60 protein-coding genes and 1 pseudogene are annotated in these 57,671 nt (G+C 45.0%); 10 read left to right on the forward strand and 51 right to left on the reverse strand.

The genetic code is table 11. The features are described 5' to 3' along the window. Nucleotides 1–65 precede the first annotated feature (65 nt). Entirely contained in the window at nt 66–284 is a 219-nt protein-coding gene (locus tag ACFPYJ_RS10055) for a helix-turn-helix domain-containing protein (protein WP_091175162.1), read from the forward strand. 250 nt (nt 285–534) lie between these two features. Here the strand turns inward: ACFPYJ_RS10055 and ACFPYJ_RS10060 are convergent, their stop codons facing one another. The 12 genes and pseudogenes from ACFPYJ_RS10060 to ACFPYJ_RS10115 all read right to left on the reverse strand — a co-directional run bounded on the left by ACFPYJ_RS10060 (nt 535) and on the right by ACFPYJ_RS10115 (nt 11,740). Continuing rightward, complete coding sequence (locus tag ACFPYJ_RS10060; RefSeq protein ID WP_379187995.1) at nt 535–1,320, reverse strand: ankyrin repeat domain-containing protein; 786 nt, start codon at nt 1,318–1,320, stop codon at nt 535–537. 809 nt (nt 1,321–2,129) lie between these two features. Continuing rightward, nucleotides 2,130–2,783, reverse strand: a complete 654-nt coding sequence (locus ACFPYJ_RS10065) for a hypothetical protein (RefSeq protein ID WP_379187996.1) — start codon at nt 2,781–2,783, stop codon at nt 2,130–2,132. Between the two features lie 66 nt (nt 2,784–2,849). Further along, complete coding sequence (locus tag ACFPYJ_RS10070) at nt 2,850–3,650, reverse strand: COG4705 family protein (RefSeq protein WP_379187997.1); 801 nt, start codon at nt 3,648–3,650, stop codon at nt 2,850–2,852. Between the two features lie 107 nt (nt 3,651–3,757). Next, nucleotides 3,758–4,366, reverse strand: coding sequence for a COG1361 family protein (locus ACFPYJ_RS10075; RefSeq protein ID WP_379187999.1), 609 nt, complete (start codon nt 4,364–4,366; stop codon nt 3,758–3,760). A gap of 175 nt (nt 4,367–4,541) precedes the next feature. Continuing rightward, complete coding sequence (locus tag ACFPYJ_RS10080) at nt 4,542–5,000, reverse strand: divergent PAP2 family protein (RefSeq protein ID WP_379188000.1); 459 nt, start codon at nt 4,998–5,000, stop codon at nt 4,542–4,544. Nucleotides 5,001–5,171: 171 nt separating this feature from the next. Continuing rightward, nucleotides 5,172–5,946: pseudogene (locus ACFPYJ_RS10085) on the reverse strand (COG4705 family protein). Between the two features lie 97 nt (nt 5,947–6,043). After that, nucleotides 6,044–6,643 carry a DedA family protein gene (locus ACFPYJ_RS10090; RefSeq protein WP_379188078.1) on the reverse strand — a complete coding sequence of 200 codons (600 nt, stop codon included), beginning with the start codon at nt 6,641–6,643 and terminating at the stop codon, nt 6,044–6,046. Nucleotides 6,644–6,692: 49 nt separating this feature from the next. Then, on the reverse strand, nt 6,693–7,517 hold the full coding sequence (gene bacA / locus ACFPYJ_RS10095; protein ID WP_379188001.1) for an undecaprenyl-diphosphate phosphatase: 825 nt from the start codon (nt 7,515–7,517) through the stop codon (nt 6,693–6,695). 170 nt (nt 7,518–7,687) lie between these two features. Continuing rightward, nucleotides 7,688–8,374: a response regulator transcription factor gene (locus ACFPYJ_RS10100; protein ID WP_379188002.1), complete on the reverse strand. Its 687-nt coding sequence runs from the start codon at nt 8,372–8,374 to the stop codon at nt 7,688–7,690. Nucleotides 8,375–8,381: 7 nt separating this feature from the next. After that, nucleotides 8,382–9,848, reverse strand: a complete 1,467-nt coding sequence (locus ACFPYJ_RS10105; RefSeq protein ID WP_379188003.1) for a sensor histidine kinase — start codon at nt 9,846–9,848, stop codon at nt 8,382–8,384. Nucleotides 9,849–10,248: 400 nt separating this feature from the next. Further along, nucleotides 10,249–10,524, reverse strand: coding sequence for a hypothetical protein (locus ACFPYJ_RS10110; protein WP_379188004.1), 276 nt, complete (start codon nt 10,522–10,524; stop codon nt 10,249–10,251). A 451-nt stretch (nt 10,525–10,975) separates the two neighbouring features. Beyond that, complete coding sequence (locus ACFPYJ_RS10115) at nt 10,976–11,740, reverse strand: hypothetical protein (RefSeq protein WP_379188005.1); 765 nt, start codon at nt 11,738–11,740, stop codon at nt 10,976–10,978. A 186-nt stretch (nt 11,741–11,926) separates the two neighbouring features. Here ACFPYJ_RS10115 and ACFPYJ_RS10120 point away from each other — a divergent pair, with 186 nt between their 5' ends. Continuing rightward, a complete protein-coding gene (locus tag ACFPYJ_RS10120; protein WP_379188006.1) occupies nt 11,927–12,139 on the forward strand; it encodes a helix-turn-helix transcriptional regulator in 213 nt (70 codons plus the stop codon). Nucleotides 12,140–12,236: 97 nt separating this feature from the next. Here the strand turns inward: ACFPYJ_RS10120 and ACFPYJ_RS10125 are convergent, their stop codons facing one another. The 10 genes from ACFPYJ_RS10125 to ACFPYJ_RS10170 form a co-directional block, all read right to left on the reverse strand. Continuing rightward, nucleotides 12,237–12,524: a hypothetical protein gene (locus ACFPYJ_RS10125; protein ID WP_379188007.1), complete on the reverse strand. Its 288-nt coding sequence runs from the start codon at nt 12,522–12,524 to the stop codon at nt 12,237–12,239. A gap of 171 nt (nt 12,525–12,695) precedes the next feature. Continuing rightward, nucleotides 12,696–13,166, reverse strand: coding sequence for a DUF6220 domain-containing protein (locus ACFPYJ_RS10130; RefSeq protein WP_379188008.1), 471 nt, complete (start codon nt 13,164–13,166; stop codon nt 12,696–12,698). 21 nt (nt 13,167–13,187) lie between these two features. Continuing rightward, nucleotides 13,188–13,712, reverse strand: a complete 525-nt coding sequence (locus ACFPYJ_RS10135; protein ID WP_379188009.1) for a hypothetical protein — start codon at nt 13,710–13,712, stop codon at nt 13,188–13,190. Nucleotides 13,713–13,883: 171 nt separating this feature from the next. Further along, nucleotides 13,884–14,576 (reverse strand): response regulator transcription factor, encoded by a 693-nt coding sequence (locus ACFPYJ_RS10140; RefSeq protein ID WP_379188010.1) that lies wholly within the window; start codon nt 14,574–14,576, stop codon nt 13,884–13,886. Then, nucleotides 14,573–16,045, reverse strand: a complete 1,473-nt coding sequence (locus tag ACFPYJ_RS10145; RefSeq protein ID WP_379188011.1) for a sensor histidine kinase — start codon at nt 16,043–16,045, stop codon at nt 14,573–14,575. The genes ACFPYJ_RS10140 and ACFPYJ_RS10145 overlap by 4 nt, the downstream gene beginning before the upstream one ends. Nucleotides 16,046–16,086: 41 nt before the next feature. Beyond that, nucleotides 16,087–16,836 (reverse strand): ABC transporter permease, encoded by a 750-nt coding sequence (locus ACFPYJ_RS10150; RefSeq protein ID WP_379188012.1) that lies wholly within the window; start codon nt 16,834–16,836, stop codon nt 16,087–16,089. Then, nucleotides 16,829–17,566: an ABC transporter ATP-binding protein gene (locus tag ACFPYJ_RS10155; protein ID WP_379188013.1), complete on the reverse strand. Its 738-nt coding sequence runs from the start codon at nt 17,564–17,566 to the stop codon at nt 16,829–16,831. The genes ACFPYJ_RS10150 and ACFPYJ_RS10155 overlap by 8 nt, the downstream gene beginning before the upstream one ends. 182 nt (nt 17,567–17,748) lie before the next feature. Beyond that, a complete protein-coding gene (locus tag ACFPYJ_RS10160) occupies nt 17,749–18,600 on the reverse strand; it encodes a hypothetical protein (RefSeq protein ID WP_379188014.1) in 852 nt (283 codons plus the stop codon). Nucleotides 18,601–18,997: 397 nt separating this feature from the next. Further along, nucleotides 18,998–20,206: an erythromycin esterase family protein gene (locus ACFPYJ_RS10165; protein WP_379188015.1), complete on the reverse strand. Its 1,209-nt coding sequence runs from the start codon at nt 20,204–20,206 to the stop codon at nt 18,998–19,000. A 229-nt stretch (nt 20,207–20,435) separates the two neighbouring features. Then, the gene (locus ACFPYJ_RS10170; RefSeq protein WP_379188016.1) at nt 20,436–20,735 is read right to left on the reverse strand and encodes a WGxxGxxG family protein; all 300 of its coding nucleotides are present in this window, start codon (nt 20,733–20,735) and stop codon (nt 20,436–20,438) included. A 176-nt stretch (nt 20,736–20,911) separates the two neighbouring features. Between ACFPYJ_RS10170 and ACFPYJ_RS10175 the strand changes: the two genes are divergently transcribed. Beyond that, nucleotides 20,912–21,256 (forward strand): AMP-dependent synthetase and ligase, encoded by a 345-nt coding sequence (locus tag ACFPYJ_RS10175; RefSeq protein ID WP_379188017.1) that lies wholly within the window; start codon nt 20,912–20,914, stop codon nt 21,254–21,256. Between the two features lie 71 nt (nt 21,257–21,327). Here the strand turns inward: ACFPYJ_RS10175 and ACFPYJ_RS10180 are convergent, their stop codons facing one another. Further along, complete coding sequence (locus tag ACFPYJ_RS10180) at nt 21,328–21,636, reverse strand: hypothetical protein (RefSeq protein WP_379188018.1); 309 nt, start codon at nt 21,634–21,636, stop codon at nt 21,328–21,330. Then, complete coding sequence (locus ACFPYJ_RS10185; protein ID WP_379188020.1) at nt 21,629–22,288, reverse strand: DUF3990 domain-containing protein; 660 nt, start codon at nt 22,286–22,288, stop codon at nt 21,629–21,631. Before ACFPYJ_RS10185 ends, ACFPYJ_RS10180 begins: the two co-directional genes overlap by 8 nt. Before the next feature lie 269 nt (nt 22,289–22,557). Between ACFPYJ_RS10185 and ACFPYJ_RS10190 the strand changes: the two genes are divergently transcribed. Both ACFPYJ_RS10190 and ACFPYJ_RS10195 read left to right on the forward strand, forming a co-directional pair. Beyond that, nucleotides 22,558–23,373, forward strand: a complete 816-nt coding sequence (locus ACFPYJ_RS10190; protein WP_379188021.1) for a glycerophosphodiester phosphodiesterase family protein — start codon at nt 22,558–22,560, stop codon at nt 23,371–23,373. A gap of 134 nt (nt 23,374–23,507) precedes the next feature. Further along, a complete protein-coding gene (locus tag ACFPYJ_RS10195) occupies nt 23,508–23,954 on the forward strand; it encodes an SRPBCC domain-containing protein (RefSeq protein ID WP_379188022.1) in 447 nt (148 codons plus the stop codon). Between the two features lie 100 nt (nt 23,955–24,054). Here ACFPYJ_RS10195 and ACFPYJ_RS10200 read toward each other — a convergent pair whose 3' ends face one another. From ACFPYJ_RS10200 to ACFPYJ_RS10240, 9 genes are all read right to left on the reverse strand, one after another. After that, nucleotides 24,055–24,960 carry a hypothetical protein gene (locus tag ACFPYJ_RS10200; RefSeq protein WP_379188023.1) on the reverse strand — a complete coding sequence of 302 codons (906 nt, stop codon included), beginning with the start codon at nt 24,958–24,960 and terminating at the stop codon, nt 24,055–24,057. A 532-nt stretch (nt 24,961–25,492) separates the two neighbouring features. After that, nucleotides 25,493–26,374, reverse strand: coding sequence for an aminoglycoside 6-adenylyltransferase (locus tag ACFPYJ_RS10205; RefSeq protein ID WP_379188024.1), 882 nt, complete (start codon nt 26,372–26,374; stop codon nt 25,493–25,495). Nucleotides 26,375–26,473: 99 nt separating this feature from the next. Then, complete coding sequence (locus ACFPYJ_RS10210; RefSeq protein ID WP_379188026.1) at nt 26,474–26,662, reverse strand: hypothetical protein; 189 nt, start codon at nt 26,660–26,662, stop codon at nt 26,474–26,476. A gap of 194 nt (nt 26,663–26,856) precedes the next feature. Further along, nucleotides 26,857–27,261 carry a VOC family protein gene (locus tag ACFPYJ_RS10215; RefSeq protein ID WP_379188027.1) on the reverse strand — a complete coding sequence of 135 codons (405 nt, stop codon included), beginning with the start codon at nt 27,259–27,261 and terminating at the stop codon, nt 26,857–26,859. A gap of 59 nt (nt 27,262–27,320) precedes the next feature. Next, nucleotides 27,321–28,586 (reverse strand): FAD-binding protein, encoded by a 1,266-nt coding sequence (locus tag ACFPYJ_RS10220; protein ID WP_379188028.1) that lies wholly within the window; start codon nt 28,584–28,586, stop codon nt 27,321–27,323. A 192-nt stretch (nt 28,587–28,778) separates the two neighbouring features. Continuing rightward, nucleotides 28,779–29,792, reverse strand: a complete 1,014-nt coding sequence (locus ACFPYJ_RS10225) for a phosphotransferase (RefSeq protein WP_379188029.1) — start codon at nt 29,790–29,792, stop codon at nt 28,779–28,781. Nucleotides 29,793–29,859: 67 nt separating this feature from the next. Next, on the reverse strand, nt 29,860–30,795 hold the full coding sequence (locus ACFPYJ_RS10230) for a hypothetical protein (protein WP_379188031.1): 936 nt from the start codon (nt 30,793–30,795) through the stop codon (nt 29,860–29,862). A gap of 49 nt (nt 30,796–30,844) precedes the next feature. Next, nucleotides 30,845–31,921: a phosphotransferase enzyme family protein gene (locus tag ACFPYJ_RS10235; RefSeq protein ID WP_379188032.1), complete on the reverse strand. Its 1,077-nt coding sequence runs from the start codon at nt 31,919–31,921 to the stop codon at nt 30,845–30,847. Nucleotides 31,922–32,073: 152 nt separating this feature from the next. Continuing rightward, complete coding sequence (locus ACFPYJ_RS10240; protein ID WP_379188033.1) at nt 32,074–34,260, reverse strand: hypothetical protein; 2,187 nt, start codon at nt 34,258–34,260, stop codon at nt 32,074–32,076. 268 nt (nt 34,261–34,528) lie between these two features. Between ACFPYJ_RS10240 and ACFPYJ_RS10245 the strand changes: the two genes are divergently transcribed. Further along, complete coding sequence (locus ACFPYJ_RS10245; protein WP_379188034.1) at nt 34,529–35,125, forward strand: CGNR zinc finger domain-containing protein; 597 nt, start codon at nt 34,529–34,531, stop codon at nt 35,123–35,125. 127 nt (nt 35,126–35,252) lie between these two features. Here the strand turns inward: ACFPYJ_RS10245 and ACFPYJ_RS10250 are convergent, their stop codons facing one another. From ACFPYJ_RS10250 to ACFPYJ_RS10280, 7 genes are all read right to left on the reverse strand, one after another. Beyond that, a complete protein-coding gene (locus tag ACFPYJ_RS10250; RefSeq protein ID WP_379188035.1) occupies nt 35,253–35,699 on the reverse strand; it encodes a P-loop NTPase family protein in 447 nt (148 codons plus the stop codon). A gap of 12 nt (nt 35,700–35,711) precedes the next feature. Further along, nucleotides 35,712–35,948 carry a hypothetical protein gene (locus ACFPYJ_RS10255; protein WP_379188036.1) on the reverse strand — a complete coding sequence of 79 codons (237 nt, stop codon included), beginning with the start codon at nt 35,946–35,948 and terminating at the stop codon, nt 35,712–35,714. Nucleotides 35,949–36,609: 661 nt separating this feature from the next. Continuing rightward, nucleotides 36,610–37,443: a carbohydrate ABC transporter permease gene (locus ACFPYJ_RS10260; RefSeq protein ID WP_379188037.1), complete on the reverse strand. Its 834-nt coding sequence runs from the start codon at nt 37,441–37,443 to the stop codon at nt 36,610–36,612. 33 nt (nt 37,444–37,476) lie between these two features. Further along, nucleotides 37,477–38,340 carry a carbohydrate ABC transporter permease gene (locus ACFPYJ_RS10265; protein ID WP_379188079.1) on the reverse strand — a complete coding sequence of 288 codons (864 nt, stop codon included), beginning with the start codon at nt 38,338–38,340 and terminating at the stop codon, nt 37,477–37,479. Nucleotides 38,341–38,456: 116 nt separating this feature from the next. Further along, nucleotides 38,457–39,782, reverse strand: coding sequence for an ABC transporter substrate-binding protein (locus tag ACFPYJ_RS10270; RefSeq protein ID WP_379188039.1), 1,326 nt, complete (start codon nt 39,780–39,782; stop codon nt 38,457–38,459). A gap of 137 nt (nt 39,783–39,919) precedes the next feature. Next, nucleotides 39,920–40,813 carry a response regulator transcription factor gene (locus tag ACFPYJ_RS10275; protein ID WP_379188040.1) on the reverse strand — a complete coding sequence of 298 codons (894 nt, stop codon included), beginning with the start codon at nt 40,811–40,813 and terminating at the stop codon, nt 39,920–39,922. Continuing rightward, a complete protein-coding gene (locus tag ACFPYJ_RS10280) occupies nt 40,791–42,566 on the reverse strand; it encodes a sensor histidine kinase (protein WP_379188041.1) in 1,776 nt (591 codons plus the stop codon). The genes ACFPYJ_RS10275 and ACFPYJ_RS10280 overlap by 23 nt, the downstream gene beginning before the upstream one ends. 456 nt (nt 42,567–43,022) lie before the next feature. Between ACFPYJ_RS10280 and ACFPYJ_RS10285 the strand changes: the two genes are divergently transcribed. Beyond that, on the forward strand, nt 43,023–43,847 hold the full coding sequence (locus tag ACFPYJ_RS10285) for a DUF2935 domain-containing protein (RefSeq protein WP_379188042.1): 825 nt from the start codon (nt 43,023–43,025) through the stop codon (nt 43,845–43,847). Between the two features lie 261 nt (nt 43,848–44,108). Beyond that, nucleotides 44,109–45,383 (forward strand): aldose epimerase family protein, encoded by a 1,275-nt coding sequence (locus tag ACFPYJ_RS10290; protein ID WP_379188043.1) that lies wholly within the window; start codon nt 44,109–44,111, stop codon nt 45,381–45,383. 54 nt (nt 45,384–45,437) lie between these two features. On the opposite strand, the gene ACFPYJ_RS10295 is transcribed toward ACFPYJ_RS10290, so the two are convergent. After that, a complete protein-coding gene (locus ACFPYJ_RS10295; protein WP_379188080.1) occupies nt 45,438–46,220 on the reverse strand; it encodes a DeoR/GlpR family DNA-binding transcription regulator in 783 nt (260 codons plus the stop codon). Between the two features lie 426 nt (nt 46,221–46,646). Beyond that, nucleotides 46,647–47,801, reverse strand: coding sequence for a Calx-beta domain-containing protein (locus tag ACFPYJ_RS10300; protein ID WP_379188044.1), 1,155 nt, complete (start codon nt 47,799–47,801; stop codon nt 46,647–46,649). 211 nt (nt 47,802–48,012) lie between these two features. Here ACFPYJ_RS10300 and ACFPYJ_RS10305 point away from each other — a divergent pair, with 211 nt between their 5' ends. Then, on the forward strand, nt 48,013–48,615 hold the full coding sequence (locus ACFPYJ_RS10305; RefSeq protein WP_379188045.1) for a zinc metalloprotease: 603 nt from the start codon (nt 48,013–48,015) through the stop codon (nt 48,613–48,615). A gap of 199 nt (nt 48,616–48,814) precedes the next feature. Here ACFPYJ_RS10305 and ACFPYJ_RS10310 read toward each other — a convergent pair whose 3' ends face one another. The 3 genes from ACFPYJ_RS10310 to ACFPYJ_RS10320 form a co-directional block, all read right to left on the reverse strand. Next, the gene (locus ACFPYJ_RS10310) at nt 48,815–49,111 is read right to left on the reverse strand and encodes a hypothetical protein (RefSeq protein ID WP_379188046.1); all 297 of its coding nucleotides are present in this window, start codon (nt 49,109–49,111) and stop codon (nt 48,815–48,817) included. Between the two features lie 265 nt (nt 49,112–49,376). Continuing rightward, nucleotides 49,377–50,543 carry a styrene monooxygenase/indole monooxygenase family protein gene (locus tag ACFPYJ_RS10315; protein WP_379188047.1) on the reverse strand — a complete coding sequence of 389 codons (1,167 nt, stop codon included), beginning with the start codon at nt 50,541–50,543 and terminating at the stop codon, nt 49,377–49,379. Nucleotides 50,544–50,677: 134 nt separating this feature from the next. After that, nucleotides 50,678–51,271 (reverse strand): YdeI/OmpD-associated family protein, encoded by a 594-nt coding sequence (locus tag ACFPYJ_RS10320; RefSeq protein WP_379188048.1) that lies wholly within the window; start codon nt 51,269–51,271, stop codon nt 50,678–50,680. A gap of 241 nt (nt 51,272–51,512) precedes the next feature. Here ACFPYJ_RS10320 and ACFPYJ_RS10325 point away from each other — a divergent pair, with 241 nt between their 5' ends. Beyond that, a complete protein-coding gene (locus ACFPYJ_RS10325; protein WP_379188049.1) occupies nt 51,513–53,018 on the forward strand; it encodes a copper amine oxidase N-terminal domain-containing protein in 1,506 nt (501 codons plus the stop codon). A gap of 62 nt (nt 53,019–53,080) precedes the next feature. On the opposite strand, the gene ACFPYJ_RS10330 is transcribed toward ACFPYJ_RS10325, so the two are convergent. The 6 genes from ACFPYJ_RS10330 to ACFPYJ_RS10355 form a co-directional block, all read right to left on the reverse strand. After that, complete coding sequence (locus ACFPYJ_RS10330; protein ID WP_379188050.1) at nt 53,081–54,298, reverse strand: MFS transporter; 1,218 nt, start codon at nt 54,296–54,298, stop codon at nt 53,081–53,083. A gap of 21 nt (nt 54,299–54,319) precedes the next feature. After that, nucleotides 54,320–55,132 (reverse strand): HAD family hydrolase, encoded by an 813-nt coding sequence (locus ACFPYJ_RS10335; RefSeq protein ID WP_379188051.1) that lies wholly within the window; start codon nt 55,130–55,132, stop codon nt 54,320–54,322. Beyond that, the gene (locus tag ACFPYJ_RS10340; RefSeq protein WP_379188052.1) at nt 55,125–55,901 is read right to left on the reverse strand and encodes a DeoR/GlpR family DNA-binding transcription regulator; all 777 of its coding nucleotides are present in this window, start codon (nt 55,899–55,901) and stop codon (nt 55,125–55,127) included. Before ACFPYJ_RS10340 ends, ACFPYJ_RS10335 begins: the two co-directional genes overlap by 8 nt. Nucleotides 55,902–56,201: 300 nt before the next feature. Beyond that, nucleotides 56,202–56,537 carry a DMT family transporter gene (locus ACFPYJ_RS10345; RefSeq protein ID WP_379188081.1) on the reverse strand — a complete coding sequence of 112 codons (336 nt, stop codon included), beginning with the start codon at nt 56,535–56,537 and terminating at the stop codon, nt 56,202–56,204. Nucleotides 56,538–56,574: 37 nt separating this feature from the next. After that, entirely contained in the window at nt 56,575–56,901 is a 327-nt protein-coding gene (locus ACFPYJ_RS10350; protein ID WP_379188053.1) for a DMT family transporter, read from the reverse strand. Nucleotides 56,902–56,914: 13 nt separating this feature from the next. Beyond that, nucleotides 56,915–57,448 carry a TetR/AcrR family transcriptional regulator gene (locus ACFPYJ_RS10355; RefSeq protein WP_379188054.1) on the reverse strand — a complete coding sequence of 178 codons (534 nt, stop codon included), beginning with the start codon at nt 57,446–57,448 and terminating at the stop codon, nt 56,915–56,917. Nucleotides 57,449–57,671: the final 223 nt, after the last annotated feature.

Raw genomic sequence — 57,671 nt, forward strand, 5'->3', positions numbered from 1 at the left:
ACGGCTTCTACAAGAAGCGATTAACATAAAATCAGAAAATGATTTGACGGTCTGAGGTGGAGGATATGACAATTATCATTAATATTGATGTGATGTTAGCAAAACGAAAAATGAGCGTAACGGAGCTTTCGGAGAGAGTTGGAATTACTATGGCGAATCTCTCCATTCTGAAAAATGGGAAAGCAAAGGCGGTTCGTTTTTCAACATTAGAAGCGATATGTAAGACTTTGGATTGTCAGCCAGGTGATATTTTGGAGTACAAAAGCGACGAAGACACTCAATAAAAACAGACAACTAATTTATTTAACTCCCTCGGTACGATAGCTCAATGAACCGCCTTTTCACCAAGGCGGTTTTCTTATGGTCAAATATCAACAATAGAATTTAACATAGCTATTTGAAAATAAATAGTAGAGACCACGTGAAAAGGCCACCAGTTCAAATCGGCAGCCTTCGATTGATAGGGTACCTGTCCCATAAGACAGGGGGAATTTGTTCATCTAATAATAGCTGCCCTAGGACGCCCTGAATTGATCATCCCAGCTCGATTGCGGGTTTGGCGCCTTGACTACGGAGCCACTGGACCAGATCGGCAGCCTCGCTGCGCTGCGCAGTGTCAAGGGGAGTCATCCCGTCCCACACCGAAATCCAGTTAAGATCGGCACCTCGCTTGAGTAAATACTCAGCCGGGGGCCGCTGTCCGCCGTGGCAAGCACACCAGAAGGCAATGGTAACTGCGTCCAGAGGCGAAGTACTTCCTGCTCCCCACGGATATCGCTCTGAAAGTGAGGCACCGGCGAAATGGGCCTCCATTGCATTCATCAGTCCTAGCGCAGCCGCATGCCAGAGCGCGATCTGCGCTCCGCGCTCGACCAACCGACGCGCGGCCTGCCACTGCCCGAATGCCACCGCATCATCCAGCGGCGTGCCGCCGGCAATGACCGCGCCTGGCGCCTCAATATCGGCACCAGCATCGAGAAGCGCGTCAAGCACTTCGATATCATCGCTGCTTGCAGCCCAATGCAGCGGCGTCTCGGTGTGCGGGCCGGTGAAACGAGCGTTCACCTCGGCACCAGCATCGATAAGTGCGGCCACGGTCGCTGCTCCATTTGGAAAATGACCAGGCCAGTCTGTCGCCACATGCAGCAGTGTGCGCGACATCCCGCTCATGCATTTGTCATCATTCTCATTTCCGATAATTCTCGCCGTTGCCAGGCTTGTATTCTCGTCAAGCAGTCTCTTCAGCGTTGGTACATTGCCAGTCTGGATTGCCTCGACCACGGCGATCGTAAGCGGCGCGTCCTTGAATATAATAGACATGTCATCTCTCCTCATAGCAGACTCTCCACTAGCGTTCCGTTAGTTCAATCACCAAATCATTCAATCATGTACTCTTGACCCTATTAGGGGCTAGTCATACAGCAGGCCTATAGATTCAATCAAGTGTCTGAACTTCTCAGGCTGTAAAAAATAATAGATTCGTTTACCCTCCCTACATTCTTGGATATATCCTTCATCCTTTAATTCTTTAAGATGATAGGACAATTTGGATGGAGATATATCGTCAAATTTTAGTTGAAGGTCCGCGGGACATACCGCCTTGGGAACGGTTGAGCAGACGGGTGATTGATAATCTTTCTGCCTCCCCTCTTTAAGCATGACTAGAATTTTCAAGCGTATGGGATCACTAAGCGCCTTGGCTGCCTTCGCTAATTCGTATTCGTAGTTTTGTCTCATGAAATCATTATAACAACCAACTATTGACATTTCAATTTTTTTTGAACTACAATCATAATCGATTCAAAAAAAGTCGAAATGAGGTGGAATCTCAATGTTATCCTGTCTTGTAAGCGCATATAATTTAATCCGCATAATACCGCTTTTTCCGCAGACTTTCCCTCCCTTCCTGCTCAGCAGAGCCGACGACGCCCGGTGCCAATTCTTGAATAGCGTCCTCTAATCGTCATTCTAAAGCCTTTTTCACGCCGATACTTTCACTTTTTTCAGTTTCGCACTTTCACTTTTGTATGTGATTCTGAAAGAGTCAATAATCTATTACCGTCATGTATCACTAGGAGATAACTATCACCAATTGCTAGGCGTATATAAAAGAAAAACCAATCCCGGTCTTACGGGATTGGTTGATTAGCTTGTCTTGCCGATCTTTCGAAAACCCATACGAGCCCCCCTACTGCCAGGCTTGCGATGACCGCTATAATTGTCGATCCGCCTGCATGCAGCAGCAGCACTGGAACCCAGAGAATCCCGAGTGAACGATGCACGGTACGCATCCATTTGTTACGAACCTTATTGATGAAGTAACCATACCCAACAAGCGTTAGAATTATGGCAAAACTAGCTAGACCCGTATATATGTTGTCGTCATGAAGCTTCGTAATCAAATAAAAGGTACCATGAACGCCAATTAGCAAGAGGGTAACCCACCCCAATAGCTTATGAATGGAATACAGCAGCTTCCCGGCTTTGCGGACTATCGTCGATGGCGACTTCAGCTTCTTCTTAAACCAGAACCACGAGAAGGCGGCTGCTGCCGAATACAAGGCGATTGTTCCTAAAGTTGAAAAGTATCCTCCATATCCATTATTATCACCTTCTGAAGAATGTCGCATGTCTTCCTGCAATCTTCCTTGTTCTACTCCCTGCAAACCAGGGAGAAGCTGTCCTCCGTGTGCAAATTTCGTATAATAATAGTACGCCAAGAGAATCAGTGCTGATGCAACCGCAATCAGTGCTGGAATCCAAACCTTTTTGTTTTTGTTCATAATGAACTCCTATGATGATTTTAGGTGGACTTGATGTATGATCAGACGGTCTATTATTCGATATCCTCAATATTCCCTCGCCACATCACCTTCAATTTTAGCATTAATTGCAGGCGAACCTCCTTGGATTGCGACTAGAAGGATAATAAATATTGTCAAGACAAGACTGACCGTACCTTTACCAAGACCTATACCACCGCTGCTATGAGCCGCTGATAACCAATCTGAAAACGAAGCTCCTACAGGGCGCGTCATGATATAGGCAAACCAAAAGGCGAAAATTTCTTTTAGACCAAGCAACCAATAACCCAAAGCTGGAAGCACGAGTAATCCTGTAAATAACAAACCGGATGAGAAATAGCCTAGATGCATACTTTTCGCTGTCATATCTCCCGCTGCGGTACCAAGTGCAAAAGTGGTCAGGACGGTGAGCCAATAAAAAACCTCTCTACGACGAGTATAGATGCTGTGAACGGACAGCGTCTTTTCTTTGAAGTACCAAGTGATGAGGACAGCAGCAAGCGATGCCATAAAAAAGATAGTTGAAACCATATAGGGAATACCCAAGCCGACACGCACAACATCAGCAGCCATGGTGCCAAATATACTTACCATAACAACAACTAACCAGTAGATCCCTGCTACATATCGACGCACTTTAAACTGCAGGATCATCGCCGCTACGAAAATAAGAACGCTCAGAGGTGCCGAAATAAACGGGTTTAGACTCTCAAACAAAAAATCAGAGGCAACCTCGCCCATCCCCGTTGTCAGCAATTTAATGATCCAAAAATAGAGTGTAATTTCAGGTACTTTAGCAACCATTCCTGAGTAGTGATTACTCTTTATTACAAGAGGTTTATTCAATGCATTTCCTCCAATATCATTTTATTCTCATAAACCAGCTGCTTATCCTATCGTGTTACCTAAACGAGGCATTCTCTGGAATTTCGAATGTCGTTCATGATCCCCCATCATGTACTGCCGGACTGCTTTTCCTTCTTTTTTGCGCCTCTTTCGGTTTTTGCTGATAGCTTTGCAACGATCAGAAGAATCATCACAACGGCAATACACACACTCGCCAGCCACAGACAACGGGCGAACACCTTCGTCCCGCTGGCTTGGTTAAGATGGTTAGCTTTCAAATTCTGATTCGCAAAGTTAACTTCATCATCGGTGACACTGAAGTCAAAGTGATTCTGCTCTTGCACTCCTGCATAGGTTACCTCAATACGTGCTTCATAATCTCCGGCCTTCAACAGCCTGTCTACGGGGAACGTGACGGACCGCTTTGCTCCCGGCATTATCGTTGGAATCGCGGCCGGCTGGATCGAGCTTCGTTTGCGGAACATATAATCGTTTTGACTAGAGGAGACGACTTCATTCAATGTAATGGCGAGCAGCGGATCCTCTGCTTCCTTGCCCCGGTTTTCGATGATCAGATCCACAATGGGCGAGCCTGTCTTCTCGTAGCTGTAACGGAACGCTTCGATAGCTATTAGATGTCCAGCTTCCGCCGAAACTTGTCCTGCACAGATAAACATCAACAGCAACGCTGCCATTGTGATCATGATTCTACTCATTGCCGGAACACCGCCCTTCAAATCAATGCAAAGTTATTGGTCAGCTTATCCTGTGCTCAACAGCAATCCTGCTATTTCCAGACCGCTGTGATCGGCGCTGCGCTGCATTATGTTCCCCTTCCGAAATCTCTAACGTACACAAGTATTCTCATACTCGAATGAATAATAAACCCAGCTAGTATAACATCAGCTTCATTATGAGGCTTACTGCAATTCCCAAACTTGCTCCCGCACATACTTCAATCGGACGATGCCCCAGCATTTCCTTTAAAGAGGGGTCAACTTGCTCTTTATTATGCAAAACCGAGATCGTCTTTGTCATTCGATTCAGAGCAGAGGCATGCATTCCTGCATGCCTTCGAATTCCAGCCGCATCATACATCGTGATAATGCTCACCATTAAGGCAATTGCAAATGTAGTGGATGAGAAACCATCCATCATGCCGACAGCGGTTGCTAATGCTGCCACGGCAGCGGAATGTGAACTGGGCATACCTCCTGTGCTGAATGCAAGTTGAATGTTTATTGTGCGGCGTGAAATATAATGAATCGGAACCTTAATGAATTGAGCGATAAAGATAGCGATTAGAGCCGATATTAAAGGAAAATTGTGAATAACATTCAACGGCCGCACTCCTTAGTATGAATGATTGATGGTTATGGTCCTGCCACCACTGTAGTGCAAAATCATGAAGCATTCATAAACTCATTCTTAAAACTTTCTTAACGAACAAAAAACCTGTTGATCCATGACCAACAGGCACTGTTATACGAACCGTTAATCCATCCAAATATTACCTTCTAATCATTCGAAAATAACATCTTTTTTCGTCCGTGCTAGATAGTAAACCATGTAATAAGATTAGAATGAGGAAAATCCCGCTCGTACCTACCGTTCCGAATCCAAGTCCGCCATCGTCCGCAGATTGGGACAGGTAGTCTCCAAGGGATGCACCGAGTGGACGAGTGATGATGTAGGCTATCCAGAATGACAATACGGGATTCAAGTTGAAGCGATAGTAGGCGAGCGTGACCATACCAATCACAGCGGCAAATATGATTGCTGATAGTAAGTAACCCAAATTCATGCCTTCAGAAATTAGATCGCCTGCAGCTGTGCCAAGTGCAAATGTGAATAGAATGGTTAACCAGTAAAACCCCTCCCTTTTTGTTGTATAGATCGAGTGGATGGACAACGTTTTCTCGCTCTTGTACCAGATCATAAAAGTGAGGAGTAATAAAATTGAAAATACTATCGTTGTTGTTTCTAATGGAACGCCAAAATTATCACTGAGATTATCCGTAACCAGCGTACCTAAAATGCTGATGAACACAACGGTTACCCAGTAGATGCCGGGAACGTATTTATTCGCTTTGAATTGAAATATCAAGGCAATAATCAGTAATACCGCCATCAGATAGGTAGTATTGGTGAGACCCCAATTTAAATTGAAATTCAGAAAATCCGCAGCCGTCTCACCCACGGTCGTTGCCATTATTTTGATCAACCAAAAAAAGATGGTAATGCTTGGCACCTTACTGAAAAATGAATGATTGGGTTGATTGGGCATCATATTCATTACGGATAAACCTCCTCACATATGATTAGTTTCTTATTTCACTTTATTCACCATACAGCTCTCACCGTATGTTTCGTAATCTGTATGTCCATACAGCTCAAGCATGTTTCCGTTTCTTCCGAAACAGCCAGAATAGAAGCAACCCGCATACAACAGCTGCTACTGCATAGCTGATGGGATGAAGATAGTCCTCCACCAGATAGGCATTCATTCCTAACTTCAATCCTGCGTAAACCAGCGCCATATTCCAAGGTATACAGCCAAGAAAGGTGAAAATAAAGAACTTCCGAAAGTTCATCCCTGCAATTCCGGCTGGCAGCGAGATAAACGTACGAATAAAAGGTAAATTTCTCGTGAAAAATACAGTGCTTTCACCATAACGTTCGAACCATCGCTGAGCTTGTTCAAAATGTGAGGACCTAAGCAGCACATATTTGCCGTACCGCTCTATAAGCACCCTGCCTCCTCGTAGTCCCACATAATAAGCAATTATTGAGCCAATCAAATTGCCAAGTACCCCTGCAAACACAACCTCTGTGTAAGACATCGATCCGATCGCCACCGCTGCCCCGCCGCTGAGCAGGATAACTTCGCTTGGGATCGGGATACAGGCGCTTTCCAATATCATCCCAACGAATATTCCCCAAATACCTAAGGTGTCGATCAGATGGACCGCTACACTCGAAATCCAATCCATGATTTGCTGCAAATTGATTCCCCCTTCCCCTCCTGTTACACGTACCCGGCTATGCCGTTAGCAATAAGTAGCCTAGAAAGACGACCGCGAGTACAAAACGGTAATAAGCAAATGGTGCCAGCTTCAGCCGCTCCAGCAACCTCAAGAACGTAATAACGGCAAGAAGCGCCACAAGGAAAGACACCATAAATCCGGTCACAAAGAACCCGGTGTCTGAGGCTGTTAAGGTATCATAACTCTTCAAAAGCTCGTAGCCGCTCGCGGCAACCATCATCGGAATTGCAATCAGGAAAGAAAAGTTAGTGGCCGCCCGATAACTAACGCCGAGTAATAACCCGCCCGCAATCGTTGCACCTGAACGGGAGAATCCTGGCCAAAGCGCCAGACATTGAAACAAACCAATCAAAAAAGCCTGTCTATAGGATAGTTGATCGATGCCCTCAGCTTGTACGGCTGCTTGTTTCCCCTGACCTAGCAGCATGAATACGCCGCCCAGCACGAGTCCTGCCAGAACCGTATAAGGAGAGAATAGGTAGGACTTAATAAAGGAATGCAGAACTAAGCCTAATGCCATGGCGGGTAAACAAGCCAAGATTACATGAATAAGGTTCAGCTTGTGAGCGGGAATCTCCGGCTGGCTTGAATTGGTTTTCAAACCGATTAGACCTAACAAATTTAATATTCGTCTCCAATAAATAACCGCAACAGCCAGGATTGCGCCTAATTGGATCACGATTTCAAACGTATCCGCCTTTTCACCGGTAAAACCAAGCAGTTTTCCCGTCAAAATCAGATGACCGGTCGAGGATACCGGCAGAAACTCGGTCAAACCTTCAACAATGCCTTGGATCACGGCGGTAATGATATTTTGCATGAATACGTGCACGCTCCCTTGATTAATTGACATTCTACACCGGGCTAAACCTACTGTAGTTTCCAATCCTAAAATCAACATAAACCATTCCTTAAATTTTTCTTAATTCAGATGAATATTGGGATCTTCAAACCCCATAAAAAAAAAGCCTGATTGAAATCAGACTTTTCTCACCCTTTAAAACGATACCCGGTTCCCCAGACTGTCTCGATATAGGTCGGGTCCGCAGAGTTGCTTTCAATTTTTTCACGTATTTTTCGAATATGCACGGTTACCGTTTGCATATCACCCATAGCATCGATACCCCAAATTTTCTCAAACAAATGATCTTTGCTAAATACATGGTTCGGGTGATTAGCAAGAAAATAGAGCAAATCGAATTCTTTGGTCGTCAGCATGGTCTCGGTTTCATCGACGAATACTTTTCGTGTATCAGGTTCAATGCGCAAACCCCGAATATGAATTTCATTTTTCGTTCCCGTCGTGCCGATTAACCGATCGTATCTTGCCATATGCGCCTTGACTCTAGCGACAAGCTCAGCAGGCTTGAACGGCTTGGTAATATAATCGTCCGCCCCTAAGCCTAACCCCCGGATAACATCGATATCTTCGCGTCTTGACGATACCATTAGAATCGGAATGTTCTTTTTCTCACGAATTTTTTTGCATACCTCAAAGCCATTCAGCTTCGGCAGCATTAAATCAAGAATAATTAAATCATAGGTCCCCGACAAACTCATTTGGAGACCCTTCTCACCATCTGGGGCCATGTCGACTTTAAAACCGCTAATCTCCAGATAATCCCGTTGAAGCTCGGAGATCGTTACATCATCTTCAATAAGAAGAATCGTTTTCATTTCATAATCATTCCCTTGTCGTAATGGGGATACACAGCTTAATTGTTGTTCCAACGGTCAATTGGCTGGAAGCCGTAATGCTGCCTCCATGCCCTTCCATGATTTGTTTGGCAATGGCAAGACCCAGCCCGCTTCCGCCTGTATTCGCATTACGCGATTCATCTGCGCGATAAAACCGTTCGAATATATGCTGCACGGCTTCAGGATCAATGCCCGAACCGTTATCCTTTATTTCCAAAATCGCTAAACTTTCTACGCAATAAGCCGCTAACTGAATGGAAGGCTGTTGTTTATCCATGTATCTGACGCTATTCTGTATGATATTGTTGAGAACACGCTTAAAATGATCCCGGTCCAGTAAAACACATGTAGCTGGATCAAGATGGATGTCCGCATGAAAAGCAATGCCTTGCTTCTCTAATTCAAATTGCAGCTCTTCCGACCAATCGTTTAGAAAGGCCAATACATGCACAGATTCAAAATAAAACTGCTGTCGATTCAAATCCAGCTTGGAATACAGAAACAGCTCGTTTATCAGATGATCCAGCTCATCCGCTTTAACGGCAATGGTTTGCAAATATTTCAAGTTCTTCTCCGGCGTATCTGCAATCCCCTCCATAATTCCGTCAATGTAGCCTCTAATGGCGGTTAAAGGCGTTTTTAGATCATGGGATATATTCGATATTAATTCTTTACGGTTTTCTTCGTATTGCGCTTGAACTTGAATCGATGTTTGAAGCCGTGAGCGCATTTCTTCAAACATAACGCCCAACTGGCCAATTTCATCTTTCCCGTTGACCTTTATTTGAAAATCTAAATTGCCCTCTTTTATTTCACTAGCTGCATTCTGAAGTGCCCGCAGTGGGCGAATGATGTTCTTTGACATAAAGGTCGTAAGCAGAACATGCGTAATGATCAAAATGAAAACCAACGATAAAAATAACGTTGGAAAATATTTGCGAATGAAATAGGTCGTCGGATTGATTTTCGAAACGATAAAGATTGTCCCGCGCTTGTTATTCTGGTAGTTAAAATCGAACTGCAAGAACAAATAGTTTGAATTCCCTACCTTCTTCGGTGGATGCTGAGTAAAGGAGTCATTTTGGTTATATGGCGGCAAATTTGAACTTAAATTTGAAATTTGTTCAACACTAAGCGATCGGTACAAAATCGTTCCGTCAAGCCGAACTATTAAGCCCGAGTCTTTCCTCTGAAGCTCATTTGACATTTCTTCAAGGTACGTCTGATCCTTCAATAAGCTAGGCTGGCGTTCGACCGAGCGCTTAATTTCTTTTGCAATATGCTCCACGTCTTCGTGATCAAATAGGGCTTCGGTGGATTCATAAATCCCCTTTATATTTTGCAGGTCTCCACGAAATACAATAACCATGAGCAGCGAAATGAGAACTATGGAAACAAGAGGGATGACAAGCATCGCCGCATAGGATAGGAGCAGCTTCAATCGAATGGACATACTGAGAATTCTCCTCCGCTATTATGCTTCTTTGCGATCAAACATAATGTATCCCAATGAATAAAACAAAACAAGTCCCGAACAGATGAACACGGATGAATTTAATAAGATCCCCCACCCCGCTAATACCGATTGCACTACCTAATACAATCCACTTTTTCCTCATCTTTCTCCTCCTAAGTATAAAAATAATACCGCTTACTCAGGATAAGCAATGCTTCTAAACTATTCATGAACCAGTTCTTAAATTTCTCTTAATTGTATTTCACCTTCTTATGAAGGGTCCGGAGAAAAGTTAGATTTCCAACTGGCGGTGCCATGTGAATAAAGTGATTGCTGACGAATGCTAAACAGAAGAAGAGCTTGCCGGATGGCAAACTCCTCTTCTTCTTATATCGTTCTATTTATCTGACGTCAATGAAATAATGATCTTTACTATCTCGTACCCTAAGAATACGGCAATCCCGAGAACGGAGATGGTGGCATAGATGCGCTGTGAATTTTGAAACCACCTTGCGAATTGATCGAGCTGCTTCGGGGCTTGGTAGCCTTGCACGATATCTGCATGTCTGATGACATCATTGAATGGCGTCCTGTCCTCTCCTGCAATTACCTGCTCCTGTGGCTGGAGATAGTGCAATGTCTTGTCTTCGAATGGATTGTAACGGGTTGTCATGTGAGAACCTCCTCCATTACTTCATCCATATTATACCATAATAGCCAGTTAACTCTGCAAAAAAGAAACCTGCTTTCTAAAGTTAGAACAAAAGAGATGATACAGCTGCGGGAAGTCAGCTATACTGGACATTTACAGTTAAATCGAGCTGCACGCACCCAATCCGAATCCTATACTGGATATATCCATTTATATTCCCAATACTAGCTCCAATACGCCCTCCCTGGGCGGATTTAACTGTATGAAATACAGTATAGCTTCCCCATCGAGCCCCAATCGGCTCCTATCCTGTATCAAATACAGTATAGCAGCTCACAGCCAGCAAAACAGGCACTTTTTTGATGGGGACGCTGTCTCAGTTGTCTCTTAAACTCCTAGAATGTGGAACTCACTTGCTCCTCTATCCCAATCACAATAGAATTCATCAGGAGTGGCTACTAATCGGGTATCGTTATTTGAGATTAGGTAACTTACTCTTGTTGTTGTATCCTAAATCGAAAGCAAACTTAATCGCCTCTGCCAATCCCGGTGTATAGTTCCTAACAGTAAGTTTCCCCCGCTTCAGGGCCTCTTTAGCATAATCATCTGAGTAATATAGTGCATCATCTGTTATATGCGATAAATAATATTGCCGTTCCGTACCTGCTTTACGGCTTTTCACCTTGGTATCCACTATCTTTTTGGACCTGCCCAATCTTGCTCCTTCATGGATATCGATTCCCCAGATTTCTTGACTGCTATTATCTACGATCTCGTAACCGACGACGACTTTTTTGTCCAGACTGTCGGACAAGGTCAGTACTTTAAGGAGTGTAAAATCTGTGTTCGATCGAAATAATGTCTTTACTCTCGCGGCTTTTGTTTCCTTTGACCCGGTTTTAGTGTTATTACGTACTTTGCTTTTCTTGCTTTCTGGAGAAACCTCTTCCTCGTTATTCGTAGTGTCCGTTTTTTGGGTTGTCAGTTTCTCAAGAAGCTCTTGTTCCATTTCCAGTCTAATCTTTTGCATACTCTCCGACATCTTTCGAGTCAGTTCCTTCTCCAGCTTCTGCAGCTCTTGAGTACTTTTAACATCCGTCTTAGCTGCTGTTTTCGTAGCGGCGGTTTTTCGACTCGCCGTTTTTTTTCTAGGGGCGCGTTTTGGCTTCGTGAGGGAGTGAACGGTTCTCTTTAATTTCTGGATCAAGGTCTTTTTTACCTTACGTTGTTTCGCCATTTCCGTCCTCCTTCAATATGCTTTCGGAAAAAGAGATGGCGCTTTCCAACTACACAATTACCGGAACAGTGGTTCATACGCCTTCTCGTCCTATTGATTATCCATACACTATACCTTCATTATACAGCTCATTGATCAGTCTTCAAATCGATAGAATAGGATCCTTGATTCCCCGATAGGCACAAATTGCCCAAAGCAGCAGAGCCGCTTCGTACCAATCAGCTCCTGCTTACTGATCTTGGTGTGCGCTGCGGCTATAACTATACGAGCGAATTCGGCAAGGTTTTTAACAAAATCGCCGGCATGTCCTCGAGCGCTTTCCGTGAGACTGTAGAGGGACAAGTTGAGGATTATTTGCTGCAAGTCCGTGGATCACCCATTGAACCCACGATTGAATAGCAGTCCATATAAACACACAACAAAGTCCCTGTCAATCCATATGACAAGGACCTTGTTTGTTAATCGAATTATGCGCTCATCCTTATTCATCGCGGGTTTATGGAAGCAGCAGCTCCTGCAACCGGACGTAACCGAGGAAGAAGAACCCCAGGCTAATCATTCCAAGGAACGGCAGCGCTTGGTAAGAGTGAATCATAATGACCATGAGACCTGAAACCATTATGAGAAAGCCCGCTTCCAGGTAAATCCCTCCACGATCCCCCGCCAGCATGAAGAAATGTTTATAAAACAGCGGTGTAAATACCAGCCCCAAAGCGATGGTAAAGAAAGCCCAAGCGGTTTCCAACATGTGCATCGACTTGCCTGTACAGAGTATATAACCCATATAAATGCTTCCTGTGCTGAATACGATAAAAGCTAACATCAAATAGAAATAGGCGGAGGTTCTCTTCAATAAGAACTGTTTACCGGCTTGTACGAATAACCCCAATCCAGCGATGGCTATAAGTAACCAGTATATATTCCCCCGCCGCCTTTCCTTTCGGAGTTCTCTCCGTCATAGTGCCTTCTCGTAGGAGATTGGGTTGTTCTTCCGAAGAAGCAGCCACGGCCAGGAGCGTTTTGCTGCATGCATCGAAACTCCGAATAGCAGTAAGGCGTCAACCGTATGAAGCGCGGGGAGAAACCCGGTGAAAGTCTGAATCGTCAGATGCTGCAGTGAGGTGAGGGCAAACAATCCCAGAGGCAGCCATCGCAGTCCGCCGCGGATGCGTCCGGCAAACGATAATAGAAACATGACGACTGACACAGACTCAAAATAGTTCGCGAACACGCGATGGAGTGCCAATTCCTGATTGTCGACGAAGAGGCCTAATCCGGCGAAAAACACTTGGAGAATCACGCATATCAAGTATCCCGCCGCCAGCAGCCCGTACACGAAACGCACCGATCGGATGCGTGAGGATCCGTTATCCTCCTCCCCGGCTAGAACCACGGCATTCTTTCTTTTACCTTTTCCATTCTCCATCATTAAAGCTCCTTTCACCTGTCAATTTGGCAGAGATTTGTGTTTTCGCTGACCCCACGGTTTGAATACCGAAATGACGAACATCCCGCCGACAGATAGAATTTGAAGAATAATTCCGGTCCAAAGCAGCCTGCTGTTGACCGTAAATACCGGATCGTAAAGCGAGTTTAATCCTTCCGCCGAGGTAAGCGTGACTGCTTTCAACGTTAAGACTTCCATGCTGAATGGTCCCAAAAGGATCGAGATGATCATTAATCCTTCTTTGGCGATAATCCAGTAGTGTTTGAACAGTCCCCATTTGGTCAGCACAGAAAGCAGAATCCCGGTCACCAAAGCGCCAATCGTCGAAGCCTGGACAGACGTCTTGGCAAGCGCGTGCATACTCGTATAACATGCCTTAAGTACGCCTTCATCGCTCGTGTTAGCCGCCGTTATGCTTAGAATCAGAAAGGCGACAGCCACGCCGAACATAATCGCGGAAAACAAAAGGTGAGCCGACAGCAGCCATCTTCTCTGGGTGATGCTCAGTTTACCTATACCATTCACCTCCTGTCTTCAAAACCATTCCCGTTATTAATGATAGTACGCGTGTCTAAAAGGACACTAAATGAAATCTAAAAAAAGTATAAAATAGCAGCAAATAAAAAAAGCGTACCCCTTCACTGAAACTTGAATGGATCGCTTTCGATTTATGCATCTATTAGCCGTTCGCTGGAATTATAAATTGAAGCGGTAGCCTACTCCCCAAATGGTCTCGATATACTGCGGGTTGGAAGGGTCAGCCTCTATTTTCTCCCGTAATTTGCTGATATACACGGTCACCGTGGTGGTGTCCCCATTCGAGTCCAACCCCCAAATTTTCTCGAACAATTCATCTTTACTAAACACCCGGTTCGGATGCAGAGTCAGGAACAGCAGCAGGTCATACTCTTTGGATGTGAGGAGGACCTCCGTTTCATTCACGAACACCTTCCGGGACAGCTTATCGACGCTTATGCCGCGTATCCGTATTTCGTCTAAATGCCTCTTCCGGTTATCGGTTATCAAGCGGTCGTAACGGGCGAGATGCGCTTTAACTCTTGCGACCAGCTCGCCTACGCTGAAAGGCTTGGTTATATAATCATCCGCTCCAAGTCCCAGACCGCGTATTTTGTCGATATCTTCCTTCCTGGCGGAAACCATCAGGATCGGGATATTCTTTACCTGACGAACTTGTTTGCATATTTCGAACCCGTCCGTCTTCGGCAGCATAAGGTCGAGAATAATCAGATCATACTCCTCTTCGACCGCTTTCCTCAGGCCAATGTCGCCGCTCGTTGCGATCTCCACCTCGAAGCCGCCCGCCTCCAAATAATCCTTCTCCACTTCAACGATGACCTGCTCATCCTCGATGATCAGAATCCGCTTCATAACTGCTCACCGCCATATCCGGTTTTTCTCAATGTAAAATAAATGACGGTGCCTTCCCCTATTCGGCTCTTAGCCCCCACATGCCCACCTTGCCCTTCGACGATTTGTTTGACAATTGCAAGACCCAGCCCGCTGCCGCCTGTAGCTGTGCTTCTTGACGGCTCAGCCCGGTAAAAGCGCTCGAATATATGCGGCAGCGCAGCGCCTTCGATGCCCGAACCGTTGTCCTGAATGCTGACCGTTGCCTCCTCTTGCCCGTCAATCAATTCGATCCGGAGTTCCTTTTGCGCCTTATCCATATATTTTAAACTGTTATTAATAATATTCATCACTACTCTGCGCAGCTTTTCCCGGTCGGCCGTGACCTGAACCGGCCCATCGCCGGCAAACTTGAACATAACCGATATCCCGGCCATACGCGGCTCAAGACGCAGTTCCTCCACACAATCATGCAGATAAGCCGCAAGATCTGTCGGTTCCAGATTAAAAGGCAGCCGGTTCAAGTCCAGCTTGGAAAATAAAAATAACTCATCGATTAATTGATCCATTTCTTCTGTTTTTTTCGCGATCATGCCCACATATTTATCCCGCTTCGGACCGGTGTCCGCGATGCCGTCTTGAATGCCTTCGACACATGCTTTTATCCCGGTAATCGGCGTTTTCAAGTCATGAGAAATGTTGGAGATCAGTTCTTTGCGGTTTTCCTCGTACTGCAGCTGCATACGGATCGACTCGTTCAATCTGACACGCATGGCTTCAAATGCCGCGCCAAGCTCCCCGATCTCGTCTTTACGGTTCAGGTTCACTTCATGACCGAGATCGCCGTCTTCGATTTGACTGGCGGCGTGCTTCAACGCGTACAAGGGTTTGATCAGACTGCGGGAAACCAAATAAGTCAGAATTCCGTTGGTTAGTCCAATCACGATAAGCAGGGACAGAATCAGCAATGGAAAAAGCTTCTTGAAGTTCTTAATGAACATCATCAAATCGGAGAGCACATACACCGTGCCTGTACGGTGATCACTGAAGATGATATCGTATTTAACCATCGTGAAACGATCGTTGATTTTGGGGTCATTCCACCCGTTTGAATCCGGATTGGTCTGTGCCTTCTGAAGCTGATTATATAAATCGGTGCTGTCAACATACGGGGATGTATAGGTAATCTCTTTATTGATGATGACAACTAGTCCCGCCTGCAATTCGTTCAGCTGTTCGTCCGTTTTCTTCAAAAAACCGCTGTCGGTGAACCGGCCCGGATCTGCTTGCGCCATAAACTTTACCCCGGCGATCAGCTCATCCCGTTTATTCGACGTTTCCCAAAATGCCGGCATTCCCTCCCGGTCTCCGGTTCCCGCCAAATCTTTTAAATAAACCGATGCCAGCGTTGCGGCAATCAAAGCGAATAAAACGATGGGAATGAAGGTCATGGCAAGATAGGATAGCAGCAGTCTCATCTTGATGGACATAGGCAATCTCCTTAAAAGTGGACTTCGCACCGGTGGTTCGTTCACAGCTGTTTTCTGTCGAAAATAACCAATCCCGCCGTATAAGCCATTATACAATAAGCAAGAAGAAGAACGAATGAATAAAGCAAATTGCTGATCGACGCACCGTTTCCGACCCACAGCACATACCAATCCGTATAGGAAAAGACGGACCACACCGAAACTTGCGGGAGAACGAACGGTATAACCTTGGCTGCGGCATAGATAAAGATAATCAGCGCCATAGCGCCGGTGCTGTTGTTGAAACATAACGCGATAAGCACCGTGACCAACCCGATTGCGAGCATCGGCAAGAATGAAGCCGTATAGGCTTTAATACTATCGAGCAGACCGCCTGTTACATCGCCTCCCGGAATAAACAGTCCCGATAGGACAGATGCGATCCAGAGCGCAGCAAGATGAACGGCAGTATATATGGCGATGGCCAGCACTTTGGATGCGAATACCTTGGCTCTTGTAATTGGGCGCACTAGAATGAGCTTTAACGTTCGGGCCGAAGCTTCACCGGTAAATAAATCCGCAGCGGTCATGAACAGAAGCAGCGGAAGTAAAGCAGATGTGAACAAGCTCAGCATGAGCATGGGTAGACTGCTTCCAAGCCCACCGATTATGCTGGTATTATTCTGCACGGCGGCAAGCAGTATCGCGGAAATAACCGGTAGGAGAAGGGTCAGCAGCAGAAATCCCTTCGTTCTTCGGCGGGTCCACAGCTTTTCCGTTTCATTCCATACATTAGCATATAAACTATGCATAAGCATCCGCTTCCTTCGAAGTTTGTAATTGCGAAATCACATATTGCTCAAGCGTCAACCCGCCTGTTAGTAATTCGTCCACGTTACCTACACGGATTATGCTGCCATGATTCATGATTCCAATGCGGTTTACGATCATACTTAAATCGTGGATCATATGACTGGAGATTAAGAACGTAATTCCCTGTTCGTGCGCTAACTGCTGAATCGTATGACGGACATCGACCATTCCTTCAATATCGAGGCCATTGGTCGGTTCATCCAGAATAACCAGCTGCGGGTTCGACAGCAAGGCAGAAGCCAGCGCCAGCCGCTGCTTCATACCAAGTGAGTAGCCTCCCACCCGTTCCTTCTTATAAGGTGCGAGACCCACCTGCTCCAGAACTTGATCGATTCGGTTCTTGGGCAGATCCGGATAAAATCGCGCGGACAGCTTCAGATTATCGTAGGAGCTCATATAGTCGTAGGCGTCCGCTGTTTCTATGATACAGCCCACTCGTTCCATCGCTTGCTCGAAGCGATCGGTGATGTTATGTCCAAATAGGCGGATCGATCCGTGATCCGGGCGGATTAATCCCGTGATGATCTTCAGCAAGGTCGTTTTGCCTGCACCGTTGGGGCCGATAAATCCGTAAATATCCCCCTTCGCAACATCAAAACTTACATCTTGGACTCCGCGGCCGTTCTTATATCGCTTAGTAATCTCTTTCACTTCCAATAAACTGCTCAATATCCCCTCACTCCTTCCTGCGGCGTTCGCTGCAGCCAAGACAATCGGGCAGCCTTGGCTGCCCGGCTGCTATGTTACATTGCCGCTTTGTTACATTGCCGCTTTGTTACATTGCCGCTTTGTTACATTGCTGCTTTGTTACATTGCTGCTTTGCTGCGTTGCCGCTTTCTGCTTTGTCTGCTTAATGATGCCAGCCGCGCTTTGTCTCTTCATCCTTTATTTCCACGATTTGTTTGCCGGTCAAGTCTACACGCTCAGGTACCGTCTGATTTAAATCTCTAAAATCGACTTGCAGCTCAATGACAAGATCATGCTGGACACCGGAGTCATCCGTACCTGCAATGTTGATTTCGGCTGCTTGCTTCTCCAGCACGTTACTCGCATTGATCTTGGCATCCAGATTGATTTCTTCCACTTTAATATTGTCGGTCAGCTTCGGAAAACTCAGATGCTGTTGATCGTTTTCAGCAAGCTTGGAAACAGCCAAAGTCCCAAGTACATTTGCAATTGCGGGGATCTGGCTCCCGGAAAGATGCAGCTCTGCTTGCTTGCCTCCGTCCGATGCACTTTCGACGGTCGCAAGCTCACGAATATTGCCCATCAACGCATCGAATATTTGCTCCACCACTTTTGGCGGGTTCGGGGTGCTCCCTTCCTCCTGCCATTTGTAAGCATCAAGTTCTTTGACACGGTAAATCTCGTCATCGGCGCTTTTTACAATCACCTTTCCGTCCTGACGAAACAAATTCAAGGCATGCATCTGAGTATGATTGTCGAAGGATGCGGCCACGCTGCCGGAATTCAGCTTCCGATCCCATTTGATGTCCGCATTACCAGCGAGCAGCTCCGTTCCGTTATCGGTTACCGCAAGCTTCATATCAGCTGTCAGGTTTGTTACCTCTTTGGTATGTTTCAGTGCTGACTTATAAGCATCATATCCGGATGTACTTGCCATCGCGGAGAAACCGCTAACCAGCAGCATCACCGCGCCAACTCCGAAAGCTCCTCCTGTTATCCACCACTTTTTCCTCATTGTTAGCCTCCGTCTTGCTTTATTAAAAGCTTCCGGTTCTTTAACCCTAACCGCCTTCACCTCCACACCTATTTCCGAAGCTTCTGTTATTCATCATACCTGCCATGTCTAAACCGCCTCTAAATCAATTCTAAAAAAAGTATAAATTAAAGCACATGAAATCCGGTCTTTCCGGGTTCATGTGCTTTTTCTATACCTGCCATCTCATAAAAATGATATTACTCCCGGGTCCACCCTGTGTTTTTGAACGCAAAAAAAACGGAAGGCAGCACCTTTAGCCTTCCATATCTCCAGCTATCCGTTTGTACCGGTTTCGTTGATAAAGACTGCAAGAAGCAAACTTGCCGTTTCCCGGGCATGCTGGGCAGCCTTCTTTTGGCATCGCTATCTCTAAGCTTTAGAAATGTAAAACTTTCTGGTTTAAAGGCGAGAGCGCATTGGATTCGTCGATGTAGACAAAGGCGTCATACCGCTTGGCCATAACAGATGGAACGTAGTTTCCGCGTTCGTATCGGGAATTGTACACGACACCAATAGCACGATGTCCAACTGTTTCAAGGAAAGGTCCGACATTTTGATCAAAGAGTAAAATTTTATTGCATGCTCCTGCTTTGTGCAGTAGATCTTCCCAACTTCCTTCCTGAGCTTCCGGCACCTTCATCGTTTTCATTTCCCCGCCCCATTGGTCAGATGCAAGGACTGTTCCACGATTGGTACCAAAACCGATTGCAAACACATGTTCATCCCCGTATTGCTCGCGAATCAACTGGCCTACGTTCACCATCCCTTCGGCTTTCATATCCGTTGCTCTCGCATCACCGATATGCGTATTATGCTCCCACACAATAGCCTTGGAACCTGATCCATAGAATAATTTAATTCGATGAAGCGCCTCAACCATATGCCGATCCCGAACATTCCAAGAATCTGGCCCTCCTCGGACCATTGACCGGTAATACCGTTCAGCATTTACGGCAACCAGAGCATTCAACTCATCACTAAGGGCAGATTCATCCATGGCTCCTCTATGCTTATGTTTGACTTGAAGATCAGTCAGCAGCTTAACGACTTCATCCTCACAGCCTTCAGATAGAAAAGCGGCCGAAGCCCCATAGGATTGCGGATCGCGCTTATACGGATCAAAACAATCAAAAGCCTTTTGTGCCGCCGCTAGTTCCGGGGATCCTGTTCTCTTCAAATGATCAAGGATTTCAATCATGGATTCCCACAGACTATAGACATCAATTCCATAAAAACCAATCTGTTTTTCCGCTTCTTTATCTGAGTTATATTCATACATCCATTCCGCATAATCCATGACTTCTTTATTGGCCCACATCCAAGTAGGCCAGCGGTTAAAATCGCGAAGAGCTTCTCGAACGTTTGCAGGGGCATCTGAATCATGTTTGATAAAACGGTTCAACGTGTAGCAGGAAGGCCAGTCTCCCTCTACGGCGATGAAGGAGAATCCCTTTTCAAGAATCAGACGCTTAGATAGCTCCGCCCTTAATGTATAAAACTCGGAGGTACCGTGTGATGCTTCACCAAGAAGGACAATTTCTGCATCTCCTATGGCTTGCACGATTACATCAATCTGCGTGATCAAGTTTTAGGGATTGCTTTTGAATTTCGGCCACGATATCAAGATTATGCTTATCCATGTATGAAGCTTCTCCTTTTTTATATCCACCAAATCAGTCAGCAAAAATAAAGCGCTAAGCCTGAGTGAAATCAGTCCTTAGCGCTTCTGGCCCCTCGGTATGCTTCGACCGTTTCCCATCTTTATAACTGAAAATGTGAAGCAATTGTTGTATCGGATCAGCACCTAGCCAAACTTAGGTACGTTCACGATTTTTATTTCTTAAACCCGCTAGACCAATCAAACCAAGCAGACCGAGCCAGCCCCAATCCATATCGTTGTCATTGTCCCCCACCGCAGCAGCAGTAGTTCTATACGTCGCATTGTTGTTCATCCCATTACCGTTTGTTCCTACTGTCCGGTTATCACTTGTGGAATAACCATGATTGGATCCTGTCATATCACTGCTGACAGTTGTCCCAGCAGCACTTGAAATCCCCGCAAACATTAAGGTGAAACAACTAATCAGCAAAAACATAGAAAGCTTCTTTTTCATTGCTATCACTCCTTAACAAATTAAGTTGCATCTATGGTTTGCCCGTTACGTCATTTATTTATTCGATGCTTCTTTCTCTGGATGCATAATTACTTCCGAGCCAATCATGGTATAGATTCCAAAGGCTTTATTTATAATACGTGGGTATTAAAAATTAGAGGAGGATATGAATAACTATGAATCAGAATCAATTCCAACAACCGCAGCAAATTTCGCAGCTTCTTGTCCATTGTCAACAAATGATCCAACAATTAGCCCAACAGACCCAACAAGCATCGGGTCAATATCAACAATTACTACAGCAAGAACAAAAGAATGCTGTTCAACTTGAACAAATTGCACAACGGGAGCATCAAGCTGCACAGATTATCCAGACTGCTTTGCAAGGACATCAAACGGCATTACAACAATTACAGCAAATATCCAGTCTCTGTAATCAAATTGCTAATTCAAATTCCCATATGGTTCCAAGCTATATGAACAATCCGAATAAACAACCTATGGGATACGCTCAGCACTAAACAAGCACTAAACAGATTAATCGCACACAATAAAAAGAGGAGCCGCTTAGCGGCTCCCTTACTGGATTACATTATATATTTGCAAACAAATTTGAAGTTGTATCTGATTTATGAGTACCGGCAAGCTTTTCATTCGCAATATCAAAAGCTTCACGATACTGAAGAATCTTAGAGACCCACTGCCCCGGGTCCGTTCCTTGTTTGTACGCACTGAAGTAACGTTCAGCCTGAATTCGGGCGCTGTCATGATTATCATCGAGAAGCCTGATAACGGGTAAATATTTTTGAACGATTGCATTTGCTTCATCGGGTTGGCAGCCGTGATATTCAACCAACTTTGATACAATCATTTTTTCGAACCCCGTCAGTATGTCAGCCATATTCGATCCACTCCTTTGTTCCTTCATCCAGCACATAAAACTTCTCAATTCTCAGCATTTCATTTAACCCCGGATCACTAAAACATATTTGATTGCCTAAATCTAAGGAATCCAAATGATGACCTTCTTGATTTTGAGTCATCCTATTATAATACCATTCATACTTGTCATTACCCTTTATTTCTATTTCCGACTTATAATATTCATCATGCACTTTTTCCATTTTATTATCAGCCATTTGACCAATAATTATTGCGGGATGGTGGCTGCATGGATCAAAGCCATCATCACGACAATCTAAACGGTGATCCACAATAAACCGCGCCCATTCCGGGTTTGAGTCCCCTAAGAACACAAGACAGTCTGAAAAATGCGGAAATTGGTCTGCATCAACGCGAATCTTAAGTACAACAGCTTCAGAAAAATCAGTCTTCATTGAATCTAAAGCGGCTTTCACAGCCCATTTGGCAGCCTGCCTAAAACTTATTGTCGTGTAGAAGCCGGCACCAAAATCCCGATCTGTTTTACGCCACCAGGAGTCATCCAATAATCTTTCGTATAAACCCGGGATAAATTTTCTTAATGTGCCGTGATAAACATATTTCGGAAGATATAAATTACCTTGAAAAGAAGGCGACTGCAGAGTGTTCAACGATTCTCCTCCTCTATTTCTATTGTAGCATGAATTGTCAGACAATTATAGCTGACACGGCCTACTTGTTCTCACGGTTTCGCCGCCTTTAATTTTGCTATAAGATATTTTATTATTATATTTTACCACCTCAGCCGTTGACTTGTAATTCTAAACGATCGCGAGATTCATAGGTAAATGGCTTGGCACGATTGGATGTAGTTTGGGAGGGATTTGCATATGTATAGGTTGAAAAAAATATTAAGAAGTAAACCCTTTATCATTCCGCAGTGGTTATTGTCACGGCCAAGCGGATCTATGAACCCGAGCATCCATTCCTTGAAAATACGATTTCATCCATGGAAGCAGCGTTCCAGGCAGGAGCTGACGTAGTTGAATTTGATGTACATATCACCAAAAATGAGCAATTTGCCATTTTTCATGATTGGACATTAGACTGTCGTACGAATGCAGAGGGCGTGACCAAGGATTATACGATGAATGAGTTGAAACAAATGGATATCGGGTACGGATATACGTCCGAGCATGGGAAGACCTTTCCCTTTCGAGACAAAGGGATCGGTCTGATGCCCTCTTTAACGGAAGTTCTAACTCATTTTCCTGACAAATCCTTTTTAATTGATGTTAAAAGCAGTGATCCCTATGAGGGCGAACTTCTCGCTAAGTATCTAACCGCACTGACTGGCAGACAACGAAGCCTGCTGGCGGTATACGGAGGTAATGAACCCATTGCCGCGTTGAAAGAAAAACTGCCCGATATGCGTGTGATGTCAAAAGCAACAGTGAAAAGCTGCTTGCTGCCGTATCTGGCGGTCGGGTGGACCGGATATATGCCGCAGGCGTGTAAATATACAGAACTGCACATTCCCGAGAAAATTGCACCTTGGTTATGGGGATGGCCAAATCGTTTCCTTAATCGGATGGACGGCAAAGATACCAGAGTAATCTTAGTCGGCGGGGATGGGAGTGACTTTTCCAGCGGGTTTGATACGCCTGAGGATATTGAACGTTTGCCGCCGGATTATACCGGCGGTATTTGGACGAACCGGATTGATAGAATTGCCCCTCTTTATCAAGAGAGGTAATCCTCTGAATCTGAACATAAAGCCCAAGTGAAAGAGCAGGCTGCCCTGGGGGCACCTGCTCTTTCACTGACACATGGTGTCAGTGTTTGCATGTTACGATATAGGCATCTAAAGGCAAAAGGAGCTGTTTACGAATGGATTTAACCTATGAAACCTATATTGGCGGAACGCTGGAGCAAGTATGGAAGGCTATTGTGGACGCTGAATATGTGAAGCAAGTCTATTACGGAAGTGTAATTGAATCGACATTTCAAGCGGGTGACTCCCTTGCCTATGTCGGACCTGGTTCACAGGGAGAGAGAACGACTCACGTTTTTGGTTCCATTCTGACTTGCGAATCAAATCGGGAATTGAGTTTTCGGCATTTTACAGGGAAAGCTTACAATCCTGAAACGGACAAGTACGAGTCGCGTGTTACTTATCAACTAGAAAAGATAGGTGAAGCCGTCAAATTAACACTGATCCATGATCAATGGAAAGAGAATGACCCCTCTTATGAAGGGAGCAAGAAATCTTGGCCCATGCTTTTGTCCAATACAAAAACATTAGTCGAGACGGGAAAAACCTTGAAGTTCACTTAATGCGCTTTTATAAATAGGCACGCGATTGTTTGAACAGCTCCGCCATTGAACTTCCCGGTGGAGCTGTTTCCATTTATTTAAAAGGCAGAGCTCTCTTCCTTTACCTGGAAATTCTCGAAGCAGATCCCTTTTTCACAAAAAGCGTACCGGCCGCTTTTTGCAATACCAGAAGCCCTGTTGCTAATGAAATAATGAAGCAGCCATAGACGAGAATCGACATGGCGGACCACTCGAAAATGGAATGGCCGAGGTACGTTTGCCAGCCGATCGCAAGTAATCCCAGCAAGTAGAAGATACCAGCAATATGGATCGATCTGCTGCGGGCCCTAGTCGTAAGCGATGTGCGTTCAGTCAACCATGCAATCACCGGCATGGCTTGAAGAGCGTGGAACCCGAGGCCATGAAGCCATATAATGTTGCCATGCAGGCCGACGATCCGGCCTTGGTTGACAGAAATCCAAATACCAGCTGCAAACGAGAATAAGACTGCGATCATCGCATAACGGATGCCCCGCACCAGCTCCGGACGGAGCATATGAACGTTCCGGCGGAAATATTGAATGGCCAAGAATAGATAACTGAGAATTAACAGCAGCGCGACAAAAGCAAAAATGAATCCGACTGAGACATCAAAGGGTGTGCCGTCCTTCACGAATCTTGGATTGACTCCGCGAAAATTTTGCACGGTTTCAGCAAAATAAGAATAAAGGGCAAGCAAGATGTACGACCATCGGAAGAAAGCTCTGCCTTTCGCGCCCAAATCTGAAAACGAAGTGATCGCCGCCGTCGACAGCAGAAATATTCCCAGTGCAGCATTAAAGGATAACGCATGTGAAACATTTCCATCCGGAGCAACAGGACCTCCATACATCAATACCCAGACTGCACACACACCTGCAAGCAGAACGCCAAGCAGCCCGGTAAACACCAACCATTTCTCCCCTTCGAAAAACTTGACTGCCGACTTGTTTTGCTCCACGGCACTCCTAATTGTCGCCTCTTTCATCTTATATTCACTCCTTAATCGATCATCTTTCATATTTCTAATTGTATAGTGTGGAAAAATTTTGTAGAACTTACTTAAGCCCAGTCGTTCCCTAGTCTTAAGTCGATAAAATTCCTGGACCAACAAGGCTTGCTGCAGCTCAGTTTGCTGTACTTCTCAAACACAAAAAAGAGCCTGCCACCCATTTTCCGTGGCAAACTCTTTCGATGTACTGAATCTAATAGGCAGACTTACCGACTCCACCTTTTCCGATATTGGTGAGGGGTTGCCCCCATATTGGATTTGAAAAACGAGCAAAAGTAAGAGCAGTTGTTCAAAAATCGCGATCGAACGTTCAAACGAGCCGTTATTCGAGTAATCAAGCTGAAGGTGATGAAGCTTTGTTCGATCAACGCAGCTATTTCAATTCGAGTATGATCTTGACCGGAATTGGAGTATGACAAATGAGCGCTTGCTTCTCAATATAGGCAACACAGTATGACTTAGAACTGCTCATCATTACTGACTGGCTTTTGTTTATTCCACTCGTAAGTTAAGAAATGCATGGTAGTTCAGCAGCTCCTGGTTCTAAATTCTGTACATGTTTTAAATATGCTGTGACGCTCTTGTCCTCTTCGAGAGAATATTCGTAATTCGATCGTTCCGCAACATCCAGCGCGGTACTGCGGAACAATTCCCCCATGCCAAACAAGGCGGCCCACACCCCTTCGTAAGTTCCGTCGGAGTAGGTGGACATGAGCTTTTGCCAGTTTTGCACGGTCATATATCTTTCCAAATACTTACCGTTTTTTCCGATACTGACTGAAAAATTCGTCTCAAGTCCAACCTTCCACTCGAGCATCTTCATCAGCATGGGCCTAACAATAAGATGCAGGTGCTCTTGCGCAAATAGAATTTCCTTTCTCCACAAGCCTTTTGCCACATACGTAGATACCATCCAAAACTCATTGCAGCAATCCGCAAAATAATCAGCCGTTGGACGCTTGACCCAATAATCCTCGTCAGTAGGAGGAGACAGTTCGGGGAAGACGCCATCCTTATCCAATAAAACCATCATCAGTTTGTCTTCTTTGCAATATTCCTCTGCCTCATCCAGCGGGATCAATGTCAGATCCACCTTATTGCCATCTGTAAACAGCATCAGATATGAAAACCGTCTTCCTAATTCGGAAGGAAACATGGACATATCCTCGGGTGTCTGCAAAATAATCCTCTGTCCAAACCTGTCTATCCAAGATGGGTTGTTGATAAAGGAATCCATTTCCACGACATGGAAACTGATGTCGAAGTCTTGAAATAAATCCCTGGGCGCATTTGGATTTGTTCTTGAACCTTCCAGGGTTACGGCACGAATTTGCTCACTGCTCATAGCGTAATGTAGAAATAAATCCAACATTTCTTGTTCGCTTCTCATCCCCGTTCAGCCTCCTATAATGAACTTCAATGTTTCTTGATACCTGCTCATAAACTGAGAAAGGCGCAGCGCCACACGTCATATCGCCCCACCCACCATTCATTTTCCTTTGGGCTCCATCTGCTTTTTCTCCCATACCACAATGAATAAAGCTGCTAAGGGGCCGATGAACAAAGAAATAAAAAACCAGTTGAGTCCGCTCCTGTTTTTACTTTGAGCAAGTCCCGCGTTTATGAGTGCCAATGTTCCCCATCCAATTGCATATCCGTTATCCTGGATAATCCTCACCTTCTTGCTTTCATTAGAATTTTTGATTACTCTTAGGCGCAATAGAAGCGTATTCGTTGCATGACAGCCAGTTAACAATAGCGAAGGCTGCCGGCACGAAGCTGCCGGCAGCCTTCCTTAGTATTTAGGGTACAGCGTGCTGCTAGTGATTGTCTCCCAAGCTATGCAATCGACTTGCTTGTGTTGTCCCATCGCTATTTTGCCAAGTTTAATTGCCATGAAACACCATATTTATCTTGAACCCACCCGAATCTTTCACTAAAAGGATAGGATGATAAAGGCATAAGAACAGAGCCGTCTTGGGATAGGCTCTCATAAACACGAACGATCTCCTCTTCGGTATCACATGCGACATATATGGAAATCGCAGGGGTAAACGTAAAGCTATGTTTAACGTAACTGTCTATACACATAAATACCTGTCCGTTTAGTGAAAATGCAGCCTTCAGCACGGATCCTTCAGCACCGGCCTCATTTGCTCCATACCGCTGAATGCTAATAATTTCTGACGAATGAAATAAAGACGTATACCAATTCATTGCTTCTTCAGCCTTGCCTTCGAACATTAAAAACGTGGTGAATTTTTGATTATGCTCCATAGTAATCCTCCTCGTCAAATGAACTATCCCTCACCTATGGCTGTGTTGCCTGGTATGGATTAGTTCTCCATAATATAAGTTTTCAAGAAGTCATTGCGGAATTTTCCTTGAGGGTCACATCGAAGGAGCAGTTGTCGAAAGTCGGGCAGCTTCTCGTAAAGCGATTGCAGCCGGGCGGGCGGCATAGTAAACAGCTTGGCCCAGTGCGGACGGGCCTCGAAGGGCGCCAGCTGCTCTTCGATGATCGGCAGCACTTGCGAAACGGCCTCCCAATTCGGTTTCCACGTAAAGTGAACCGCAACCGACTCCTGCTTGTAACACGGGCTCATCCACAGATTGTCTGCTGCAATTGTGCGAACCTCAGAAACATAAAGTAGAGGCGATATAGCGTCCCGAAGCCGGTCAATGGCACACAATGCACCATATGCATGTTCGCGCGGAACGAAATACTCGCTTTGGAGCTCCTCTCCGGCGCTTGGGGTGAAATCCATGCGAAAATGCGGCATCCGTTCGTACCATGGCCCAGGGATGCCCATCTGTTCACTGCAATTCTCCGCGGTGTAACCTGGCACCGGATGCCGATGCGCGGTTGCGCGTTTTGCTCCGAAAAATTCTGTTTTCACTTCAGCAGTGTCTTGATCCGTTATTCTCCGCTTTTGCCACACTTGATTGAACACAGCTTCCTTCCAGTCTGTGAATAGGCTGACACTATAGCCGCTAGAGAAAATATCTTCAAAATGCTCTCTCAGATGCACCAGAGGCAAGTTGTCATATACATGCTGATGCATCTGAAAGGCTGGGATCACATCCAGGGTGATTTTCGTGACCACGCCCAATCCTCCAAGTCCAACCACCGCTCCGGCGAAGTCCCCGTCTTGTTGTTCACGTGAGAACACGACCGTATCCCCATCCGCTTTGACGATCTCCAGAGAATGAACTGCTGTAGCCAGATTGCCGTTCCGATCACCGGATCCATGCGTTGCCGTTGCGCATGCACCTGCAACGGTAATGTGCGGAAGCGACGCCAAATTGTGCAGCGCATAGCCGTTTTCGTGAAGATATCGGCACAGCTCCCCATAGCTGATTCCGGCTTCGACAGTTACTTTATTGTGCGTACGGTCTAATGCTATCACCCGGTTAAGCTTTTGCATGGAGAGAAGGCTTCCGGTAGAATCAGCGATTCCATTAAACGAGTGGCGCGTACCAAGCACCTTTATTAGACTGCTGCGAGCCACCAATTCTTGTACTTGTTCCACGCTTTCGGGAACATGGAGCTCCGAAGCGCTATACCTGTAATTACCTGCCCAGTTTCGATTATTTTCCACGTCTATACACTCCTTCAGGAATAATCCGGATATACTTTATGTTGGAGAATGGCTGGCAGAGGAATTTCCAACCCTATCAATCTCAATCAATGAAACAAGGTCCAATGTCTTCTTATTCTGTATGCTTAAAGCGATCCCTTCTTTTCACATTTTGGCATTTCTTTACTAGAGAAGGATCTCGTTCTTTATTCGTTATGTCTCATTATCCAGCCATATTTCTAATTCGGAAATCATATCTGCATAGCGTCTAATGGCGTTTATGGTTGCTTTAACTTGAGCAGTCCCCATCTGCTGCTCTTCTTCGTCTGTACATTCAATCCATAACGACCGTTTTAAACTATATTCCAGCCAATCTAACTTGCCTCTAAAACCACTTGCTAAAACCATTCTCCAATTGGCTTGCAGTGCTCCGGATCTCTTTTTATAGCCGCCTATAAAAGCCATGAATCTTTCTTTGTCCATGTTTCCTATTTCATTTTCAGACCAGTAAATAGCTGTTTCGGTCAAGTCTTGCATCGGATTTATATAACCGGCTGACTCCCAATCAATAAGAATGGGATTGTATTGGTTCCACATCACATTTTTAGGATCTAAATCCCCATGACTAATAACCCTATCTGATGCAAGCTGTTTTGAGGATTTATTCGCCTGAGCATTCCAATCGTAAAGATGATCAATAATTTCAAGCAGCAGGTTCACCCACACAGCCTTATTTTCTTTCCCTTTTTGCAAATAGTAATTCCAATCTGTTGGCTCTCCATAATCTGACCTATCATTACTTAAGCCTAACTCGGAAAAATCCGTCCTATGTAAATCCGCGAGAATTGCACCTATTTTTTCACAATGGATGCTATCGATTTCATCAGGTTTCAGACTTTTACCCTCCACCCAATCGAATACAAGATAGAATTGATTATCTGCTTCTTGTATGGTAACGCCATTCATTTGTTTAGCTGGAAGAGCAGGTATATGACGTGCTGCTATTGCGGCAATTCGTTCTGACTTGATAAAATTCTGCATTGCCGCGGGTCTAAGCATGATTTGAGGATTTAATGCTTTAATTGCATATTTCCCTTGCGTGGTTTGAACAGCATACATTCTATGCAAAAGCCCGCCCGATACCGGTTCAGGCACACCGACAATCTCATTAAGCTGCAGCATATGACACCATTTTTCGAATTGTAAATTGTACTGTTGATCACTCAATTTGTGTATCCCCTTTGACAACCCGCAATACCCGACTCCGAGGTTATTATAATCCCTTTGTTGGAATTTATAAAATAAGCCGATCCAGACCAATCGCGCTTATTAATAGCCGCTCTTTCCTGCTGCCTAACATTTGCTGCGTCCAATCTACAAAACCACCATCGCCAATGTGAAGCTCCTGTCCATCTATAACCGTCTTTACGGTGAATTGCAGGCCTTTGTAGTACTGGTTTCCCTTGTTTGGCTCACCTGTACTTACCTGCACATTCATTGACAGTTCATCCCCGTGTTTCATGATCCTTGAAACCAGCCCGGCAGCGTCTTTGTAACCGTCACGCGCACTGAAGATGATCTCGATTTCAGATCCGAACAGGGTTTTGAAGATATGCCGGTAAACTTGTATATGCTCCCAAAATGATTGTTTTTCAAAGCTGTAGGACCCTTGGTCAACGCCAGAAGTCACCATACAGAACAAGTGGAAATGCGGCAGCATCCCTGGGGCATCTCCAAAGAATTGCGCACGGACATGTCTATGGGTCGTACAGAAACGAATGAAATCTTCTCTTTGATTCGGATTGGATTTTATTAATTCACTGATGTGCATTGCTAATAGATTCGTTGCATCCGATACAACTTCCGTGCCTCTGAGGGCCGAGATAACTTTGTTTTGATCGACAGAACCGATCACAGAAGTACAACCCAAAGGTGCTACTGGAGATAATTGAATTGGCGAAAACGAATGGTTGGCTGCAATGTTTAACAGGTCCAATTCCAACTGCTTCAGCAAAAGCACATCGATCCTCGCTGGTTGAACAAAGCGGTTTTCCCGATATCTTTTGAGCAGATCATGGGGAGAGGATGCTTTTGTTTTCTCACTGAACACCTTTAAGAGAAGTGAATTTAAGTCGCTCCCGGATATCCCTTTGACTAAAAGATCAATTAGATCCGCTTTATCAAGTTTTCGCAGGATTCTTTCGAGATCTGCTGTAAGCTGAAGTTCCATTTGTTCACCCTCCTTAATAAAAAGCCCCAAAATACGAGGTGACTGATATCTAGGTGAATGCTGCCTGCCATCTATCCAGTTCGCGAACGATACGCAGCGCCCATTCTACCTCAGCAAGCATGGATGCTGCGTGCCGCAGCGCAGCCTCCTCGTCATCGAGCAAGGCGATCCACCCGCCGATTGACCACAACGGCTGCCTTGCCATCGCGAAAGGAAGGGCTTTGCGCTCTGTGATTGATAAGTGCTCGTCCAAGCCTTCATCGTATGCATCGATAAGACTCCGCAAACTGCCCAACTGCTTATCAGACACGGGTTCGTCAGAACAACCGAAGTAGTACAAGGTCAGAGCAAGATCATCAATACGGGCGCGTTCGCCCATGAAGTCGAAATCGGCGACGAGCAACACGCGACCGCCTAGAAAGAACACGTTGTTATCCCAGTAATCACCGTGCACCACCTGCCGTGGAAGCATCGGGACAAGCTCTCGTTCACCGGCAGAGACCAAATGTGCCAATTCCTCTGCTGCATCTGCAAGCCTCAAATTACCCGATGACGGCCCCCACATTCGTATGCGCTGAGTACCTTGCAATGTCATGCTGAGAGCTGCCTGCGAATCAATGTGATTGGCAAAGAGCGGCTTCCTTCCTTCTGTACTGAAGGATAAATCTCGAAGAATCGTATGAATCCGGCCCAATATGGGAAGACCCACCATCAGGCGCTCCCATGAATCCATTTGGGCATCACTCTCTACATATCTTTCAACCTCGATGAGCCGGCCATCGAACACGATCCACTGCTGCCCGTCCAGTGTCAAGATCACTTCCGATGACGGCACGCCGCGGGTGCTTAGTTCCTGACGGGCGAGCCGGATATCCGCGAGCCTCGCTTCGGTGACATACGGACGGTACACTCGAACAACATAGCGGCTATGGTCATCCGTAACAAGCAGGTTAAGGCTTGATGATCCGCCGAGGTCAATGCTGTCTTCTAAGCGTTGAATGCCATAAGAAAGGTGTACAGCCTCAAACAGCTCTGCTGATGGCCGTGCACGCAAACCACGTAATCCACCGCCTGCATTGTCCGTTTCCGTCTTTTGCATATCTTCTCCGGTTTGCTTATCCGTCAACGTGCTTTCATCTCCTGTGGATGTATTTCGCATAGAACAAGCGGTTCGTAATGAAGCGTTAACAAATAAGAGCAGGCTGAATTACAACCTGCTCTCCAAATGTCACAAATGCTCTATGACCTTGTTCTTTCTAATTTTTTCAGGTAGACATACTACCAATTCAAAATGACTTCGATTCCCTCCGGAACCCCTGGATAACGGACAAGCACCGTTCCCGAGTCCGCGTCGTGAGTAAATGCAGCCGGCACGCCGTCCGCCATTGCTTGGCGCGGTGCACTTGCAACGCGAATTCGAGTGCTCACCGTCATATCGGCTGGTGATTCCGATACGAAGGAGAAGCGTTTTCCCTCCAGCTGTTCATCCCGGATCCGTGATGAACTGACCAGAATAGACGGAAGTTCATCCTCACTATGGGCGAAGCTCAAATCATACAGCAGGCAGTCCTCTCCCGGCTGCAGTTCGACTCTGCGCAGCACGGGAAGATCAGCTTCGAAGAGATCGATAAAAGCGCCTTCAAGAACGGAATCGCTCGGAGAATTCGTCTCGTCCAGCACATGGGCGATCAAATACGGGCCGCGTTTGATTTGCAGTAATCCATTTTCTTTGTATTCATTCTCTTCCCCGCGGATAGCCAGCGCCCGGCGGACAGTATCGCACACCTGATTTGCCCCTTCGGACGAGCGCGATAGCTTCGCGGGATTAACCCGGTGGAATAGTACCGCACCGCTGCCGACCTTGTGCTCGCCCTCCTGAGGATTGCGCTCCAGTCCCATCGATTCGAACAGATGCTCTTCGGGCCGTTCGTATGATCGCCGGGCGTTCTCGTTGTTCCACCATTCGCGAACGTTGTGGAACGGGTCCGAGCCATCGCCGACATAGATCAGCACGCCGCCTTCTCTTACCCACTGGCCGATCGTTTGATGGATGCCGGGATGCTCGGGTTTCATAAATTCATAGCTAAGCAGCAGTACCCGGTAATCTTCCAAATATCCTGGGAAGGTTAATATGTTATCAAGCTGCACCGGACGCAGCGGGATGCCGTTCTTCACAAGCGGCAGCGCGAGTCCGTAGAAAGCCGACCAATCCAGCAGCTCCTGCTGCGGGGACGACAGCAGATCGGATGTTGTCGTGCCGTCATATTTGAAGGCGTCGTTATCTTCTTCACCGGGTGCAATCACATCACCCCGCTGATACATGGCTGAGTTCGCCAAGCAGAGGCCTATTCCAGACGTGTAAGCTTCACCCGCATCCGATTCTTCGTGATTGTGCATATCGCGCAGCACGTTCATAACCGTCAGCAGGACAGTCGCATACTCACCTGGAATCGTTTCCTTACCCTTCCCGTCTTCGGTTAAATAGCTGCCTTCGAATACGCGGCGAGGCCATGGACAAACTTCATATTGGCTAACGCCGGGATGAAGCAGCGAAGCCACAACGGTCGAACGGTAATTTTTCCGGTAATCGCTCCAGCTGTAACGGGGATTATCTTCAATAGGATCGTGAAGAAACCACATCTCTCTCCCGGTGCCGCGCGTTAACTCCTGCATAATGCCATATTCAAGGAAAGCCGTCTCAAAGGTCCGCTCACGGCGAATGCCCTGGTATACATTCGGCGTACGCGCGGTACCCGTCCAAATTTGGGCGATGAATCCGTCGCATGACGGCATGGATACGAGGAGCGCCTCAGGACTGACAATCCGCCACTGGGTATAATTGATCAGGCTGTGGGTCGGCACATAGAAACGCACCGTCCGTCCATAAGTGACGAGCGAGTACTCTTTCATCTGGCTGCAAATTCGGTCGAGCGCCCGGTAATACATCGCTGCCTTCAATTTGGAAGCCCGGTACTGGGCGTCGGGCGAGGAATGGGGAGAAATCCAATCCTCTCCGTAAGCATTCAGCCATTCTCTCTTGAATGCCTCTGAATATCCTCCAGCCGCCCAGAACTCCGGCTCTTCCATATGAATAGCTTCTATGCCGCAGTCAATAGCCTTCTTAATATGCGAGGCCAAATATTCAGCGAACGAAATCGTCGGCACCATGTAGGGCACATCCTTGCCGTGCAGCAGATGTTTGCCGCTGCGTTCGGTCTGAGCCTCATCCCAATGGTCGCGCCCGTCGAAGCGTCCATATAGGTAATCCTGATATTCTCCCCATGAGACACCGGTCATCAGATGAATCGTATAACCGGCACGCTTCCAACCTTCGATTCTCTCCGGCAGATCATTCGAAATTCCGTACACCATAACAAAATCGGTTCGCAAGTCATACTTCTTCCCATAAGGACGCGATTCCTGAAACCCTGTCCATTCGGAATGCGCTTTCACTTTGCGGTTCATTAATAAACCTCCTCAGGCGTTTTCATGAGATACTCGGCATCGTAACATAGACAGACATTTTCGCGAGAAACCGCCAAACAATTTCCATTCTTCATCTTTCCACCATCATTCTACCACTTCCACCATGTGGTTTAAATATTAAATTCATAGAATGGAGTAACCGCAGCGCGAATTTCTTCCCCGGCTCCTCCGATCTGTTATAACTTGTAAACGGCAATTTAGACGGTTAAAATAGAAACAGACGCATGAGGAATGGAGATGACGAATCATGGAGCAGCCCGGTTTTGTTTTTGTAGGCAATCATTTTGCTGCTGACTTTGTAAATACAAGGAAAAATGTTAAGGGCACACGAACGGAGCTTCTGCATACTTGGGATGATCTCATCCAGTGGTTGGAGCAGGCAGGCAAGCTGGATGTCGTTACAGGGCAGAAGAATCAGCTTTCGAAGGGCGAGAAAGAAGACTTGGTTCAGAAGATCCTCTCCATTCGTAATCATATGGAGCAGGCCTTCATCGATATCACACAGGAGAAGTCGATCCCAGAGTCCGTAGTCGCTTACCTGAATCATGAGCTTGCCGGCTACCGGAGTTATTATCAGATCGAAGCTCAAGATACTGTAGTAACAGCCGTTCGGCACTATGAAATCTCGCAGCTGCCTGCATTGTTTTTGGAGGAGGCGGCCCGTTTCTTGACGACCTTCAAACCGGTCAATTTGAAGAAATGCGAAAATCATTCATGCATCCTGTACTTCTACGATACGAGCCGAAATCAACAGCGTCGCTGGTGCAGCATGGACAAATGCGGCAATCGCGTGAAAGTAAATCAGCATTATCACCGTAAGAAAGCGGACAGTCTGGCCGACTAACTCCCCGCCGGCAGCTCGCAGATGCATAATATCCTATTAGATTAAAAAAGGCAGCCGACCGGCTGCCTTTTCCCGTTATTTGAGCTCTTGTTAGTCGTTACAATAACAAGCGTTTTGCTCAAATACTTTAAACAAAGCATCTATCAAACTTGCTGTTATCCTTTAAAATGAATGAGTTAAGGTTATCTTGACGGAGCATGTTTAAAATCATTGGTTTACTTTGTTTTTCAAATCCAGCATTCCATTCAAACATCTTGATAAACATTTTAATAGTTGGAGTATAATTCGCTTGTTCAACCCCCACTTTTTGTAAGAAAAACCTTTTTATGATTCTAATGATTCTTTTCCAATAAGGAGTATCCAAAAAGATAATTAAATCGGCACTTTGGAAACTTTTGAATACCCAATTATGGTGATGTGCACCTTCTATAATCCAACTTTCTGAACAGATGATTTTGTCTAAATACTTATCTCGTTCTTCATCGGTTCTTCTTATATCTCCAGGTTTATGCCTTTTCCACACCACGTTATCTAATTCAAAATAAGGGATATTATACTTGCGGGCAAAAGTCATTTGATCCCACCTTTAATCACAAAGTAAAAAATTATAGCCTAAATTACCATAATCATTTATTCTCTTCTGAAATTTTAATAATTCATCAAAATGATGCTCTAATGAATACATATCAATGGTTAGTTCTTTTATTAAACTGTCTGGATGATGAGTGTTAAAATCTTGAACAATCTCGTCTAAAATTTTATCTCCATTTTCAGAAGCCAAGATGGTATAGAACCCATCTCGAAAATACCATTCGTTAGTCAACTTTACCTTCCTCTCTAATAGCCGTGGTCGTCATGCATTTCAACCATTTGACTAACCAATAGCCCACTATCATTGACGTCAATGAATACGATTTGTTGCGCAAGCCTCTTGAATGATTATTCCCTGGGCAATCATAAGATGAGCCTCCAAAAGATTGGCATATTATTATTTTGCATTCATTCTATCAGACCGGTTTACGTTTTCAAGTAGTAAAGTGTACGGAGCATGAAGCGACGCAGCTGCAGCTGGTTGACAGCCCTCCGTTCTTGAAGGCGGAACAAGCAAGAACGGCTGATCATCTATACTGGATATATACAGCTATTTAGGGCTTTGATAATGAAATAGGAGTGCTAAACTGGATATTTCCACTTAAATCTCCCTAAATTCATCTCCATAAGGCCCTTAGGATTAATTTAACTGTACGGGATCCTGTATAGCTCCACGGATGAGTCCAAATCGCTTTCTATACTGCATGATATACAGTTTAGCCTTTTCCAAGCCCGAGCCGGAGGTTGTGAGGTCAATAAATCGATCAGATAGCTGCCTTAGTATATAAATATAAATGATGTATCTCGGCTGAGATACGAGATCCTCCATCAGATGACATCATGCAAAAAGAGGACCTATTCGGTCCCCTTAAGCTTGAAACAGATTGTTGATCTCAGCCTTTAATCCCCGAGAGTGTAACTCCTTCAATAATATAGCGCTGCCCGATTATGTAGACGATAAGCACGGGAATGAGCGCGATAGCAGCTCCCGCCATCATCAGGGTCCAGTCCGTCGCATACATACCCCGGTAGAGGTTCAGCATCATCGGAACTGTGAATTTGTCCGGACTATTTAGGAAAATCAAGGGATTAAAGAAATTATTCCACATGCCAAGAAAGGTGAATATGCCCAGTGCCGACAGGGCTGGCTTAATCAGCGGCAGCATAATCCGCAAGTAAATCGTCCAGCGGTTGGCTCCGTCCACGATGGCCGCCTCTTCCATTTCCTTGGGAATGCCCTTAAAGAACTGGCGCAGCAGAAACACCCCGAAGGCATTCAGCAAGGCGGACGGTATAATGATCGACAGATGGGAATCCAGCCAGCCGATGTTCTTCATGATCAGATACAGCGGAATAATCGTAACCTGTCCAGGCACCATCATTGTAGCCAGGAACATCAGAAACAGCGGCTCACGCATGGGAAAGCGGATTTTTGCAAACGCATAAGCCGCCATGGAGCAGGTTAACAGCTGCGTCAGAACGACGATAATATTGATATAGAAGCTGTTGAAATACGCCCGGCCAAACGGCAGCGCCGTTAAGGAATCTTTGAAGTTTGACCAGACGAATGGGCTCGGAATCCACTTCGGCGGCACGATGAACACCTGCGATAAATCCTTCAGTGAGCTTAGCAGCATCCAGATGAAAGGGAGCGCCATGATGCAAGCTCCTAGAATCAGCACAAGATGGAGCACCAAGGTGGAAACACGGAAGCCTCTAATCTGCATATATTTGCTCCTCCTTACCGAATCTTTGAGTCTTTAATCCTCGTAATGTACCCAGCGTTTGGATAAACCCATTTGAAACAGTGTCAGTGACAAGATAATCAGAAACAGGATCACCGCAGCCGCCGTGCTTTTGCCGAATGTAAAGTCAACAAAAGCGGTCTCATAGATATGGAACACAATGGTATAGCTGGCCTTGGCCGGCCCTCCGGAGGTCATGACGAAAGACTGGTCAAACACCTGAAAGGAACCGATTATCGACATAATGGTTATAAAGAAGGTGGTCGATGAAATCAATGGAATCGTAATATGGCGAAACTGCTGCCATTTGCTGGCTCCATCAATCTGCGCAGCTTCATAGTAGCTTGCCGATATCCCCTGCAGTCCGGCAAGGAATAACACCATATTGCCGCCAAGCCCCATCCAGATGCTGAGCAGGGCAATGGTAGGCATAACAAAATGGGTATCCGTCAGCCATTTGGGCCCTTCTATTCCGAACCAGGACTTCAAATACGTATTGATCAAACCAAAGTCTGCATTAAACAGCCACATGAATACGACGGCTACTGCGACCGACATCGTAATATTCGGCATGAAATAGATCAGCCGGTAGAGTACCTTCCCCTTTACCCGGTTCAATCCGATTGCAACGATCAGAGCAAGCAGAATGCCAGTAGGCACCGTAAGCAGAGTGTAATACAGCGTATTGACGATGGCGATCCGGAACTCCTCATCCTTGAACTGGGAGATAAAGTTATCCAGTCCGACAAATGACCGTTCCCCGAACCCATCCCATTTCATTAAGCTCAGAACAAAAGCCATTACGAGCGGAATCAAGGAGAAACAGAGCAGTCCGACAAATTGAGGGAAAATGAAGAAATACCCCCAAATGCCATCCATGGTCTTATTATTCAGCGGCAGCCGGTGCGGGCTTCTTGCTGGGCCTATAGAGGCTGAGGCTGCCGGTGTTTGTTTGCTTTGCACATCCATCGTCATCCCAACTTCCTCTTCTAAGCTTATTTCTTCTTATATTCATCGATTTTTTTGTTTGCCAGCTCTTGAACTTCCTTCAATGCCGTTTCCAGGTCTTCGTCCTTAAGCCAAAGCGCTTCAAAGCGGGAATTAATATCCGAACTTAGTCCTGGAATACCGGCCTCAGCAGGCGTCAGCGCATAGCCGATTTCACGGGCATCCAAGAATAGCTTCGCATGTTCAGGCAGGTTGCCTTCAAGCACCACATCATCCGCGCCTTTGACTGACGGAACGGCATTCCCGCCTCCTTGAAGGCGATAGATCTGACCTTGCTTGCTTACGAACTCGGTTAGGAACGTAAATGCTGGCCCTTTTTGCTTGGAAGCTTTGTTTAAAACCATATAGGCAGTGGGAATACCGGCTGGCTCAATTTTGTTTCCCGTATTCGTCGGCCAGGTCACCACGTCATATTCGAGACTTGCGTTTTTCTTAAACAATGGAAGATACCAGCGTCCGGCACCGACAAATCCGACCTGATTGGACATGAACATGGCATCGCCGCCTTGACCTTTAGGAAGCGTCCCGGAGAAGGTAATGTTTTTGGCCTTCACGTTATCATACAAGAACTGGAAGGCTTCTTTTGCTTTAGGATCGGTGCTGCCGACATATGCACCCGTATCGTCATAAACTTTTCCTCCATTTGAGGTTACCCAGCTGTGGGTGCTGTTCCAGGAATTATCCAGTACATAACCGTATTTGCCGGTTGTGCGGATTTTCTCGGTCATCGTCTTGAAAGCTTCCCACGTCCATTCGCCTTTCTCCTGAAGATCTGCAGGCATATCGGTGACTCCCGCGTCCTTCAAAACCTTCTTGTTATACCAAAGCACCATCGGATTGCAGTCTACCGTTATTCCAAAAATCTTGTTGTCGCGCTGCGCTGCACCCCATAGTCCTTCATAGAAATCTTCCTTCTTCACGATACTGTTCGATACATCCATCAGCGGAGTGAGCTCTTCAATACTTCCATTCTCGATCAGCTTCACGATAAAGGCGTCACCCGCATAAAAGATATCCGGAGCCTTGCCTCCCGTCAGCTGCGTCAATATTTTCTGATCATATTCACCGGGGATAGGAATGAGCTCGGCTTCGATATCAGGATGCTTGGCGTTAAAATCCTTCGTGAAATCCTGAAACCGCGTCAGTTCGCCAGGATTTCCCCATACAGCCCAGGTGATTTTCGCTTTTTCCCCCTTAGGTGCTGTATTGCCCCCTTCAGACTGAGCTTCTTCATTGCTGCCTGATGCACATCCCTGCAGCATAGTGGATAGAGCAAGAACCAGAGCCAACAGTGTCCATTTGTGCTTCTTCATTACACATTCCTCCTTTTATTGTCTGCTCATGCCCCACTTCTAGTAATGGAAGCGCTTTTATTATAAAATACGAGATTTTTCATTGAAACGGATTTTGTTCCGATTATGTGTCTTGTTTTCCGCTGTTTGCTTGTCCTCTAATTTGCACGGTGTCCATGAAACTCAGCCGGCGACAGACCGACAATCTTCTTGAACTGCTTACTGAAGTGCTTGACATCGTTAAATCCCGACTGCTCGGCGACCTCATACACCCTGAGCGTCGACGCTGCCAGCAGCTCCTTAGCCCGGTTGACGCGCAAAGTGATCAGGTAGTCGATAAAGTTGGTTCCGGTCACTTTCTTGAAAATTTCACTGAAATAATTCCGGCTGACGTTCACTTCATCCGCCACCTGCTGCAGGGAGATCGGTTCGATAAAATGCTCAGTCATAAACTGAACCGCCTGCATAACAATCCGTTGGTGAAGCGTTATATCCGGAATTCCGGTGTCATGCGCTGCAGGCAGTTCATTGAAGCTGGCTTCCACTCGCAGCAGTGAACGATCTGCTCTCTCATTCCCCTGAATGGCCGGAATCATAGGCTTCTCCTGCTCTTCCTGCTGCTCAGCAAGCTGCTGTTCACGGTATTTATCCAGTAATTTCCGGTTTTCCTGCTCTTCCTGGAGCTTCTCGCGCATGGAATCCAGAATCGTCTTGAGTGAATCCGAGTTCAGTGTCGGCTTCAAAATATAATCGGATGCACCGAGCCTGATTCCTTCCCGCACATAATCGAAATCGCTATGGCAGCTAAGCAGCAGAACCTTGACCCATGGACACAGCTCCCGGGTTCTGCGCACCAGCTCCAGGCCATCCATAACAGGCATGGCAATATCGGTGATCAGAATATCCACTTCACGGTTCTCGATCCACTTCATCGCCCGGAGTCCGTTTGCCGCCTCCCCCACCAGCTTGTAACCGTTCCCCTCCCAATCGAATGTAGTACGAAGCCCGACCCTTGCAATGAATTCGTCATCAACGAGCAGCACTCTGCACATATTTATCCTCCTTTCTTTGTGAGAAGCTAATCAGCACTTGAGTGCCTTTCCCCTGTGTACTGGCCACCTTGACCCCATAAGTATTTCCGTAATAAAGCTTGATCGTTTGATGTACATGCCGCAGCCCGATACTCGTCATCCCCTTCGTCGTTCGTTCTTTGCCGCTGATCAGCAGCTGATTGATCCGTTCCCCGTCAATGCCCACCCCGTCATCCTCAATCCGAATGACGATATCCTCGCCCATCTGCCGCACATGAATAATGATCGCCCCTTTCTCTTCCTTGGGAGCAATTCCATGAAAGATGGCATTCTCCACAATCGGCTGCAGCAGCATGCGCGGAATCGGAATATCGAGCAGCTCATGAGGGCAGTCGATATGCAGTTCAATCTTATTCTCGTACCGGTATTCCTGGATGATCATGTATTTCTCCAGCAATTCTAGCTCGCCGCCAATGGTGCTGAATACGCCGCCCCGCTCCAGGCTGCCCTCCAGCAGCTGAACAAGTGTCGTCACGGCATTATCCACATCGTTCGTGCGATTGAGCTTGGCCATCCAGCGAATGGTGTTCAAGGTATTGTATAGAAAATGGGGATTGATCTGATAGCGCAAGGCGCGTATTTCCGCCTTCTTCTTCTCCGACTCCTCCTCGGAGATACGCTCAATAAGCAGCGCGATCTGTCCGATCATCTTGTTGAAGCTGCGCCCTAGCTGGCCAATTTCATTGCGCCCAATGTAGCGGCTTCTGACGGTCAGATCTCCCGCTTCACCCATCTTCATCAACCGGCTGAGGCTAACGAGCGGATTACCGATTTTACGGATTCCGTATACCCCCATACCGATAGCAAGCAAAATGGAGCCCAGTGCAATCCACAGCGTGAAATTGCGGATACTGGCTGAATCTGCGGTCAGCTCTTTAAGCGGAACAACCCCGACCACATGCCAGCCGTTATCCAATTGCTCCGGAATGACAAGCGTCTTTTTCTTGTCATTATAGCTCTCCAGCATTTTCGTCGGCAGCTCAATCTTCGATGTTTCTCCGTACTCAGCCGGATTGGGGTGGTAGAAATACCGGTTCTCATCATTGGTCACATAGATATAACCCGTGTCTCCGAACTGCACACGGTCGAGCTCGTCGATGAGCAGGTCTCCCATAATTTCATAGAACATGACACCGATAATCTGCCCGGTCTCCCAGCTGCGAATCGCACGGCCAAGCCCGAATACCGGAAAACCCATCTCCGTTTTTTTAAGGTACGAGGTTTGAGAGAGGCCGAACCACACCGTATTGCCATTGGCCTTCAAAATAGCGTCATACCAGTCGGAATCCCACTGATCGGGGATTGACATGAGTGAATCTGCGCTGAATACGGAATTATTGCGTTTAACATCGAAGATATAAATATCGATTATTTCCGGTGAATTGATCATGATTGACGTGAGCAGCTCTTTGCCGCTCTTCACCATCTCATTGGAATCGAAAAGGGTTGTCTCCGACTTTGGTTCCAAAATCTTTTGGATGAGCTTGCTGTTGAGCACCATCATGGAGGAGTCGTCAAGCTTTTTGAAAAACAGATTCAGTTTGTCGCTAACCTGCGTGATTGTAAGCGATGCAACCTTGCTCACCTGCTCCTCCACAATAGCCGAGGATTTATTGTAGGACAGGAAACCCATCACAAGCACGGGAAGCGTCATGCCGATAAAACAAAACAAGAACAGCTGAATAACAATCGAATGAAGATACCGAAACCGCATGTTTATTCATCCTTTCCTGCTGCAGATTATTACATCCACTTTCGAAGTGAACCACCTTTTCCATAGCAAAATAACCATGGGCAGGGTGATTGGGACATAAATGGACCAGATCACCACCTCATCGTTAAGGATTGAACCTATAATTCGCCAAAGGAGAGATATCCCCTCCTTTACATTCCGTTTTAGGGGAAATAAGTTGCAGAACATGAAGAAAAGGCGATCCAACAGCGGTAAAAAGCTGCGTATCGCCCATCATTAAATGCTTTATATCTATCCCGAAAATAAATGCAACAAGCTATTCTATCCCTCTATGGTGAAGTCTTCCCCGTCCGTTATTAATGAGCAGCGCAGTAAATGGTGCTTCTGAACACGGATATTCAACTCTATACATTTTATCCAAGCACTCGTACATATCGTAGGGAGAATGGAGTAGGAAGGAAGGAAAGGAGCCACTTTATGACCAATGAGTTTGTAGCGCGTTCCCTGGATGAGGTAAGGTTTTGGTCGCGTATTATGAAAGAACATTCTCTGTTCCTCAGACTTGGATTCCGATGTGAGGATACTCAATTAATTAATGAAGCCAACCAATTTTATTCCATATTTGAAGCGATCGAAAACAGAGCTATTGCATTTAACGTTGGAACGGATCCCCAAACGATCAGAAGGTTTAATGAAGAAGTCCATAATGCCGTTTCTCATATTTGGGTGTTTAAACGGAAAATTCTCGGATTGATCCTCCGTTGTCAGCTTCCAGGCGCGAACAATTTCCCGCTGCTCGTCGACCATGTAAGCAGAGAAGCCAACTATTTCAGAAACCGGCTGGCGGAATTGAATGCGGGCAGACTGGAACCGCTGCCTGACGCTATTATCGACGAAAACGTATTCTTTCTGAGAATTATGGCTGATCATGCCAAGTTTATCAGTCACCTGCTTGACCCTTCCGAACGAAAGTTAGTCGATCAAGCGAATCATTTCAGTGAAGATTTCGATCAGTTATTATTTCAGGCAAGGGATTTGGATTCGATGCGTCCGCAGTCACAAACCGCCCCGCTCCTTGATCAGTTTCTGGACCAAAATCGGGTTTCCGTTGCATCATTACGTGACTTTAAACGAACAGCGCGGGATTTAATTGAGGCTTGCCGGATTAAGAGCATTATTCATCCGCTGCTTGCCGATCATGTATTCCGTGAAGCCGAGAGATTCCTGTTCATTATCGATATGTTTGAAAGCTCTTTAACCGGTAAACCTATGCCCCGGGATCCAAGTGTGGTAATGGATTGATTGATCGATTTCTTCGGGACGATTTGTTGTATCCGACAAAGCTGCAGCCAGTTAAGCAGAAACTTGAGAGAAGAAATCCTCCAGAGAGTAAGGATGTCTTCTTTCTTGTTTCTTTCCGTATCCATCTTATGATCATGTATGTCATATTCTACTCCGTTCTCCAATATGATCGATAATATGCGGGTTCACACGATGCTCCAGGGTATTTCCTAATCTACATATTCCCATGGGTTAGTATTGCGACTGCAAGGAGGGAAGGCAATGATTACAAGAGAGACAATCGAAGGCTTTGATGTGATCACAATGGAAAGCGATAAGATTGCTGCCTCGCTTTGTCCTGCACTTGGCAACAATATGTATCGGATATGGGATAAAATAAAGCAACGCGAAGTATTAAGAACTCCTCAACCGCTTGCTATATTGAAAACTGAGCCGATTCTCTATGGAATCCCCGTCTTAATGCCTCCCAACCGGATTCGTAATGGACGCTTTCGATTTCAGGGCAGGGAATATCAATTGGAGATCAATACCCCTAATGGACATCATATCCACGGCTTTCTCGCGTTGAATCCATGGGAAGTAAGAAATACGTATGAAATCGGCTCCAACATGTCCGTCACTTCATCCTTTGAGACAGCCCGTTTTCCTCACGTGCTGGAACAATTTCCGCATGACTTATATATCATCATGAGATATGAACTAAAAGAAAGCAGTTTAACTGCTATATTGAAAACTGAGCCGATTCTCTATGGAATCCCCGTCTTAATGCCTCCCAACCGGATTCGTAATGGACGCTTTCGATTTCAGAGCAGGGAATATCAATTGGAGATCAATACCCCTAATGGACATCATATCCACGGCTTTCTCGCGTTGAATCCATGGGAAGTAAGAAATACGTATGAAATCGGCTCCAACATGTCCGTCACTTCATCCTTTGAGACAGCCCGTTTTCCTCACGTGCTGGAACAATTTCCGCATGACTTATATATCATCATGAGATATGAACTAAAAGAAAGCAGACTAACCCAGTATGTTAGCATTACAAATCAAGGCCATTTAACTGCTCCGATCGGCTTTGGGCTGCATCCATGGTTTCTCCTTGACCATTCACCGGAAAAATGGATGCTAACCCTTCCAGTTTCGAAAATTTGGGAGTTAGATTCCGCCTTGATGCCGACAGGCCGATTGCTGCCGCTGGGCAAATACGAAGCTTTCCTGGACGGAATGAATCTGCAGGATGTAGACCTAGATACACCGTTTCTCATTGGAGACCAGCCTCGTACGGCGTTACTGGCTACAGAAGGATATGCTATCCGTATACACGTTTCAAAACTTTATAAACATTGGGTGATCTACACGGGGGGAAAAGCGGACGAGTTTATCGCCATAGAACCGTATACATGGGTAACAAATGCACCCAATCTCCCGTTAAAACCTGAGTTAACCGGCTTAATCGCACTGCCTCAAGGAGAAACGATTCATTTGCAAATGGAATTGGAGATTATTTATGGATACCCTATTACATCATGTCCTTGAAGAAGAAACCAGCCTCCAATTGGTTTGGGGCTGGCCTCTTCCATTCAACAACTATTAGTTGCGTTCACTGTCATCCACTTGTGCAACGATCACCTTAACCCCAAGCGCCCGAATCCGTTCTATCGCTTCCGGATCAGCGTCCTCGTCTGTAATTAACAAATCCAAATCTTCAATCATCCCTGCCTTTGCAAAACCATCATTTCCAAGAGAATGGTGCGTTGTAATTCCAATGCGTCGGCGAGATACAGCAGATACCGCTCTACCGAATGCTGCTACTTCCGGAGTAGCCACAAATATTCCCTCCTCAGAGATACCGCCTCCGGTGGCGAAGCTAATATCAAACTTAAATTGGCGGACAGATTCGTTCGCAAGTACATCTGTAATATTGCCAGAGGGCTTTACACGACCGCCGATTAAGTAAGTATCAATCCACTCCTGTTCACGCAATACATCGGCCACACGCATGCTGTTAGTCACGATAGTTAGCGGCATATGTTCTGGCAGATGCTTCAATAACACGTAAGAAATCGCGCCACTGCCAATAAATACGGTATCTTTTTCTCGAATATACGATACAGCGAGTTTAGCGATTGCGTTCCCCTGCGGTGATCCTTCGCCGTATCGCCTTTCTGGAGGCGGAGGTGACTGTCGAACTTTCGTAGAGGGGATCGCGCCGCCGTGCGTTTTCTTAAGTAATCCTTTTTCCTCCAAGATGGACAGGTCTCGGCGGATTGAATCGATGGAAATTTGGAACATCTCCGCCAAGTCCTTAGCCAGTACCCGTTTCTCTTGATGCAATAAAGCAAGAATTTTCTCCCGTCTTTCTTCGGCAAACATCCCTGTCCCTTCCTGTATCATGCGTCTTACCTCCTGTATATTCGTTTATATATATTTTATGATCTTATTATATTCCGTTATTGTCGTTTTTTCAACAATTTACCATCATTTATTTTCTTTTTATGCATTTTTATGCTGTTTATTTAGTTGAGCCTGCTGCAAAAAACCAGCCCCTATCTAAGGACTGGTTAGTAACTGCGTTATAGAACAATCGTGTTTCCTTGATTTAACCTCTTTCCTTCGGTTTACCCCCAATTAATCCCAATTTCATTTGTTTAGATATGATTGCAGCACCACGCTGCATTATCCTGACCAATACCTCGATATTCATTCATGATAATTAGTTTACGCATGATGTAACTCCTTGTCGTTGTAGATCTGAGAAACAGGCATAATATATGCAGTAGTGAGTATGAACCGCTGTTACTAGGTTAAATGGTCCTTATCAAGGATATGAACTTCAATGGTTTCTGTTTCGATTATCACGCCACCGATCGGATCAAAGAGGCGAATAGTGAATGATTCCATGTATTCGGCAAGGCTGTCATCCAATAGAGGGACGAATATCGTCTTACTCACTTCTCCTTTTGTAAAGGATAAAGTCTTTCTAGCCGCAGTAAAGTCTGTACCAGCAGCTGCTGTCCCCGCTATCGTCTCATACTCAACTGTGATAGGTCTTTCCCCGGTCCTTGTGACTTTGATATAGGCTCCCCTTGTCTCTTCCATTGCATAAACGACAGGGTCTTTGAATCTCACATAGGCACGATCATTGTCGACATAGGAAATTCTCGTATCCGGATCAAGCAGGTTTACGTAAACGTTCTCTTCCGATACATTTTGGAATGCGACAAAGAAGTATTCTGCCTCTTCGGCATAATTATCGTCATGAACAGGAATGGTAAGGACTTTAACCGTTTCTCCCGGTGCAAAGGCGATCACTCCAGCGGCTTCGTCATAGTCGGAGGGGCTTTGAGCGGTCCCGGGTGATGTTTGATAATGGATTAAGACTTCGTCATTCGTCGGGTTCTTACGTGTTAGTCTTACCCTTGCATAACCGTCCCCTTCGCCATTGATCATTTTTTCCGCTCGGATTACATTCGTTGAATTTGGATCGTCATCACTGATGATCGTCACACCGCAAAAATAAGAAGTTTTTGATAGAGTCGCTCCGCCTGTCGGATTTTTGAGCTCAATAACAAAACTTTCCGGATATTCCTCGTAAAGCGAGTCATTGATGAGAGGGACAACAATCGTCTTTGCAGACTCACCGTCAGCGAATACCAATGTTCCACTAACCGCCTCAAAATCTTGACCTGGTCTGGCGGGATGTGAGGCCGGTACGTTTTCCTTATCTCTCGTGTAGTAGTCAATCGTTACAGCACCGGCGCTTCCCATCGTTCGAATGACTGTCAGGCTGACTGTCCCCTCTGTTTCATTGACCGTAAAACGACCGCTATAATCGAAAGCCAGTTCACCTTGGCTCGACGCATTAGCAGTATGATGTGGATCTAGAAGCACGATAGTGATCATGACGAAGAAAGCAAGCAGAGCCAAGGCAGTCCTTTTCCGATTCATTAACATAAATGCCATCTCCTTCGCAATTTTCATGATGAAGTGAGATCATGGTGATTCTCTAGTCCGAGTATGACATATTTACTATTTTTAGGTAATGATTCCTAAGTATTATTTCATTATAAGTTATTGTGATTTATTGTCTGAAAGGATTTGATAACCGCAAACTAATCCAAGCAACTCCTTCTCTATTTTAATAGATTGTATGGTAGTTTATTACTTGAAGGGAGTGTTGCAATATGCACGGTTAAGTAGTACTCCTCAAGACCGTAGAGCTAGAATAGCAAGCGATATTGCTAATGCTAATCGGGCATGGGGAACCGGTTTTTCCCCAGGAGTCAGTTGTGAAATCAATTTTGTTTCCGGGGGGACATGGAACGCTACAGGCAGAACAATAAATGCAAGTTTATTGTCCGCTAGCTTAAACCATGCAAGTATTGATAATCTAATCAAAGAGATTAGAAGAAATGTAGGAGACCTAACCGCAATCTATGTGCTTTATTTAAGCGGGGAAGCTTTTTCAAATGGCTCTACTGTAGGTGTCGGGGGAACGCGGCAGAAATTCAATAACAGTAATGCACTTGTTGGACATATTGCATTAACGAATAGAGCTGGAGACACAAACAGTCCCTATTTATTTGCACATGAAGCAGGACATTGCTTAGGTCTGGGTCATTTCCGCAATAGTCAAAATTTAATGTATGGCAATGGCAACCGCCCCGTCCCGAGAAGCAATCCATTCCTAACTAGCGGGCAGTGCAGATTAGCCAGGCAGAGTAAATTGATATTGCAAAATGCCACCCGCAATAGTAGAAGAAGTTAATGAATTGATCATATTGTCCGTACCGCCTGATTCGACCGACTCGATGGGCAAGACTGCCCATTGTGGAAATTATTCATTTGGATACATGATCCCACAAAATTATTGATTATTCATTTTTCCAAGTTATAACATCGTTATTATCTTGTCCGTTATTGAACAATATTTTCCGTTAGCGCTATCAAACTTTGCTTTTCGATAATCATATAATTGTTACAATTGCAATATCCCTTCCAGCCCACAGTTTAAAGCTATAGTCTTTTTCGAGTAAATGCCACGGTGCTTCATCCACGACAAAAGCAACATCCGCATATGTAAGCCATGAGTCATCTATGAATTCAGTTATTCTAACTAAAACAGTCCATGTATCTCCATAAAATTGCTTGTTTTCTATTTGCCCAAAGTTTACAACAATGTCTCGAAGCCACTCTTTGACTAAAAAGCCACTTGGGTTCAAATCCCATTGGATAAGAGCTTTTGCTAACCTGCTGTCGTCCACATTATTTCCTCCATAATAAAATTAGGGCAAACCGCGCTTTAGAAAAGTAGAGATCAGTCTCAGTTGGCCGGTATTTCTTCGTTCTATGCAGAGTAACCGCAACATTTCTCCATCAATTAAATCAAGAGGAGCGTCAATTAAGTGGCCCCCCTCTTGATCGTTTATTCCGTTTTCATTGAATGGATGATAATAAAAAGTGCTTGAACTTAGTAATATCAACGCCTTTTGTTGATAGGGCCTGCTTCCTTTGAACTTTTTAATCTTATTAACGGAAAAATGCTTCATGCGCCTTGGTAGGCACCTCGAACCAATGTGCAACTTGGTCGGCGACCTGTTGATCCGTGGCTGCCTTCATGAGTATCTGGGCAACGTGTTCCGGCAACGGTCCGGTCATGGCATTGGTCCATTCTGTCACTGCCTTAACATAAGGGCCGATGCGTCTCCAATAATCAATGCCAATTTGCTCATCCCATGCAGATTCCTTGTGCGCCATAAGGGTCTCATACAACTGCTCTGCACAATAAGATGCCGTATTGCAGCCTTGACCCGTAATCGGATCTGCAAGGATGACACTGTCTCCGCATCCCAGCACCAACGTATCGTTCAGCATCAGATACGGCTGGCGAATAACCGGCGTGATCGCGGTCTGAAGATATGCCGATTCATCCACCAGAGAGAAACGGTCCGGATCAATGCGCCCGTAAATTTCCGGAAAATTATCCTGTAAAATGCTCTTCATTCGTTCCACAAAATCTTGACTGGTCCTCACCCCGATAAAGGCATCCAATTTCCCCTGAGGCACCGCCTCTATGAATAAAATCGTAACCGGTCCCTGCTCGGTTAAGGCGGGGATTTCAAACATCTCGCCTGTTCCGGGAAGGACTGTAATTGAAATTCCCTCAGGCTCAACCGGGGCTACCCCCGTAAAATATCCGACAATGCATTTTCGCTGCGGAGTATGGAATGGTGTTAGCTCGACTTCTACTGGAAATGGTGCAAGCGGGCCTGATTTTCCGGTGGCATCGATCAACAAGTCATACGATTCAGCCAACGTCTTCAATTCTTCAGGAATTATGCGGGCTTTGCGAAAGCGCACACCCCGCTGCTCCAAATCATTCATCGCCTGAGAGTAGGCCATCCGCTGATCAATAGACGCGGCAGTGCCTGTTAGCCTTCCTACAAAAAGCTTCTGCTGGCCCATGCTGAAATGAATCGATTTAATGGAGGGGGCTGCATCCGTTTCAGGCATATGAAATCGGTGCTCCCTGTCCAATGTCGGACGAAAATGCACCTGGGTCGATTGAATTCTTCCACGCAAGATCTCACCAGGTTCCTCGTAATGAAGCATCGTAACATCAAAATCGTTTTTCAAGGAATACGTCAGCTGCAGTCCCGATGTACCGCTGCCTATAATGCCAATTCGTTTGTTCATAAAGTCATCTCCTTCTATGAATAGACTTTTATTAGAATACCGAAAATCATCTTTAAATAGAAGGTAATCCTATCCATAACTATTGCGAACGGCATTTAATTGAATGCTTTTTTGCTTAGGTTTGCATACACGCCCTAATCATTTAATCCCTTTCCATTGAGAATTTGCTGCATACATTTTTCAACCCTTGACTCTCGAGTTTTGGATTGTTTGGGTCCAGAAAAATAAAGAATGTATGCTCTTTGCCGTCCGGGCGTCAATGCTTCAAAAGCAGTTTTCAAGGCAGGGATTTCATCGAATTTATTTTGAAATTCTTCAGGAAGTATGAATTCAGTATGCTTTTTAAAATTCACTTCCAAACCGGCTTTTTCAACTTCAATGGCTTCATAAATATAGGCTTTCAATATGGTTTCCATTGCAACTATTTCTCGAACATTGGAGAACCGAATCTGGCGCCCCGCCTGTACATTCTCCGTTTGTTGGATTAGTATCCCATGGGCATCCTGTAACAAGGCACCTTTGTGAAACAGAAGCGCACAATATTCTTTAAATCCGTGTATTAAAACTATGTTTTTTTTCTCAAACGTGTAACAAGGATGCATCCACTTAAATTCTTCGGTCAGCTCACAGTCAAGAACGATTTTTCTCAACTTCTCATATTCTTCCTGCCACGTTTTAGCTTTACTTAAAAATTCATTAACCTTAGGATTCATTCTACTATTTGTCATCAAGGAACACCCCTCTTCATCATCCGCTTATTTCGTATCTGCGCACATAGGTTCAATTGTACTGCTTTTTTATGGATTGTACAGTTTTCGTACAGACTCTAGGCTACGTTATTGTCACGTTGGCAGCCCTTCCAGTAAGAAACATTATCCATTGAAACTTAAATCAATAATTCTTATACTAATGTAGGTCTGAAAAAAATATGCAAATTGGTGTTTATGAAAATGCCGCGAGGAGAGAAAGATGAAACGTAACGCAAAGAAATGGTATGTAGGTATTATTTTTCTATTATTAGTTGTACTAACCGCTTGTCAATCTGTTGAAGGCATTGACTTAAATAAATCGCTTTTGGAGCAATTGAAGGTGAAATCCGGAGAAAGCAGCCAATCGATGTCATGGAACTTTGAGATTGATCCTAATGCGGATGTTACGGCGGAAGAATTATCGATGCTTGATAAGCTTAAGTCAGGTTCTATCGAAGTTCATACAAAAAGCAAGGATGAGCTGAACGGATCTGCCAGCGGGTCCATCACTCTTGCAGGAAAAACAATTCCATTCAAATTGTACACAAATGACCAAAAATTCGTCATGCAAGTTGAAAGTTCCAAGAACTTGTTAAGTGCTTCATTAGCTAACAGCAGCACGTTAGAAGATATGGATTTAGGCTTTATAAGCGGTTTGAAGAATGATCTGGAATTTCGGGATGAGCTCATGTCCACATTAATCCGTAATTTGCCCAATCCTAAAAATACGACGATCGATTTTGGGCATAAAACCAGCATTAACGGTGAAGAAGTTACTCTTAGCAATGTGAAAATGGAAGTTCAAGGCACGAATTTGCATGAAGTCATCATCGATTTCATTGACAATCTGTTACATGATGAAACCAATGTTAAAAAGCTGTTAAATACAGCATTGTCTTATGATCAAGAGTTATCTGAATCTGACCGTAAAACGGAAGCTGACGATATGATGGAACAATACCGCAAGTTTTTAAGCCAATTACAAGTGGATTTGTCCAATGATGATGAGGCCATCTACAAAATGCTTAATAACCGTAATAATTATATAAAGTTGGAAACGGGAATCGATTCATCCTTTAAAATTCGCAGCACCAAAGCTGAAATTTATTACCGTATCCCGAAAGTTGCAGGAATGACACCACTTCCAATCCGCTCTGCAAAAATAACATTGACGGGTCAAAATTGGAACATAAATGAAGCTGTAGCGGTTGACCAGCCTGCTGCAAACAGTAAATATACAGATATTGAGTCTATTACTAGCCCTAGATCGTTTATCAAACAGCTTGATTCTGCTTCTTCCCTGTATGACTTGCTGCACAACGATTTGAAATTGTCGGTTCGGACCGGTGAGTTTTACAGCATGATTGGTGAAGATCTTTCCAGGCCTGGACAAGCCGTTTATGCTGACGGTCATCCATATGTAAAACAAGGCACGATGATGATCGGTGCCAAACAATTGGCAACGTCAATGGAATTCGGATTAGCATGGGACAAGAAACAAAAAACCGTCGTACTTAAAGACAATGGAAACTATGTTGTTTTTAGACTTGGCAGCAAACAAGCTAACGCTAACGGAAAGTCTGTTACCTTAACTCAAGCGCCGCAAGTGCTGAACAATTATATCTACATTCCGCTTAAATCAGCCGCAGTTCCATTAAAAACAACCATTCAATTACAAAGCGATATTGAGTATGGAACGACTCTTATTTCTCTAAAAGTTGAATAATTTTTGCAACAGACTAAGAACTGCCTTCAGCAACAGGGCAGTTCTTTTTTTGACCCTTTCAATTATCGGCTAGGCACACCTGAATGCTTCGCTTCGTCAAGTGTAGTAGACGATGTCCCTGTATTTCTACTTACATGGAGTAAGCAAAGAAACATGAGTAAAGCACAAACGATGATAACCCAAATTGTCTTTGTCGCTTGAAAATGATCCATACTCCACCCGGTCAGCAAGGGCAGTACCGCTCCTCCAACTCCACCCGACGCAATCATAATGCTTGTCGTTTGTTTCGTATTTCCCATGAAAACACGATTGGCGAGGACGATTACGATTGCGAAGATGCCAGACAGAAAAAGTCCGATCAATAAGACAAGCGTGAAAGCTGCAATGGTATTTTTGACTAGCGCAATACAAATGAGAAAAATAATGGCACCCAGGGTACTGCCCATCAAAAACCGGCTATAGTTGAACTTTTCGGCAATTACACCTGCAAAAATCCGGCCAATAACCATAGCGATCCAAAAAAACGTAACCGAAAGTGTTGCTTCTGAAGTATTCAGATTAAAATGTTGTACAAATATCGAAGGAAGGAAGTTAACTATACTTGTTTCAATCCCGACATACAGGAATACGAAACAAATAAAGAAAGCAAGTTTGGGAAGACTAAATCGCAGTTTATCAGCTTTGTCAGAGGAGATTTCAACATGCATTGCAGGGCTTTGATGCGGCACCATACCGGCATGATCATGACGAACAAATTTCATGCTCCAAAGAGCCAAGTTGATGATTGCAAATACAATAACGATTGCAAAAGACCAGCTCCAAGAAAACCGTGCGATCAAGAAACTGGACACGATTGGCATTAACAAAGCTCCGATTCCAAACGAAACCTCCAGCCGGCTCATCGTTACAGCTCCATTATTCGTGGATTCCAATAAGAAAGTTCCTATAGCGGTTTGAGTCATTCCAAAGCCAAACCCGTTTAATGCCGCCAGTAACATGACCAGGTACCAGTGCGGGTGGAATAATAATGCGGTATGTACAATAACTAATAGGAGCACTCCTTGCAATATCGTTCGCTGGTAACCTAGACGTTCAGACACTCTTGGGGCAGCAACAACCCCAATGAAGAAACCTGCAAATTGTGTGAAAACCAATTGTCCGCCGCTGCTATAATTCCGGCCGTAATCTTGCAGCATCTCCGGTAACAAAGCACCCAACACGACTGTTGCAAGTCCGATCAGAAAATAGGCCGCGCAACCTAACCAAACCACTTTTTTCATCCAATCAACACCTTTCAATACCTATCCGTTAATAAAAGAGCGGTTATATGAAATGATGTGATGAATCGCTTCAGCTACAGAATGTATAACCGTATTTGCTTGGTTTCTTATGTCAGCATGGCTGCTGCTCATTGCAAAGCTATGTTCCGTTATGTCAAACATGGATAAATCATTAAAAGAATCGCCTATACATGCAACTTCGTTTGGATGCAGACCCAACTCTTTGATCAAAAGTGTTAATCCTACCCCTTTCGAGACACTTAACGGCATCACATCAAGGCAATCTTTGTCGGAAATAAACGTTTCTATTTTACCTTCAAACCGGGTATTCAACTCAGCCTGCAATTGATTCAATTCTTCAAGCTCACCAAAGTAGGAAATTTTGCAGCACCTTATTTCATCCTCCTGCAAAGCTGCTTCCAAATCGTCACGTACTGTACAAGCTGTTAAAATTCGCGATTCATACGGAAGCGATGTGTCTGTACGCTCCTTTATATAAAAGGAATCATCTGTGCAATGAATAAAATTGACAAAATGATTATATCTCCGGGTTGTTTGAAGCAGCCGCGAAGATACCTCGGGTTCAAATACAGAGGAGGCCAATAGATCAAGATCCTTCTTGTGAACAGTTGCTCCGTTTTGACCTATCGCATGATAACAATCATTGAATTGCTGCATGATTATCTTGATTTCTGAGTACATCCTTCCTGATGCAATGCAAAATTCAAAACCTTCATTAATTACCGTCTCAACGGATTCGAGATCCCGATTACTAATTCGACGTGTATGATCCAATAAAGTACCATCTAAATCACTAACAATCAGTTTAATCATCGCTATCTTCCTCCGATACGACTAATAGTTCGACGTGATGCTCTGCAAGCTTATCCATAATATCCCGATTCGGCTTCTGGTTTGTGATCAACAAATCAATGGATTCTAATCCTGTTATTTTGTAAAACATCTGATCACCGAACTTAGTGTGGTCCGCCAATACGATGACTTGATTTGCCCGTTTAATCATTTCACGCTTAACAACTCCATCTTCCTCGTGAGGATAAGATAAGCCATTCGGCGTAATTCCACATGCGCCAAGAAACAATTTATCTACCTGATAATCGGCTAGCTTATCAATCGTTGATTGCCCAAATAGAAATCGCTGCTGAGAGTGCAATTCCCCGCCTAATAAAATCGTTCTTACTGTTTTTTTTCTGGATAGCACATCTGCAATATCAATCGAGTTGGTGACGACAACGATATTTTCGGAGGATAAATTTTCTGCGGCGAATTGAACGGTGGTTGAAGCATCCATCATAATGAAATCTCCGTTTTTAACAAGTGAAGCTGCGAAATGCCCAATCTCGCGCTTCTCCCCGGATTCTCTTACCAGACGCTCTTTATACTCGTATATTTCTTTTGTTTTCTTCGGTAAAACAGCACCGCCGTGTGTACGGATGATGAGGCCAAGCTCTTCCATCTTCAATAAATCCCGGCGGGCGGTATCGCGGGATACCTCAAATTGTTGACAAATATCTTTAATATCGACTCGTTGGTGTTGATTCAAATGCTCAATAATCGCGTTTATCCGCTCTTCTTGAAACATGCTCATGTCCCCCCTAATCCATATAACGATAAATTACCTATCAAAAGCCTTATATAAGGCATTGTACATTAATAAATAAGCAATTACAATCATTCATCGTCTTTTATGCGTCATTTATGCATCAATAAAACTAACAAAGACGATAACGCCTTGCCGATGAACGATTGATGAATTGAAAAAAAGGCTGTTTCCATTGGTCAAGTATGACCAGGGAAACAACCCGCTTGTTGATTCGTTTATTTCATTATTGGCTCGACTATCTGATTAATCCCATACCTTTGGGCGCTCGATTCCGGCTGTTTAGATTTGACCTGCTATTGCTTTCCATGGCTTTTTAGAGGAATTTAATAAAACTACACCTCCGATTATTAACACTATTCCTGCAACTGTACTTACGCTAAATGGTTCTTCCCATATCAATATACCAATCAACGCGGTTAAAGCTGTTCCTGCTCCCGACCATAAGGCATAAGCTAAACTTAATGGAATATCTCTAAGGCTTACTGATAAAAAATAAAAGGCGATCCCAAAACCTAAAACCACACCAATAGCAGGAAATAGAATGGTAAAGCCTTCTGATAATTTAAGCATAGATGTACCAAATATCTCACTGATAATTGCTATTCCCAGTGCCATGTATCCTTTCACAATTTAGCCTCCTTTCCTCTACAACTTAATGAGAGTTGCCAGTAAGCTTCATAATTACAACACCACCAATAATTAGAACCAGACCTAAAAATTTCTTGGAACTAAAGGTTTCTTTATATAGAACAACACCCAATAATGCAGTTAAAGCGGTACCTGCTCCCGACCATATGGCGTAGGCAGTACCTAATGGTATAGTCTTTAGAGCTAAAGAAAGGCAATAGAAAGCGACTCCCATTCCAATTAATACTCCTGCAGAAGGGAACAATTTCTTAAAACCATTTGATACCTTAAGCATAGAACTGCCAAATATCTCCGCCAAGATCGCTGTAGCTAATAAAACATATGAGTTCAAGATAGAGTCCTCCTTACTCAGTCAGATCTTTCAAACTTCGGATTACTTTTTCGCGTAAATCATCGTTTAACTTTCCTAAACCAAACATTTCTGAAAGCCACAAACCATCAGCGGCTAACCGAACTAGGGTTGATTTTACGGGATCAATTCCATCGTTTTCTATATTTTTTTGCCAAATCAAATACTCGCTTTGTAGTTTTGCGAGTAAATCTGGGCTTGTAAATAGTGAAGCGATAAGTGCTGTACTCATTTCATTCCCTTCAGTAATATCATTGAAGGTTGCTTCAAGATATGCACGGCTCCACTTGCCATCACTAGTCGTTGCATTAGCCGCCCTATTATTAACGTCTGTAACAAAATTGTCTGTTAACTCTTCGACCAGCCCTCTTATTAAAGCTTGCTTATTCGGGAAGTGGTGGAGCAATCCGCCTTTACTAATTCCAGCTTCTTTAGCAACTGCCTCAAGTGTGAGTTTTTCGACACCATGATTTTTCACAATAAACGAAGCGGCAGATAAGGCATTATTACGTTTAGAATTTCGATTCACATTGATCACCTCTAATTTACTATACCGTCCAGACGGTTTTGTTGTCAATTTGAATTATACATAACTCCCCGCTACCCCAATAGAAAAGAAGAGCTGCTATATAGCTAGCTCCCCCCTGTACGGATGGCTATTAAATACATATCCAATCTCATCAGACTCCCGTTTTATTTGATTCTATCACCATGGGAATATACAGGAACCCGGCGCAACACTGGAACATCAT

This window comes from Paenibacillus solisilvae, from assembly GCF_042656405.1.
Lineage (GTDB): Bacteria > Bacillota > Bacilli > Paenibacillales > Paenibacillaceae > Paenibacillus_Z > Paenibacillus_Z solisilvae.

Coding starts and splice junctions, on each gene's coding strand:
- ACFPYJ_RS10055 (WP_091175162.1), top strand. CDS start 66: ATGACAATTATCATTAATATTGATGTGATGTTAGCAAAACGAAAAATG.
- ACFPYJ_RS10060 (WP_379187995.1), bottom strand. CDS start 1,320: ATGTCTATTATATTCAAGGACGCGCCGCTTACGATCGCCGTGGTCGAG.
- ACFPYJ_RS10065 (WP_379187996.1), bottom strand. CDS start 2,783: ATGAACAAAAACAAAAAGGTTTGGATTCCAGCACTGATTGCGGTTGCA.
- ACFPYJ_RS10075 (WP_379187999.1), bottom strand. CDS start 4,366: ATGAGTAGAATCATGATCACAATGGCAGCGTTGCTGTTGATGTTTATC.
- ACFPYJ_RS10090 (WP_379188078.1), bottom strand. CDS start 6,643: ATGGATTGGATTTCGAGTGTAGCGGTCCATCTGATCGACACCTTAGGT.
- bacA (WP_379188001.1), bottom strand. CDS start 7,517: ATGCAAAATATCATTACCGCCGTGATCCAAGGCATTGTTGAAGGTTTG.
- ACFPYJ_RS10100 (WP_379188002.1), bottom strand. CDS start 8,374: ATGAAAACGATTCTTCTTATTGAAGATGATGTAACGATCTCCGAGCTT.
- ACFPYJ_RS10105 (WP_379188003.1), bottom strand. CDS start 9,848: ATGTCCATTCGATTGAAGCTGCTCCTATCCTATGCGGCGATGCTTGTC.
- ACFPYJ_RS10110 (WP_379188004.1), bottom strand. CDS start 10,524: ATGACAACCCGTTACAATCCATTCGAAGACAAGACATTGCACTATCTC.
- ACFPYJ_RS10115 (WP_379188005.1), bottom strand. CDS start 11,740: ATGGCGAAACAACGTAAGGTAAAAAAGACCTTGATCCAGAAATTAAAG.
- ACFPYJ_RS10125 (WP_379188007.1), bottom strand. CDS start 12,524: ATGGGTTATATACTCTGTACAGGCAAGTCGATGCACATGTTGGAAACC.
- ACFPYJ_RS10130 (WP_379188008.1), bottom strand. CDS start 13,166: ATGGAGAATGGAAAAGGTAAAAGAAAGAATGCCGTGGTTCTAGCCGGG.
- ACFPYJ_RS10140 (WP_379188010.1), bottom strand. CDS start 14,576: ATGAAGCGGATTCTGATCATCGAGGATGAGCAGGTCATCGTTGAAGTG.
- ACFPYJ_RS10145 (WP_379188011.1), bottom strand. CDS start 16,045: ATGTCCATCAAGATGAGACTGCTGCTATCCTATCTTGCCATGACCTTC.
- ACFPYJ_RS10150 (WP_379188012.1), bottom strand. CDS start 16,836: ATGCATAGTTTATATGCTAATGTATGGAATGAAACGGAAAAGCTGTGG.
- ACFPYJ_RS10160 (WP_379188014.1), bottom strand. CDS start 18,600: ATGAGGAAAAAGTGGTGGATAACAGGAGGAGCTTTCGGAGTTGGCGCG.
- ACFPYJ_RS10170 (WP_379188016.1), bottom strand. CDS start 20,735: ATGAAAAAGAAGCTTTCTATGTTTTTGCTGATTAGTTGTTTCACCTTA.
- ACFPYJ_RS10175 (WP_379188017.1), top strand. CDS start 20,912: ATGAATCAGAATCAATTCCAACAACCGCAGCAAATTTCGCAGCTTCTT.
- ACFPYJ_RS10180 (WP_379188018.1), bottom strand. CDS start 21,636: ATGGCTGACATACTGACGGGGTTCGAAAAAATGATTGTATCAAAGTTG.
- ACFPYJ_RS10195 (WP_379188022.1), top strand. CDS start 23,508: ATGGATTTAACCTATGAAACCTATATTGGCGGAACGCTGGAGCAAGTA.
- ACFPYJ_RS10200 (WP_379188023.1), bottom strand. CDS start 24,960: ATGAAAGAGGCGACAATTAGGAGTGCCGTGGAGCAAAACAAGTCGGCA.
- ACFPYJ_RS10205 (WP_379188024.1), bottom strand. CDS start 26,374: ATGAGAAGCGAACAAGAAATGTTGGATTTATTTCTACATTACGCTATG.
- ACFPYJ_RS10215 (WP_379188027.1), bottom strand. CDS start 27,261: ATGGAGCATAATCAAAAATTCACCACGTTTTTAATGTTCGAAGGCAAG.
- ACFPYJ_RS10230 (WP_379188031.1), bottom strand. CDS start 30,795: ATGGAACTTCAGCTTACAGCAGATCTCGAAAGAATCCTGCGAAAACTT.
- ACFPYJ_RS10240 (WP_379188033.1), bottom strand. CDS start 34,260: ATGAACCGCAAAGTGAAAGCGCATTCCGAATGGACAGGGTTTCAGGAA.
- ACFPYJ_RS10245 (WP_379188034.1), top strand. CDS start 34,529: ATGGAGCAGCCCGGTTTTGTTTTTGTAGGCAATCATTTTGCTGCTGAC.
- ACFPYJ_RS10250 (WP_379188035.1), bottom strand. CDS start 35,699: ATGACTTTTGCCCGCAAGTATAATATCCCTTATTTTGAATTAGATAAC.
- ACFPYJ_RS10260 (WP_379188037.1), bottom strand. CDS start 37,443: ATGCAGATTAGAGGCTTCCGTGTTTCCACCTTGGTGCTCCATCTTGTG.
- ACFPYJ_RS10265 (WP_379188079.1), bottom strand. CDS start 38,340: ATGGATGGCATTTGGGGGTATTTCTTCATTTTCCCTCAATTTGTCGGA.
- ACFPYJ_RS10270 (WP_379188039.1), bottom strand. CDS start 39,782: ATGAAGAAGCACAAATGGACACTGTTGGCTCTGGTTCTTGCTCTATCC.
- ACFPYJ_RS10275 (WP_379188040.1), bottom strand. CDS start 40,813: ATGTGCAGAGTGCTGCTCGTTGATGACGAATTCATTGCAAGGGTCGGG.
- ACFPYJ_RS10280 (WP_379188041.1), bottom strand. CDS start 42,566: ATGCGGTTTCGGTATCTTCATTCGATTGTTATTCAGCTGTTCTTGTTT.
- ACFPYJ_RS10285 (WP_379188042.1), top strand. CDS start 43,023: ATGACCAATGAGTTTGTAGCGCGTTCCCTGGATGAGGTAAGGTTTTGG.
- ACFPYJ_RS10290 (WP_379188043.1), top strand. CDS start 44,109: ATGATTACAAGAGAGACAATCGAAGGCTTTGATGTGATCACAATGGAA.
- ACFPYJ_RS10295 (WP_379188080.1), bottom strand. CDS start 46,220: ATGTTTGCCGAAGAAAGACGGGAGAAAATTCTTGCTTTATTGCATCAA.
- ACFPYJ_RS10300 (WP_379188044.1), bottom strand. CDS start 47,801: ATGTTAATGAATCGGAAAAGGACTGCCTTGGCTCTGCTTGCTTTCTTC.
- ACFPYJ_RS10315 (WP_379188047.1), bottom strand. CDS start 50,543: ATGAACAAACGAATTGGCATTATAGGCAGCGGTACATCGGGACTGCAG.
- ACFPYJ_RS10320 (WP_379188048.1), bottom strand. CDS start 51,271: ATGACAAATAGTAGAATGAATCCTAAGGTTAATGAATTTTTAAGTAAA.
- ACFPYJ_RS10325 (WP_379188049.1), top strand. CDS start 51,513: ATGAAACGTAACGCAAAGAAATGGTATGTAGGTATTATTTTTCTATTA.
- ACFPYJ_RS10330 (WP_379188050.1), bottom strand. CDS start 54,298: ATGAAAAAAGTGGTTTGGTTAGGTTGCGCGGCCTATTTTCTGATCGGA.
- ACFPYJ_RS10335 (WP_379188051.1), bottom strand. CDS start 55,132: ATGATTAAACTGATTGTTAGTGATTTAGATGGTACTTTATTGGATCAT.
- ACFPYJ_RS10340 (WP_379188052.1), bottom strand. CDS start 55,901: ATGTTTCAAGAAGAGCGGATAAACGCGATTATTGAGCATTTGAATCAA.
- ACFPYJ_RS10345 (WP_379188081.1), bottom strand. CDS start 56,537: ATGGCACTGGGAATAGCAATTATCAGTGAGATATTTGGTACATCTATG.